Below are 57671 nucleotides of genomic sequence, written 5' to 3'. Positions count from 1 at the left end.
TTTCAGGAGTTCTGGCCGTCGGCAAGTCCTCGCGTGCGCATGTGGGTTGATCGACTCTTTGCGGAGAGTTCGGCCGTGATTGTCCTCGGAAAGGTCTGGTCGGATTTGGTTCTGGCGCATGTGCCTCAAGTCCAGAGCCGAATAATCATCCTTCCAAACGCGACTTTGCCAGCCGATTTTGCCTGCGATGCGCCGTGGAACGGGAGTGTTAGGATCTCGTTCCTCGGTGAACTCGGAAGCCGAAAAGGTACGCCGCAACTCGTCGAAGCGTTGGGGCGCCTGAATGGCGATCTGGATTGGACGGCGACGATCGCTGGAAACGGAAAAATTCAGGAGACCAAGGCTCGAGTGGAGCAGCTAGGCATTGCGGACCGGGTCAAGGTGCCGGGCTGGCTGGATGCCGAGGCGACGAAGAGGGTCCTGCGAGGTTCCGATGTATTCGTCCTTCCGTCATTTGCGGAAAATCTGCCGATGTCGATCCTCGAAGCTTTTGCCTATGGGCTTGCCGTCGTTGCGACACCGGTTGGCGCTGTGGCCGACGTGATCATCGATGGCACGAACGGCCTGCTTGTTCCGACAGGGGATGTGGATGCACTTGCGTCTGCTCTTCGCAGGCTGATTGTCGATCACCGCCTTCGTGTCGCGCTTGGGGTGGCCGCCAAGGCTGATCACGCTTCGAAATATGAAATCGGGGTCTATGTGCCACGATTAATAGAGATATGGCGGAGCGCCGCCGCTCCATTACACAGCTAAGTCCTGGCTTTGGAGGTCTTACCGGGAACCCGACGTGCAGGCAATAAATGTTAGGTCGCGGCGCGCTTGAAAAGGTTCACTAATTAAACATGTTGCGTTAATTGTTGCCCGGCGTATTTTAAATAGGATAACTACTTTGGCGGATCGATTTATTTAGTAGTGATTTGAACATGAGAGTCAGTGTTTTTGGGTTAGGGTATGTCGGGGCTGTAACGGCCGGATGTCTCAGCTCGTTCGGCCATTCCGTGATTGGGGTTGATCCCGCCGAGGCCAAGGTCGCCCTGATAAATGAAGGCAAGCCGCCCGTTATCGAGAAGGGCCTTGGCGAGAAGATTTCTGCTGCAGTCTCCAACGGGCAGCTCAGGGCAACCCGCGACGCGCGGGATGCCGTGCTCGGAACTGATTTGTCGCTTATCTGCGTTGGAACGCCAAGCAAGCGGAACGGCGATCTCGACACTGCAGCTCTAAGATTCGTCTGTGCCGAGATCGGTAGCGCACTTGTCGAGAAAGACTCATATCATTCGGTGATTATCCGATCGACTGTGCTGCCCGGCACCATACGGAGTGTTATTATTCCGGAGCTGGAGAAGGCGAGCGGCAAAAAGGCAGGTGTAGATTTCGGGGTTGGCTCGAATCCGGAGTTTCTCCGTGAAGGGACAGCCCTTGAAGATTTCTTCGCGCCACCCAAGACTGTTATCGGCGTCGAGGACGATCGGACTGCCAGCGCGCTGGAAGCGCTCTATGGCCCGATCGAGGCGCCGATCATTCGAACGTCGATCGAAGTGGCGGAGATGATCAAATACTCCGACAACGTCTGGCACGCGGTGAAGGTCGCCTTTGCCAACGAGATTGGTGTTTTCTGCAAGAGCCTTTCCATCGACAGCCATGAAGTGATGGACGTCTTCTGCAGAGATACCAAACTGAACCTGTCCAGCTATTACCTCAAGCCCGGTTTCTCGTTTGGAGGTTCGTGCTTGCCCAAGGACGTCCGAGCCTTGGTGCACAAGGCCAAATCTCTGGACCTTGATCTTCCGCTGCTTGGGGCGGTACTGCCTTCCAACGAACGCCAAACAAGTCGCGGCTTCGAGATGATCGTCCAACTCGAAAAACGGCCCGTGAGTATCCTGGGCATGAGCTTTAAAGCCGGCACGGACGATCTTCGTGAGAGCCCGATCCTTGAGATAGTCGAGCGACTGATCGGAAAGGGCTATGACATCCGCATTTTCGATCGCAACATTAGCTTGTCCAAGCTGGTAGGTGCCAACAAGGATTATCTTCTGCGTATGATCCCCCATGTCTCGTCATTGCTCGTCGAGACCCTGGATGAAGCTCTTTTGCACGGTGGAATCATAGTCGTTGGGAATGCCGATCCTGAATTTCGGACGATCGGTGATCGCTTGCGACCTGGTCAATTTGTCGTTGATCTGGTCCGCATCAAGGATCACTCTCGATTAGTAGGAAATTACAATGGTATTAGCTGGTAAATCATTGCGGCCAAGACGAATATTGATCATCGTCGAGAATCTTCCGGTGCCGTTCGACCGCCGAGTCTGGAACGAGGCCACCGCTCTGGTCAAGGCTGGCTACGAGGTCAGCGTGATCTGTCCAGTGGGACACGGAGCGTCGGCTCGCCGCGAAGTCATCGATGGCATTCATATCTACCGGCATCCCATCATTGAAGCGCGCAGCGTCTCCTTTTACTTCGTCGAATACGCTGTTGCACTGTTCTGGGAGTTCCTGCTGGCATGGCGCGTGCTCTTCGAGCGGGGCTTCGACGTCATTCACGCATGCAATCCACCCGATTTGATTTTCCTGATCGGAGGATTCTTCAAACTGCTTCTTGGAAAGAAGTTTGTCTTCGATCACCACGACATCAATCCCGAGTTGTTCGAAGCGAAGTTCGGTAAGCGCAATCTGCTCTATCGAGTCGTGGTCGCCCTTGAGCGTTGCACTTTCGCTATTTCGGACATTTCGCTAGCGACCAATCTCTCCTACCGCTCGATTGCCCTTGAGCGTGGCAAGATGGATCCCTCTCGAGTCTTCGTCGTGCGTTCCGGCCCAAATCTGGAGCGGCTCAGGATCGTTCCTCCAGATCCATCCGTAAGGAAGGGGCGTGCGTATTGCGTCGGCTACGTTGGAGTGCTCGGTGCACAGGAAGGGATCAACTATCTTCTTGAGGCAGCGAGGCATATCGTCCGCGATCTGAAGCGCAATGACATTCAATTCTGCATCGCAGGCGGCGGGCCCGAGCTCGAGCGGCTCAAGGCGCTCGCAATCAAACTGGAAATAGACGAGTACGTTACATTCCATGGCAGGGTCTCGGACGACGAACTGCTCAGGATTCTCAATACAGCGGACGTCTGCGTAAACTCGGACGAATGCAATGCGATGAATGACAAGTCGACCATGAACAAGATCATGGAATACATGGCGCTTGCGAAGCCGATCGTTCAGTTCGATCTCACGGAGGGCAGGTACACGGCGCAGAACGCCTCGCTTTACGCAGCCGCCAATGATTCAATCGATTTCGCGGTTAAGATACTTGAGTTGCTGAGCAACGCGGAGCGACGGAAGCAACTTGGTGAGTTCGGCAGGGCGAGAGTCATGGAGCAGCTCGCCTGGCCGCATGAGGAGCCGAAGCTCCTCAATGCGTACGAAGTCCTTTTCGAGGGTGGCCTGGCAGTGCATGGTCAATCCAGAGGGCAAGTTGCGAGTAGCCATGGCGCTGGTCTCGTGCCCGAAAACCTGGTGAGGCGACTACTGAGTCCGCTTGCAACTAGAAAATGAGTTGGGCCATGCCCTCGTTTTGGACAAAGGTCAGAGCAGACGCCTACCGCGTTAAGGGCAAAACTCCCTCGAGCGGTTCGGTGTTTGCGCTTGCGTTGTTCAATCGCAATTTCCGGCCAATCTTGACCATGAGGCTCTGTCAGTGGAGCGCGGATCATTCTTCAGCTCTGAATCTACTAGCGAGAGTGCTGCATCGCTTCGCGTCGGCGAAAGCAGGAATCGATATGCCGTCGGTGGTCCGTGCCGGCGCCGGTCTCACTATCGTGCATGGTTGGGGTTTGGTTGTGAACCGCGATGCCATCATCGGCTCGAACGTGACCCTGTTCAACGGTGTCGTGATTGGCCGCAAGGACAGAATCACACCCGAAGGGCGCGTAACGGAATACCCCGTTGTTGGAGACGATGTTTGGATCGGGCCGCAGGCCATCATTGTCGGCGGGATCAATATCGGAAACGGCGCGATCATCGGTGCGGGAAGTGTCGTCACGAGGGATGTTCCGGCGCACTCCATCGTTGCCGGAAATCCTGCGAGGGTTCTCAAGACAGGCGTGCCTCCTGACGTCATGAATCGAGCGCCGATGAGCGCCGAGAGTTCGGGAAGGAAGCATCAAATCCGTCGAAATGAGGACGGCCATGCGCGAGCGCCTGACTTGGCCCTTCATCGATCTGAAAATATCGAGTGAGATAACGAATTCATGAGCAGCGCGTTCGTCGATTAAGGCAGCAATGAAATACGCGACAATATTGCGAATTAACCAAGGAGGCCATGTTATCGGGGCGAAATCGCGAACAAGCTGACTATTAGGTCCCGGTCGATTATATTCCACCAAGATTTTTGTATTTTTTAGTACGCCGTCTCGGTTTTTTTTCCTGGAGACTGGCTCGAAGAGGCGATTGTACATATGGCGTGGCCAGATGCTGACTCGCTGGTGATAGGGATGGAGACGCAAGCACGCGCGCCGTTCCGTCTTGAAACATTGTGCCGGTCCTTCGAACGGCAAGCAGCTCAAACGCCAGATAACGTCGCGATTAAGCTTGGGGACGAATGCCTCACTTATCGTAAACTCGACGAACGCTCCAACCAACTCGCACGCCTTTTGCGCAACCTGGATCTGCAGCCAGATAGTCTGGTTGCTGTGTGCTTTGAAAGGTCGTTTGACCTGGTCATTTCCATGCTTGCCGTCCTCAAGGCGGGTGCCGGCTATCTCCCGATCGATCCGTCGTACCCGCTCGAACGAATCTCGATGTTGCTCGCCGATGCAAACCCGTCTGCGATCCTGACACAGGAAATGTTGGCCGGGAGGCTCGGACAGAGAGACTGCGGGACGGTCATCTGCGTCGATCGGGACCGTCGTGAGATCGACGAGCAGAGCCCGGATCGATTGGAGGAGATCGCTTCGCCAGATAATCTTGCGTATGTGATTTACACCTCGGGATCGACGGGCCGCCCCAAGGGGGTAATGGTCACCCATCTGAATGCGGCCCGCCTTTTTACCTCGACTGCGCATTGGTTCAATTTCGGGCCGAGCGATGTATGGACCTTGTTTCACTCATCGGCATTCGATTTTTCGGTCTGGGAGATCTGGGGCTGCCTGCTGAGTGGAGGTCGGCTGGTCTGTGTACCGCACTGGGTAGCCCGCTCGCCGAGCGATTTCTATCGCTTGTTGGCCCAGGATCAGGTCACCGTACTCAACCAGACGCCGGCCGCATTCTATCAATTGGTCCAACTTGAAGAATCCGGCGTCGTTGAACTGTTGAAACTTCGCTATGTCATTTTCGGCGGCGAAGCACTCAATTTCGCAAATCTCCGTCCCTGGTTCGAACGTCATGGCGACCAGACGCCACGGCTAATCAACATGTACGGGATAACGGAAACGACCGTTCACGTAACTTACAGACCCGTCAGGGCAATAGACGCCCAAGCAGAAACAAGAAGCCTGATCGGCGTTCCTATTCCGGATTTGAAGCTCTATTTGCTCGACTCGGAAATGCGGCCGGTCGCCAATGGCAGTGTCGGAGAGATCTATGTCGGTGGCGCTGGCGTAGCGCGGGGCTATCTGAATCGCGCGGAGTTGACGGCGGAACGCTTTGTTCGGGATCCGTTTGCAGCCGGGCCGTTGAACGTCATGTACAGAACCGGCGATCTGGCACGCGCCACCGAGGACGGAGATCTCGAATATCTCGGCCGGGGTGATTTGCAGGTCAAGATTCGCGGCTACCGGATAGAGCTGGGAGAGATCGAGGCTACGCTTGCGGATCATCCGTCCGTTGCGCAGGCCGTTGTTATGGCGCGAAGAGACGGTCAGCCGGGTGAGCCGAAGCTCGTAGCTTATATTATCAGCAAACCGTCTGTATCTGTCTCCACGCCGAACTTGCGTGATTTTCTCAAGTCGCGCCTTCCCGAGCATATGGTGCCTTATGCCTACGAAATGCTCGAATCCTTCCCGCTGACGGTGAATGGCAAAATAGATCGTGCCGCTCTTCCTGCGCCCAAACGAGTGGCTCACGTCGAGCCTGTACGTGCCTCGGTGCCCTTGGAGGTAGAGATCGCAAACATCTGGCGCAAGGCTCTAGGTATAGAAGCGGTTGGTATCGACGACAATTTTTTCGATGTTGGCGGAGACTCCTTCCTGCTCGCGAGAGTTCATGTTCGGATGCAACAAGAGTTGCAGCTCGATATTCCCATTACCGACCTGTTCGAGTTCACCACGATACGCGGTCTCGCGCGGCATCTGAATGCGAGCACCGCGCGGCAGACGGGCCTCGCGGACGCGCGGTCTAGAGCGCAAAGGCAACGCGCAGCGTTTGGCCGAAAGCGGCCATTCCGCATCGGAGATGCATCGTGAGCGATGGGAAGGCAGAGCGTGAAGCTGCGGAAGGCGTAGCAATCATCGGAATGGCGGGACGGTTTCCCGGCGCGCGTAGCGTGGCGGAGTTCTGGCGGAACCAACTGGATGGGGTAGAGGCGATCTCTCGCTTCGGAGCTGGCTCGCCGGAGGGACCTAGCCAGGGCGCGCCGGCGGCGGGCGCGGGTATTGTGAACGCGCGGTCGATTATCGACGACATCGAACTTTTCGACGCAGAGTTTTTTGGGATTTATCCGCGCGAAGCCGAATTGATGGATCCTCAGCAGCGTCTATTTCTCGAATGCTGTTGGGAGGCGATCGAGAACGCCGGCTACGTGCCTGAGTCGTATCCCGGCCTGATTGGCGTGTATGCCGGATCCAGTCTTTCTTCGTATTTTCTCTCACGGCTGTGTGCGACGCCGGGGTTCATCGCGAAATTTACCTCCGGTTACCAGGTCTCGAACTACGTCGAGATGATGGGAAACAGCCTGGATTTCCTGTCTACCCGCGTGTCGTACAAGCTAAACCTGCGCGGACCAAGTTTCACCATGCTGTCTGCCTGTTCGACATCGCTGCTATCGGTGACCCAGGCGTGCCAATCGCTATTGACCTACCAGACGGATATGGCCCTGGCGGGTGGCGTTTCGATCACCCTTCCCCAGGAGCGCGGCTATCAGTATCAGGAAGGGGGGATGGTCTCACCTGATGGTCACTGTCGGGCCTTCGACGCGGCCGCGCAAGGGACGGTCTTTGGAAGCGGCGTTGGTGTTGTGCTGCTGAAGAGACTAGACGATGCGATCCGCGATGGCGATCAAATCCACTCTGTCATCCGTGGCTTCGCCGTCAATAACGATGGATCGGCGAAAGTCGGCTACACGGCGCCAAGTGTGGAAGGGCAGACCAGCGTCATTGCCATGGCCCATGAGGCGGCGGATGTCGACCCGGATACGATAGGCTATATCGAGGCTCACGGAACAGGGACGCCGATGGGCGACCCGATAGAGCTGATTGGCCTGACCAAAGCATTTCGTCTCTCTACTGGACGCAAGCAGTTCTGCGCAATTGGAACAGCTAAAACCAATGTTGGGCATCTGGATATCGCTGCCGGCGTAACGGGATTGATCAATGCCTCTCACATCGTAGAACACGGTGTGTTCCCGCCGACTTTGCATTTCAAGAGTCCCAATCCAAAATTCGATTTGGCGAGCAGCCCGTTCAGGGTCATCACCGAGCGTACGGAATGGAATTGCGGCGATGGTCCGCGACGAGCGGGAGTGAGCGCTTTCGGCGTCGGTGGAACCAACGCGCATCTGGTGCTTGAGCAGGCGCCACAGAGAGAGCCGACGCACTCGACCAGATCATCGCAGTTGCTGGTGCTGTCCGCGCGTTCGCCGACCGCCCTCGAGAGCGCTACCGACAATCTAGCAGAGCATCTGCGGCAGCACCCTGAGCTCGACCTTGCGGACGTCGCCTGGACCTTACAGGAGGGTAGGCACGAATTTTCTTGCCGCCGGATGGTGGTGGCAGGAGACGTCGATGAAGCTGTCCTCGCATTGTCAAAGCGGGAACGAATACAGACACGCTCCAAGCCATACGACACGCCCGAAATCTGCTTCATGTTCCCTGGGCAGGGTTCGCAGCACGTCGACATGGCGCGTGAGGTCTACGCAGCCGAGCCGATCTTTCGGGAGGTCGTTGACCGTTGTTCCGAGATGCTCATCCCGCACCTTGGGGTCGATCTTCGAAGCGTGTTATATCCGCCGGAGGGAGCGAATGACCAGACAAAGCGCGCCGTAACCGAAACAATCATCGCGCAGCCGGCCATCTTCACAATCGAATACGCCTTGGCGCAACTCTGGATGAGTTGGGGAGTCCGGCCAACAACGATGGCCGGCCACAGCATTGGTGAGTTTGTCGCAGCATGCCTCGCGGGCGTCATGTCATTGGAAGATGCGCTGAAACTCGTTGCTGTGCGGGGACGTTTGATGCAGCAGCTGCCTGCAGGCGGCATGCTCTCGGTCCGGCTACCAGAGGCGAAGCTTCACGGCATTCTGCGCGGGCCCCTTTCGATTGCTGCGGTCAACTCTCCGTCGCTCTGCGTGGTTGCAGGCCCGCTTGAAGCGATCGCCGACCTTGAGCGCGAGTTGGGCGATCAGAAGGTCGTTTATCGGCGGTTGGTAACGTCTCACGCGTTTCATTCTGCGATGATGGATCCTCTCGTTGATCCATTGGCGGAGGCAATCGCCGAGACGAAGCTCAACCAGCCTCGGATCCCCTATGTTTCTGGCGTTACTGGGGATTGGATTACCGACGAGGACGCAACCGATCCTCATTATTGGGCGCGACATGCGCGCGAGCCGGTCCGATTTTCGTCCGTTGTTCAGGTGATCCGGCAGAATCCAAAAGCGATGCTCCTGGAGGTGGGACCAGGGAATGTCCTGGCTACGCTTGCGCGGCAGCACGGCGGCCCGCAAGACCAGATCATCGTGTCGTCGCTTTCAGATCAACACTCCGGTGGGCGCGATGTCGAAGCGCTCCTATCCGCCGTAGGCGCTCTATGGCTTGGCGGAGTTCGGCCGGACTGGAAGGGCTTGCACAATGGCGAGCGCCGTCTGCGCCTTCCATTGCCGACTTATCCGTTCGAACGAAAGCGCTTTTGGCTCGAAATGGTCCCAGAGGCGATCGGTGGAGAAGATCCGACATCATCCGCAGGGGCCTCCGGGTCGGATCGCACCGTGCGCAATCTTCAGCCTACACAGGAAACGGAAGTCGCGAACATGGCGCCCAAAAATGGATCGCAGTCAGCTTTGACGTCGCTATCGGCTCGCTCGTCCAAAATTCAGACCGCGATTGCTGAATTGTTGCGCGAACTCTCCGGGGTGGACGTCGCCTCGGTCGATAGCTCGATAACATTTCTCGAATTGGGCTTCGACTCTCTGTTCCTCACGCAGCTCGCGCAAGCCGTGCAGGAGAAGTTCGCGATCAAGATCACGTTTCGGCAGTTGCTCAATGACATATCGAGCCTGGCGGCATTGACCAACTATGTCCAGGGCGAGTTGGCGCCCGATGCGTTCTGCGAACCGCCAAGTACTCCGAAGCGTCCAGATGAGACCGGTACCGTGACGGCCATCGCGGCTGCCTCCGTCGCCGCGCAAGAGTCTCGACCTGCGTCTGCTGCGCCAGGTGCCCCGTCGTCCCTGGCTGGAGACGCGGTTGGACAGCTCATGCGAGATCAACTGCATGCGATGAATCAATTGCTCGCGAAGCAGCTCGAGACGATGCAGGTCGCAGTCTCACAAGCTGCGATCCCAGTGGTCTCTAGTGCGTCAATTGTTCCTCTGCCGCCAGTCCCGCAGGCAGCGCCGGCTATCGTTGCCCAGGAGATCACCCGGTCGGATGTCGGCAGGGCTCACGGTCCATACAAGCCGCCGCAGATTGGGGTGTCCCAGGATTTGACGGCAACGCAAAAGAGTCAGCTTAAGAGGCTCATCGAGCGGGTGACGCAGCGCACCGGGAAATCCAAGAGTTACACCGAAAAATACCGCAGTGTGCTCGCTGATCCCCGTGTGGTTTCTGGTTTCCGCGACCAGTGGAAGGAGATGGTCTACCCGATCGTCACGGACCGATCCAAGGGGTCTCGCATCTGGGATATCGACGGTAACGAGTACATCGACCTTGTAAACGGCTTCGGCCCGATCATGCTCGGCCATCGTCCCGCGTTCGTCCAGGACGCTATAGAAAAGCAGCTGCATGCCGGCTTTGAGACCGGCCCGCAGAGCGCGCTAGCCGGCGAAGTCGCGAAGATGTTCTGCGAGATGACCGGCAACGAACGCATGGCGTTCTGTAACACCGGGTCGGAGGCAGTTCTCGCAGCTTTACGTGTTGCCCGCACCGTAACGGGCCGTAGCAAAGTCGTCATGTTCAATGGCGACTATCATGGCTTGGTTGACGAAGTTCTCGTCAAAGGCCTCCGGGACAAAGCCGGTGAACCAGTTGTGTTCCCGATCGCGCCCGGCATCCCGCGGCAAAGCGTGTCCAACATGGTCGTCCTCGACTACGGGGCAGACGAGTCTCTCGAATGGATCCGGAAGAACGCTGGCGATATTGCGGCGATTCTGGTTGAACCTGTTCAAAGCCGTCACCCCGCGCTACAGCCGCTGGAGTTCCTGAAGGAGCTCCGGAAGATTGCGACACAATCGGACGCCGCCTTGATCTTCGATGAGGTCGTCACTGGATTCCGCGTCCATCCAGGTGGGTGTCAGGCGCTGTTCGGGATCCAGGCGGACCTTGCGACCTATGGAAAAGTGATAGCGGGTGGCATGCCCGTGGGTATTCTGGCCGGCACACGCCGTTTCATGGATGCTCTCGATGGCGGCACCTGGCAGTTTGGAGACGATTCCTATCCTGAGGTCGGCGTCACGTTCTTCGCAGGAACGTTCGTGCGTCATCCCCTCGTCCTTGCGGCAATGTACGCTGTCTTGCTGCATTTGAAGGAGCACGGGCCCGCTCTCCAGGAGCAATTGAACAGGCGAACCTCAGACCTCGTTCATCGGCTCAATGAGGTCCTGCAGGCCGAACAGGTTCCGACCCATATTGAGACGTTCGCGAGTTTCTTCTACTTCAGCTTCCCGGCCTCCGAGCGGCTCGCCAGCCTCTACTATTTCTACCTTCGCGACAAAGGCATTCATATCCGGGAGGGTTTCCCCTGCTTCATGACCACGTCGCACAGCGATGAGGACATGGAAAACATTGTAAGCGCGTTCAGAGCCAGCGCGGTCGAGATGCGCGAGGGCGACTTCTTCTCAACGGCGGGCAATCTCGCTTCTTCCACGGCGGCCGTTTCCAGACTGGAAGATCCGGCTCCCGCAGCGCCACAGCAGATTCCTCTGACTGAAGCGCAGCGTGAGATATTTCTCGCTGCTGTCTTGGGGAGTGACGCGTCCTCCGCCTTCAACGAATCGTTCAGCATCAGCCTGAAGGGCGATTTGCAGATTGGCTTGTTGCGAGAGGCCGTGAACGAACTGATCGAGCGACACGAGGCACTTCGTTCCACGGTTGATGCGGATGGTGGCATCATGCATGTTCAGCCGCAATTACGGCTCAACGTGCCAGTGCGAGACCTGACCTCGTTTGAACCGTCCGAGCGCGAGAACGAATACCGGCGCACTCTGGCGGCGGACGCACGAAGGCCCTTCGATCTCGTCAAGGGGCCGCTGATTCGTGCGGAGATCGTGCGCCTAGAACAAGGCCATTATCAGTTGGCGATTACGGCCCACCATCTAGTGTGCGACGGGTGGTCGACCAATGTGCTCGTCGATGAACTGGCAAGGCTCTACACGGCAAAGGTTGGCAGAAGGGATGCCGATCTCCCCGTGGCGGCGCGTTTCTGCCAGTATGCCCGCGAGCAAGTCGAGCTTCAAGACGCCGGCAAGAATACTGATGTTGAAAGATATTGGCTCGATCAGTTCCGCGACTTGCCCGAGCAACTGGCGCTGCCAACCGATCGCCCGCGGCCGTCAGTGAAGACACACACGGGTGCCACGGCTCGGCATCACCTCGACGCTGCGTCCTACTCCAGGATCAAGCAACTTGGCGCGAAGAATGGTTGTACGCTTTTTGCGACGTTGCTTGCGGGATTTTGCGTGCTCCTTCATCGGCTCAGCAGCCAGACCGATATTGTTGTCGGCATTCCCGCCGCGGGGCAGAGTCTGCTCGACAACGGAAATCTCGTAGGCCACTGTGTCAACTTCCTCCCCCTTCGAACTCGCATCGACCCGAACGCCTCGTTTGCGGCAACTCTGAGCGATGCAAAACGAGTTTTGCTCGACGCGTATGACCACCAGACCTATACTTATGGAACCCTCGTGAGAAAGCTCGGCGTCCCCCGCAATCCCGCGCGGATGCCGCTCATGGAGGTCCAGTTCAATCTCGAGCGCCTCGGAGCGGGTGCTCGATTTGAGGGTCTCGAAACGGCGGTCGAGCCGAACCCCAAGGCTTCCGTAATTTTCGATGTCTTCTTCAACGTCGTCGAGTCCGATCAGGGGCTGATGATCGATTGCGACTACAATGCGGACCTTTTCGACGAAAGCACGATATCGCTCTGGATGCGATACTATGAAGCTCTCTTGCTCGATGCAGTCTCCAATGCGTCGAAAGCCGTCGATGACCTGACGCTCATGAGCCGCGAGCAGACCTCTTCGGTGCTTGCAAGGCTGAATCCGAATTCGATTGATGCGAGCGCGACGGAGTCGATCGTCGATATGTTCGAACGGCAGGCCGCCCGCACGCCAGGCAGTATTGCCGTGCAGATGGGCGATATCCGCCTGACTTACGATGAGCTCAACACGCGGGCAAATCAGCTCGCGCGTTATTTGCAGCGGCTGGGAGTCAAGCCGTCGTCGATGGTGGCGACCAGCTTCGAACGATCGGTCGAGATGATCGTAGCGATGCTGGCGACCCTCAAGGCAGGGGCCGCCTACGTGCCGCTCGATTCGTCCTATCCTATCGAGCGGTTGACCACACTCGTCGATGACGCAAGACCGTCTGTCCTGCTCACCCAGGCCACGCTCGAAGGCAAACTGCCGAACAGCGGACCAAAGGTGATTTGTGTCGACAAGGAACGGCTCGATATCGGCCTGGAGGATTCGACCAATTTGCCGTCATTGTCCCGTTCGGACGTTCCTGCCTATGTGATCTACACTTCTGGGTCTACCGGGAAGCCGAAGGGTGTTGTCGTTAACCACCACAATGTCGCGAGGCTGCTGAAATCGACCAATCATTGGTTCAATTTCGCAGAGACCGACGTGTGGACGCTGTTCCACTCCTCCTCATTCGACTTTTCTGTTTGGGAAATTTGGGGCTGCCTCCTGACCGGTGGACGTCTGGTCATCGTGCCGTATTTTGTCACGCGTTCGCCGCAGGACTTTTACAACCTGCTCGCTGACGAGAGAGTCACGGTTCTCAATCAGACGCCGGCTGCATTCTATCAGCTGATCCAGGTGGAGGAGGCGGGTCTTCTCAAGCCATTGTCCCTTAGATACGTGATCTTCGGCGGGGAGGCGCTGAATTTCGCGAGCCTCCGTCCTTGGGTCGACCGCCATGGCGATCGCAGTCCGCAGTTGATCAACATGTACGGCATCACTGAAACGACGGTGCACGTAACCTATCGGCCGCTGAACGCGACCGATGTGTCGGGAGAGGCCCGTAGTCTCATCGGAACGCCGATACCCGACCTTCGTCTCTATGTGCTGGATGCGAAGCAGCGTCCGGTGCCCCCGGGCGTGACTGGTGAAATCTATGTCGGCGGGGCCGGTGTCGCAGGCGGCTATCTGAACCGGCCTGAACTCTCTGCAGATCGCTTCCTTCCTGATCCGTTCGTCACGGGTCCGGATGCGCGGATGTATAGATCGGGCGATCTCGCCCGGATGCTATCGTCGGGCGACATCGAATATCTGGGTCGCGCCGATGCGCAACTCAAGATTCGCGGATTTCGTATCGAGCCCGGAGAAATCGAGGTCGCCTCGGTCGAACATCCTGGGGTGCAGCAAGCGGCGGTCGTCGTACGCAAGGACGATGGAGGGGCTGCGAGGCTCTTTGCCTATTATGTGGCCAAGCCAGGGAAGCACATTACACCTGCGGAGTTGCGGCAACATCTTCTGGACAAGTTGCCCGCACATATGATTCCGCACGCGTGCGTCGCCATCGATGCCATCCCCTTGACGATAAACGGCAAGGTCGATCAGGCCCGACTTCCTACGCCGGATCCCGACGTGGCGAGCCAGGGACGCGAATACGTTGCACCTACGACCTCGCAGGAGCAAAGCCTCGCAAAGATCGTTTGCGAAATATTGAAGCTCGATGTCGTCGGTACGACGGACAATCTGTTTGAGCTTGGAGCCGATTCGCTTCACGTTTTCCAAATAACCTCGCGGGCGGCTAAGGCTGGTCTACCGATCACGCCAAAGTTGGTGCTTCAACAGCGTACAATTGCCGGGGTCTTGGCTGAACTCGATAGAGATCAGCCAGTGGCGTCGCACGTAATAACTCCGGTGGAGCGCGGCATGTATCGCGTGAGGCGCGAAGTCTCCCGGGGCAGGAAGGTTCAGGACTAACAGCGAGGATGGAGACCGCATGCCCGTTTTGAGTCCCATGCAAGGAGGACTTGGCAGTTCAGGCGCCTCTGTCAGAGCGGATGAGGACATCTTCGCGTTTCCGGTCTCGCCTGCGCAGAAGCGAATCTGGCTTCAAAACGAAGAGCGGCCCGGGAATTCGGCCTATAACGCTTCATTTCGCTGGAGTCTGGAAGGTCATTTGGATCCTTCGGCGTTGCAGCGATGTTTCAACGAGATTGTGGCTCGGCACGAGGTCCTCAGAGCCACCTTCGCCTGGATTGACGGTGATGTCCGTCAATTGATTTCCCCTACGTTGAGGTTGCTCATCCCGGTTACCGATCTCCGGAATCGACCGGCGTCAGGAAAAGACGCCGAGATCGAGCGGATGTGTGCGGCCGAAGCGACCCGGCCATTCAATATCGAAAAGGGGCCGTTGATCCGCGTTGCCCTGCTCCGCGTCGGTGAGGTTCGGTATGTGCTGATGCTGACACTCCATCACATCATTTGCGATGGTTGGTCGATCAGCGTCATCCTGCGCGAGCTGAAGGAGCTCTATACCGCTCGCGCCGAGTGCAGGGCGGCCGAGCTGCCTGCGCTTCCCATTCAATTTCCGGATTATGTGATCTGGAGCGCGGAACGTGCGGAAGAAGCGTGGGATCGTGAAATTGGCTATTGGAAGCGTAAGTTGCGGGGTTACCGGCCGGTCAGGCTGGCGCCGACAGTGCATCATCGCGGCGGAGCAACAACGAACGGAGCGATCGTCTCGCGCCTGCTGCCGAAGGACATGACAAATGCCCTGAAATCGTTCAACGAAAAGTACGGCGGAACGATGTTCAGCACTGCGTTCGCGGCTTGCGCTGCAATACTCCACCGACACACCGGCGCGACTAATATCGCGATGTGGACTCCGCTCGCGGGCCGAAGCCTCACCGAACTTGAGAATCTGGTCGGGCTGTTTGTCAACCAGATCGCCCTGCGGCTCGATCTTTCGGGCGACCCGGGATTTGACCAACTGGCTGCTCATGCCCGGGACGAGGTATGGGATGCGCTCGGTCATCAGGTTGTTCCATTCGAGAGCGTCATCGCTGAGCTACCGGAGGACGACAGACCGCGAAACGGGCAATTTTGCTCCGTCAATTTCGTCTGCCAGCGCGCATTTGGCGGCGCCGTCAATTCCGAGTTTGATTTTGCAGGAGTGCGTGTTTCGCCGATTCCGTCGAAGTCTCCGGGAGCTCTCTATGATCTCAACTTCTTCCTTGTCGAAAGGGCTGAAGGGTGGCGTCTGTCGCTTGAGTACGACACGGATCTCTACACCGAAGCCACGGCAAATCTGCTGGTCGAAGGCATGGTGCAGATTCTTCAAGCGGTCGCCGTAGATTCTTCCCTGAAGCTTTCCACACTGACTGCCGTCCATCCCGCCGATTCGGAACCATCCACGGCGCCAGGGCACGAAGGGGTCGTCGTATCGTTGGCAGAGCCAGAGGAATCGGCGCTTGCGGATGACAGCTGCGAGCTGCCGGCAAGCGTCAGTCAACTCAGATTCTGGAATCTATCGAGGTTGCGGCCTGATAGCGCCGCGTTCAACATGCCTGCCTCGGTTCGAATTGCAGGCCCACTCTCGATCGACCTTCTCCAAAAGAGCCTGACGTCACTCGTCGAGAGGCACGAAGGCCTTCGCACGACCTTCAGGGAGGCCGAAGGCGAACTGAAGCAGATCATATCGAGCCGAACAGACTGCGAGCTTCACTTCTCCGATCTGAGCGAGATGTCGCAGCAGGCGGATTTCGAAGTTGGGGATCTTCTGCGCGAAGAGGCACAAGAGCCATTTGATCTCGAACGTGGACCTCTTGCAAGAGCGCTCCTGCTTCGTCTCGGTCCTGAGGACCACGTGCTCGCAATCACCGTACACCACATCATTTCTGACGGTTGGTCGCAAAGCATTCTACAGCGAGAGATCTGGGTGACGTACGAAGCGCTCGTAACGGGCCGGCAGCCCGTCCTTGCGCCCATACCAATTCAGTACGCTGATTTTGCGGTCTGGCAGCGCGATTGGCTTAACTCTGAAGAAGCCAATGGGCATCTTTCCTACTGGATGAAGTCGCTCACTGGGCCGCTTCCCGTGTTGGATTTTCCGACCGATCACCCGCCGGGACAGCGCCAGCAGGTCCGCGGTGCGATAGAACGGCTCTGCTTGCCTGCCGATCTGACCGAGCAGCTGAAGGACCGGAGCCGCGCGGCAAACGTAACGATGTACATGCTAACCTTGGCGGCATTCGCGGTGTTGTTGGAGCGCTACACCGGTCAGCAAGATCTGACGATCGGCTCCCCAAGTGCAAACCGAAGCACCCAGACGGAGAACGTCATCGGGCCGTTTTCGGGACCGATCGCCATTCGGCTCAATCTGGGCGGTCAGGAGAAACTGAGCGATGCGCTGAGGCACGCCAGCCAACTGATCATGGATGCACTTGACCACGCGACCTTTCCGTTTGAAAGCATTATGGCCAAACTCAAGATGCGGTCGGTTCGTGGCAGAAACCCTCTCTTTCAATTCTACTTTCTCTACCAATCGGCATTTCTTCAGCGTCGCGAGGCGGGCGGCCTGGCCATTACACCGATTCCGACGACCAGCGTCGGCAATCCGTTCGAGTTGCAACTCGCGATCATCGAGCGCGAAGGGAGCGTGTGGCTGAACCTCGAATACGATCGAGGTCTGTTCGAAGCTACATCGATACGTAACATTCTTTCGTTCTATCAATCGATACTCGAAGAGATTGCAAAGAATCCAGGCAAGCGGATTGTTGATCTGACGCCGCCGCTCGTCCCGCGACCGTCGATGTCGGTCGAGACGACCTCGTCGGGGCGGACAGATTATCTTGCGCCGCGCAATCCATGCGAGGCTAAGCTGGCGGCCATATGGGAGAGGCTGTTCGACTTGCCAAAAGTCGGGGTCAGCGACGATTTCTTCGATCTGGGCGGGCACTCGCTGCTGGCAGCATCGTTGATCGGCGAGATCAAGAAAGAATTCGGCGTAAAGATTGATCTCTCAAAGTTGCTCGTCGACCGCACCATCGAGCAGATCGCCGCCGCGATAGCCGGGGAGGATGAAGGCCCGCGCTCGTCCTTGATTCCTCTTCGGGCGTCCGGGACAAGGGCGCCGCTATTTTGCGTACACGGTGGTGGTGGCCATGTGCTTGGCTATGAAGAGCTTGCCAAGGCGCTTCCTCACGATCAGCCGGTGTACGGACTGGCGTCGCCAGAGCTCGACGGCGCTCAGAAAGCGATGACCATCGATGAGCTGGCGAGATTTTACAACAGCGAGATAAGGCGTCTGCAGGCGAAGGGGCCATATCGGATATGCGGCTATTCGTTCGGCGGAGTCGTCGCATTCGAGATGGCGAAGCAGTTGATCGAGGAAGGGGAGGAAGTGCCCATCCTTGTGATGCTGGATACGGGCAATAGGGGATATTATAGGCACCTGCCGTTCAAGGAATGGTGCCGCTTCTGGAGCGTTCGGTGCGTTGATCGCGTGAGGCGATACTATCGCAGGATAGCGGACCACCGGGTCGACGTCGCTCTCTCCAGCGCATTCTTCTTTGTCAGAAAGAACCTACATCTGCGACTGTGGACGCTAACACGGCGTTTCGCTCGCCTGGCAAACCGGCCGATGCCGGTTCAACTGCGCGACAATCAGACGATGTTCAAGGCTTTGGCGAGATCGTATGAACCTGCGCCAATCCCGGCGCGGATTGTCCTTTTCCGGGTCGACGAGCGGGATCCGGAATATAGCCTCAATGAATCTTTGGGCTGGGAGCTGGTCGCACTGAAGGGCGTGAGCGTCAACTACGTCGCCGGGGACCATCTGTCGTTCATGCACGAGCCACATGTTTCGAAAGTGGCGGAACGGCTGGAGGAATATCTTGGCTAGCGATCATGATTGCGGTCGACGTGGATTCTGAGCCTGAAAAGGACTGCCGCGCGACTTGACCGCGAGGAGGCGGACCGATGCGCATTTGGGAGCTTTCTGCGGGCATCGTGCTGATCGCTTATGTCATTTACGCACTTTCGCCGTATCGCAACGATTATCCTTGGCTGGCCTATCTTCCGTTCCTGTGCATTCCAATCGTCGCGCTTCATGTCCAGTTCGAAGGGCCCCGGTGGGAGATGGCCCCGATCTATTTCACGTTCGTGGCCAGCGTATATCAGGAAATGACGGCTCAGCGGACGATGGACATCCAGACGCATTATATCGTCGCGTCGTTCGGATTGTGCTGCATTGGTGCCGGCATTCTCCTGAGTACGAGTTTCCCTGTATTCCAACTTCCAGCGCCGAGAGGCCCTTACGCTGTCGGTACCAGCATTCGACATCTGGTTGACCGAACTCGCGTGGAGCTGGCCCAGCCCGACTTTCCGCGAGAGCTGATGGTGCAGATCTGGTATCCGGCTGATGAGACACCCAAGGGTAGACGGGCAGCTTACCAGGATAGAGCCACCACCACGTTCTGGAACGCGCGCTTTTCGCTCGTGAGAACGCATTCTGTCGTTGACGCTGCTGTCGCTGGGGCGAACGGGCGCTATCCGGTCATATTATATGTACCATCGTGGAACGGTATGAGAACCGAAAACACGCATTTGGCCGAGGAGTTGGCAAGCCAAGGTTATGTGGTGGTCGGAATAGACCATCCTTACAGTTCCTTCTCTACTGTGTTTCCCGATGGCCGCGTGATTGCAAGCAGGCTGTTGGACGAAGAGTTCTTCAGGACGGATGCCTCCTTCGATCGGTTTCTGAAGACAGCCGAAACGGAAGTGCGCAACAGAGCGGAAGATGCCCGATTTGTGCTGAGTGCCTTGGAGCGGCTCGATGCCGCGGATCAGACGGATCCCATCGCGCATCGTCTCGATCTTGACCACGTTGGGATATTCGGCTTCTCCCTGGGAGGGGGAGTTGCGGCGCAGACCTGCTGGCTCGACCGGAGGTTCAAGGCATGCCTCAACATGGATGGTTTGATGGCGGGGGAATCATTTAAGAGCGGTGCGATTGCCCCATTGTTTTTCATGAGCGAGGTCGACCCAAGCCCACCGCCTTATCCTACCGATATTAGTCCGGCGAAGCGTCGCGAGAAGGAGCTGTACTGGGAACAGTTTGCTCAAGCCAGGGAGCTTTTTTCCACGTTCGGTGGATATTGGTTGACGATCGATCGAGCGAAGCATTTCAACTTTTCCGATTATGCATTTTCGTCCCCGTTGCATCTTTTCAGTCGCTCCGGGAACATCGATCCGGAGACAGCAGCCCGCACGATCGGCCAGCACACCCTTGCGTTCTTCGAGTTCTACCTGAAGGGCAATCCCCGTCCGTTGGCGGATGAACCGGATTCAAATGGAACGGACTTTCGCTTCGAAAGGGCAATATCTCATGTCGAGGCCAAGCCCTAGTCCCGGCTGGAAGCATCTCTGCAATGCCGACAACTGGGTGGTCGGCAAAGACACGTGCACAATTATCTTGAACACAGCATCCCGCAGTGGCGGTAGTGGGGTTAACCAAAATGGAGCAAAAATCCCCGGATACTTGGAACGAACGATATCCTGATGATCATCGGCCGACGTCAAGTTTGACCTGTAACTTCGTTCTTGCATGGGAAGGCACACCTCCCATGGCTCGTGGAGATATTCGCGTTCGAGGCTGGCAAGAAGAGCTTTCCGGGCCGGCAATCACCAAACTGGCAATCCGAAACTCATAATAAACATGTCCAAGTTGCCCGCACCATTGCAGTATCTTCTTTCCGCGCGCCCGGTTCTCTTTGTTCGAGGCATGATGGGGCATCTGCTCGCCCTGTTCAGATCATCGTATCTCAGGCATCGCGGCGCGTATGCGACATTTGACGAGGCCGCTGCGGCGGTTCGGAGCGGCGCACTTGTCGGCTACAACAACGACGAAGTTGTCATGCACTCCTTGGAGTACATGTCGGAACTCAAGCTCGAAGACTACCCGATTCTGTTCTGGCTAAATCGTCTTGCACCGGAGACCATTCTCGACGCCGGCGGTCACCTGGGGACCAAATACCGGGCCTTCGGCAGGCACCTGGAACTGAGAGGAAGGGTCGATTGGGTCATCTATGACTTGCCCGCGATCGTCCGAGCTGGACGCCGCTTTTTGGACGAAGGGAAATTGAGTGGACCTACGTTCATAGATGATCTGGCCAAGGCTCGGGAAACCGACGTTCTCCTCGCCTCGGGCTTGCTGCAATATCTCGATGTCCCCTTTGACGCCTTTCTCAAAAAGTTGCCATCGTTGCCGCGTCATCTGCTTCTCAACAAGGTTCAAACCCGTGAAGGCCCAACGGTCGTGACACTTGAAAACTTCGAGTGCGCGGAGATCCCGTATCAGATTCGCAACAGGGCGGAGTTCCTCGCCAGCCTCGACAAGCTCGGGTACGACATCGTCGACGAATGGTCGATTCCAAGCTTGTGCAGGACAATTCAGACCCACCCGCATTTGGGCCGCTCGTCCAGCCGTGGCTATTATGCAAGATTGCGGTTGGTCTAGCTCGTTGTTTTGACGACGAAGCTGATTTATCCGGTAGTATTCGCCGCGTCGCCTGGCCGCCTCATTTCATTGAAAGGCGACGGCGGGCGCCTTGATTGATGGCATAAGAAAAATATTGAGCATGTCTCAGATTGCAACGTTTTTCAGACCGAAGCTACCCATGGTCAGGCTCCTCGCGGGATCAATCGGAAGTCTGGCTACTGGTGTTGTTGCGCAGGCGATCGCTTTTATCCTTCTTGCCCGCTCCCTGGGCGCGGCGCAGTTTGGCGAACTGACGACGATCAGCGCTGTGACGGCGCTTGCAAACACCTGGTGCGGATTTGGGCCGGGAGAGGCGCTACGCCGGATCGTGAGCCGCGACCCTGCGCGATATGCCGAGGCGCTTGGTCATACGCTCCTCGTCATCCTTGTCACGGGTACCGTACTGACGGTCGTGGTCGTTCCCTGCATGTTTTTTGCGCCGGGAATTCACAGTGGCAGCCGGGGTGCCTGGCTTCAGGTTCTGCTTCTTCTGGTGCCGGTCAATGTTGCATTCCCCTCCTTCTTCAGCCTGGTCGAAAACATCTTTCTGGCCCGCGGGGATTTTAAAACGGCCAACTTGATCAACGGCGGAACCGGTGTGGTTCGCGCCCTGGCTGCGGTCGCGGCGTGTGGTCTCTTTGGGGTGACTTCATTGGACAACTGGGCCGTGTGGTGGGCGGCGGTCCACGTCGCCATCGGCGTTGTCTGCGTTGCCCTGATCTGGCGTTTTGGGCGCCCCCAATTGTGCGTGCTCCGCCGAGAGTTGTGGTTAGGCGGAAGCCTTGCGTTTTCGAGCTTCCTCATCATGCTTCGGCACAGCGTGGACGTTCTCGTGCTGAGTGCTGTCACCTCGCCCGAATTCGTTGGCGTCTATGGTGCGGGCCGGAGATTGATAGGTGCCGCACTCGTCGTGCCGGGCTCTTTTGATCGTGTCATTTACGGGAAACTCGCCGTTGCTGGCCGAGATGGGCCTCAGTCCAGCCTTGCGCTCGCAACGAAATACCTTCCCTACTCGGTCGGCATCAGTGCGGTGACAAGCGTCGGCCTGTTCCTGATCGCACCTTACATGCCATACGTGTTCGGCCAAGCTTTTGTCGCGTCATCGGACGTCGTCAGAATCCTCGCGTGGACGGTGATCCCGACCGCCATCCAATTCCTAGCGTTCGACGCGCTCAATGCCGCGGAGCACCATAAGATGTCGACGGTCGTAAGCGGTGTCGCAAATGCCGTTGGCGCCTTGATGGTGGTTTTGCTGGGCACTAGCAACGGCACGTCCGGAATCTACGCAGCCCTTTATTTCTCCGACATCTTACGGGGCGGGGGACTATGGCTCGCTCTCAACCTATCGGCACGCCGACAACGGCACGTAGGAGCCTACTAGAATTCCATGAGATCGGCGGCTCATCTCGAACTCGCATATCTGCTCAAATGCTCTGCGCTCCGATGTTTAGAGCGTTACGTGGAGGAAGTCAGATCCGCACCGGCGGTTCCTCAAAGCGTCCATAGGTCCATTACACCTACGCGCGCGAAGGGGAAAAGGGATCGCTAGGCATGTCCTTTGCGGTAGCTCGAGAGGCCTCGACGATTGCGATGCGACCAATCGGGAAACAGAATGATGCGATGGGCGGGTGTCCAAAAGCCGGATCGAGCAGGCCGGGCACGGCGCGCGCACAGGAGAAACACACTGGCCGCACCTAGTCGAGCATGAAGACGGACAGCTGGCGCTGAGAGATTCGTGCCAGCTGTTGCCCGAGCCAGAATTTGGGAACGGCTTATCGGGCGGGCCTGGCTAAGGGCCCGTCCGATCGCGACTGCCTGTTGCTATTGGTTATAGCCATATTGTGCGTAGTGCTTGTTGACGTAATAGGTCCTGTTCTCGCCGTCGTACTTGTAAAGTCTATCCATATTGACTTTGTTGAGAACGATGCCGAGCGCATTTTCCGATATGCCAGGAGCCCTGCTCAGGGCATGCTCGACAACGTCGACCTTCGTAGCGCCCCATTCGACGACAAACAGATATGCGTCGATCAGGTGGGTCGTCGCCTTTGCGTCGACAACGGGCGCAAGGGGCGGCAAGTCTACGATGATGTAAGCGTACTCCTCGCGAAGTTGGTCCATGAACGTCTTCGTAAGCTGCGCGCCCATTATCTCGTTGCTTTGAACGAAAAGGCCATTGGTGATTGTCGGCAGGAACGAAAGATACTGGGACTGATCGGACCAAACGGCATCTGCAAGGGGTGTTCTCCCCGAGATGACATCGAGAAAACCTACCTTCGCCTTGGAGGTCAATGAACGCGTCAGAGCCGGATTTCGAAGATCGAAGTCCAGAAGCATCACTTTTGCCCCGGCAGCCGCTATGGTCAGCGCGAGGGAAATTGCCACAGTTGATTTACCTTCTCTGGGCAGCGATGAGGTCATGCCGATCACCTTGGCGCCTTTGCCCGGGCAATTCAGGTCTATTGCCAACTTGATCGAGCGCATCGCTTCTGCATGGTGCGAAAGAGGGGAGTCGACGGTGGCCCAGGCAGGCCCCTTCGAACGCATAAGTTTCCTTTCGCCCTCTAAGGGCGGCACCAGAGACGGACCATTCTCGGTCTCGTCGTTCTTCCAGAGCGGCACTGGCGTAATGCAATTCATGTGCAGCTGCCGTTCAACCTGGCCGACGCTACGAAAAACATTGTCAGTGAACTCACGAAGAAAAGCCAGCCCAAGGCCGAGGGCAATTCCCCCGCCGAGTATTCCGGCAAGGATCTTCATCGTGGATTTGTACTCGCGGTCCAGCGCGGGCGCCGCGCGCGTGATCACTCTTGCCTCCGTGACCGGAAACGATTTTTGCTCAACCGATTCGAGATATCGTTTGTTCAGATTCTCGTACAGTTCCCTGGTGCTGGCCGCTGTGCTTTCGAGCTCGCGCAACCTCACCTGATTGCGGGTGGACGAATCCGATTGGGAAACCGCTTGAGCCACTTCTGTTTCCAGGCCCTTTTCGCGGCGCAAGGCCAGATCGTAGTCGCTCTTGAAGGCCTCGCCGACCCGGCGAAGCTCGTCGATCATGGCGGAGCGAACCTGCTTGGCCTGACTGTGCAGATTGATCACCGCAAGATGGTCGCTTCCAAACTTCGCAGACCATTCCTTTTCTTTATTAGTAAGTTCGATCAGTTGGCTTCGGAGCTTGGCAATCGGTTCGTTGATTGGAACGTCCGTCACCAGAGCATTGGAGTTATCGGCTGAAAGAGCTGCTTGAACCACTGCATTGACGCGCTCAAGCCGAGCCTTAGCTTCGGATGTCTGTCCACGCGCGGTCAGCAACTGGCCGTTGAGCTCGGCAAGTTGCTGCTCGCTCATGAGCCGCCCGCCGGTATCAACAATGCCATTCTTGACCTTGAATTCCACGACGGCGTGTTGGGCCGCCATGGTCTGCTCTCGCATCTCCTTGACGCGTCCCTCCAGCCATGCACTCGCCTGTCGCGTCGCCTGATACTTTGAATCCAGCTGATCGGCGATGTACGCCTCGGCAAATGCATTGGCGAACTGCGCTGCCTGCTCGGGATCACGGCTCTCGTAGCTGATCTCGATAATCCAGGCGATGCCGAGGCGCTTGACCGTCAGATGCTTCTGAAGGACTGCCACCAATTGCCGGGTGTACGCAAATTCGCTCGGCGGCTTCGACGAGCCGAACCAGCCTGCATTGGCGGCCGGGATATTGTCGGCCAGACGAAGCTTCTTGATGACTTCGAGCGCCAGCTTCTCGGATTTCAGGATCTCGAGCTGACTCTCGACGGCGGACGACGTATCGATGATCAATTCGCCCGCGGGCTGAAACAGTTGGAATTTTGTTGTGTCGATTCCTACAGTCGCTGTCGCTTTGTAAGTCGCCGGCACGACCAGGACATAGAAAGTAGCTGTAGCTATGGCCAATACGATGGCGATGCATACGACCCAGGCTTGGCGTCGCGCGAATCCTAGGACCATCTGGATGTATTCGGCGGAGGAACCGGACGCTGATCCCGTCTGTTCCGGCTCGAATGAGGAAAGCCTGCGATCTTTGTTCAGCTGAAGCATCAAAGAACCCAAATTAAATTGGAGCGCACTTGCGATATGTATTTAAATCTAGCACGCTTGCCTGCCTGCTTCCATGAGGAACCTGCGGCATGTGGGTGTTGAGGCGGTATGATCGATTTAAAGGTTAAGATGTTGAAGTGTCGGGGCTAATCCCTCGAATAATTGAAAATGGGGGAGGCGTGGCTTAAAATCGCAAGTTGGTAGTCGCCGTCGGGCCGGAAAATCGGTATTTAAAAGAAAATGATTGTTGGTAAACGCTGATGTCTGAACTTTCGGGGCACCCACTGGATGTCGCCACTGAATGGGCATTGCCCCGTGCGGGCGTCCGGCGCGGATTGGGGTCGACTGTTGCGGCGGTACAGGCCGCGCCCCTTCCGATACGTCTGGTGCTAGGGTTGCTTCTCATCTTCTACTTTCCAGCTTTTACGATTCAGTTGGCGCTGGATATGACGACCGGTCGCTGGGTAGGCTCGACAACGCTGCAGGTCATAACGATTAGCTCGGAGCTGTTTGCGTTCGTAACGTTGATCATGTCGCCGTCCACCAGAACGCTCGCCTTTCAATGCTGGCCGGTCTGGCTGCCGGTTTTGGTGGCATTTGCTTCGGCTGGATGGTCCTACAACCGTGCTGCGACAATTCAGTCCGCCAACACCTACATGACCACGGCATTGCTTGGGTTTGTAATCATCGGATTGATGCCTGGCTTTCGATCGATCGTATTCGTAGTCCGAACCATGGCCGTCGGTTGCCTCCTGAGTATTATCTGGGTCGTGTTGTTACCGGAGACTGCTATTCACCAGTTGACTGACCCGTACCAAACCGTTCACGCGGGCTTGTGGCGCGGCATATTCAGTCACAAGCAAGGTCTTGGATACTTTTCCGGGGTCACGCTCGGACTTCTGTTGTTCTATCGAACTTCGATCTTTTCCGCGCCGGTTCTGGCGTGTTTTCTGGCTTTCAGCGGCGCATGCCTGATCGGGACGCAATCGGCTACCGGAATGATCGCCGCGGTGATCGTGCCCGCGTTTCTCTCGATGGCATATTTGGTTACCCGCCTGCCATATCCGCTTCGCCAACCCATGTTCGTCAAATTCGGCATCGGCATCGGCATTCTCGGTGTGGCGTTCAAGCTCGGCATCCTAAATTACGTGATCGTTGGGATCCTCGGGAAATCCACCGATCTCACCGGCCGGGCTGATTTCTGGCCGATCATCCTGAAAAACTTCTATAGCTCTGGTTATAGCTTGCTCGGAGGAGGCTTCGGGGCTCGTATCGCTGATAATATGTCCGAATGGAGTGTCGACAACGGCTACGTCGACAAGTTTCTTGAGTTTGGCTACGCGTTCTCTCCGCTGATTTTCGGAGCGTTCATCGCGATCTTGTGGGGGGCAATCCGCTTGGTTATTGCAAACCCCGCAGGGCAAGCGAACACCAACATCTTCCCGTTCGCAATCTGGTCGGTCACCCTCGTCCTGAACATCTCCGAGAGCAATTTCATGACGAAATGCCTTAGCACGGTGCTGACCTCGATCATTGTCGGTATGGTGGTCCAGCAGACCCGATTGTTGTCATCGCAAGCGCGAAAATCGACGGTCGAATATCGGCGGGTTGACTGATTTCGAGATTTTCGAGATCCGAAACGAGACAAACTCCGACGGATCAACCTACAGCGCTGGGAAACGGGGTAAGCGCAACTTCACATGGCCCGCGCGTGCTCCAGGCGGAGCGATGCTGCGTTCGCGGACTTTCGGACACATAGAGCCGAGAGGTGCGGCGCAATTGCATCAAAGCCTCGGGCGATCGAGGCAATAAATCGTATTCCCCCGATATTTGATTTACACAGTTAATTTCAGAAGTTGCCGACTCGGGTTTGATTTGGACGTCCGCTCATCTCCGGCACCAAATTAACGGCGTAGACTTTGATGTCGGTAATATGGTGTGGTTTAAGGCGTCACATGCACCAGAAGTGTCACATTTTGAACAATTCGGGTTCCAAGCGATGCCGCAATGGGCAATTAACCATGTTTTACTGCTTTAGGGTGCAAGATAGTGTGCCTCGGGTGGTGGGGTGTGCGGGGTATTGGGCTGCGTCTAGAGCGGCCTGCGGCGCAAAGGGGATGACGTTGGAATATTCAATTGGAATAGGGGGATCTGCAAATGCTGGTTGCGGCACGGTACGCCGCGAACTGCCCGAGCACCAATTAAATCAGATGGCCCAAGGCGTGGGAAATAAACGGTGTAATTCACGGGATGGGCACGAAGATTTTCTAAAACTCTACGATTCTAAAAAGCCCGAAATTCATAGGTGGCCTCTCAATTTGATCCAGTAATTCGACTGCATCAGGGCGCTCGTGGCCATCGAAGGGGGCTAACTAAATGGTTTCGCAGATTAATCCGCCCGTAATTCTGGCGGCTTCTCCGGATAATGTCGCTTTCGATAAGGATCCCGGTGTTAGTTACTCCGATGAACTGACGCTTGTCGGCACGGCTACTGCATACAGCACGATTACCGTCTATGACGGTACTACCGCGCTCGGCACGACGACGGCTAACAGCGCGGGAGTCTGGTCGTATGCGACACCCTCACTGGCGGATGGGGCGCACAGCTTTACGGCAACAGCGACGGTCGCGGGCGTCACGAGCGTGGCGTCCTCAGCCATGACGCAAACGATTGCTGGGGCCATTTCCAACTTCTCTCCGCTGACCGACCAATGGTCCTCTCCGATCTCCGTCGGAGGTATGCCGTACTATGCGGAAAATGCCAACATCAACGGCAATGCGCCATGGGCAATCACCCAGCTCGACAGCCACACAATTCGATTCGAGGTGCGCCCGAATGACATCTGGGCAGGCAATGACAGCCATCGCAGCGAAATCAGTGGTGGTACGGTTTACTCGGCGACCTCGACGATAGACCTGTCGTATCAGTTTACGGTTCAGCCCGGGTTCAACGACACAAGCAACAACTTGGATTGGCAAATTCTCGGGCAGTTCCACGCGGACGACAATGACCCGACATACCTGTCAATAAATGGCGGCAATCCGCCGTTTGCGTTCCACCTGACGGGGCCCAACGGATCCGGGGAGGGCGATTATCTCGCCGTCCAGGCATTCTATGCCCTGCCCGGCCAGAAGGAGTGGACGGCAGCGACGCTGCCGAGCGATCCCTTGAATGGCTATCTCTGGGTTTCTCCGACGCCGATCGTTCGCGGTCAAGCTATTGACGTCCACGTCGAGGCCAACTTCCAGAACAATGCGAGCGGATTCCTGGAGGTCTGGATCAACGGCCAGCAGGTCGTCGATTATCACGGCGCGCTCGGATATGGCGGCGGCGTCTATTGGAAAGAGGGAATCTACGAGGGCTGGTCCAGCGATCAGTCCATCACCGTGGATTATGCGAATACCAGCATTACGACGAAGCCCGGCGCGCCGCTCATCCTTGGAAACGTGGTGAATGGCAACCAAGTGATGCTGAACGGCACGGCCCAGGCCAACAGCATCATCACGATATACGATGGTTCGACTAAGCTGGGGACGGCGACGACATCGTCCAACGGTTTATGGTTCTACGAAACCAATACGCTGGCTGTCGGCGGCCATAGCCTTTCTGCTACAGCGACTGACAATGCCGGCAATGTCGGAGCAGCATCGGCGGCGAGTGCGACGATCGCCGCGTTTACTGGCCCGATCGTCACGCAGGTTACGACATCGGCTCAGACCGGCGAGACTGTGACCGGAAACTCCATCACATTCACGCTTAAGACGAGCTCGGTTGTGTCGGTGACTGGAACTCCGACCTTGACGCTGAACAATGGCGGCACGGCCGTCTACAGCGGCGGGTCCGGCACCAATACACTCACATTTACTTACAGCGTTGGAGCGAACGATAGCATCGTCAAGGGAGTTGCAATCACCGGCGCCAACTTGCCGAACGGCGCATCGATTACCGATAGCAGCGGAAATGCGGCGATCCTGACTGGCGCTTCCGTCCTGTTTCCCGGGGTCATTATCGACACGCAGCCGGTCAAGACGCCAGTCTTCGGTGATCCCGTGGACAATGGTAACGGCACCTTTACATTCACGGGCACCGCGGGCGCCAATACCACCGTCTATTTCGCGACTTCATATGGCACCGCGTTGGGAAGCGCTCCGGTCGACAGCAACGGGCGCTGGACTTTTACGACTCCCACGTTGGCCGGTAATACCTGGACCAGCATCCAAGCCTATAACGTTAACTCGCTCGGAGATGTCAGCGCGATCGGGAGTGAAAATGGAGTTGGGTTCGGCAACGACTCGAACCTGCCTCCTTCTCCGACCATTACGGGTAACGCCCTGGTTGGAAACGTCGTTACTCTTTATGGCTCAGTGGAAGCTGGCTACTCGATCAGCAAAGTCACCATTTTCGACGGCACCACGCAGATTGGCACCGCCTCGATAAACAGCAACAATACATGGTCGTTCTCGACAAATACCCTGACGAATGGTGTCCATAACTTCTCTGCCAAAGTGACGAATGCGGCCGGCACTAGCTCTGGCTCGGTGTCGGATCCGATCACTGTCGGCACAGTTGCATCCCCGGTCGACACCACGGCGCCGACGGTGTCGTCGCTGGTGGCCTCGGGTTCTGGCATCACGTCTGGAAACGGCACGCTTGGTGTCGGCGGCGTAGTAACGCTGACGATGAACCTGAGCGAGGCGGTGATGGTGTCCGGCGGCACGCCGACGTTGACGCTGAATAACGGCGGCACGGCGACCTATGCCGGCGGCTCAGGCACCAACGCCTTGACCTTCAGCTACACGGTTGGAGCTGGCCAGAATACGTCGGACCTCGCGGTGACGGCGGTGAATCTGAACTCGGCGGTGGCGAAGGATAGCGCTGGCAACATTGCCAACCTGGCTGGCGCGGTGACCAATCCGTCCGGGACGCTGCAAATCAACACTGCTGCAACGACGGTATCGTCGGTGGCGGCTTCGGGCGCCGGGATCACTTCGGGGAACGGCATTCTGAATGCCGGCGACGTGGTAACGTTGACGGTGAATCTGAGCTCTGCGGTGACGGTGGTCGGCGGTACGCCGACGCTGGCCCTAAACGGCGGTGGCACGGCGACTTATGCCGGCGGTTCGGGCACCAATGCCCTGACTTTCAGCTATACAGTGGGAGCCGGCCAGAACACCTCCGACCTTGCGGTGACGGCGGTGAACCTGAACTCGGCGACAGTGAAGGATGGCGCCGGCAACACTGCAAACTTGGCCGGCGCGGTGACCAATCCGTCCGGCACGCTGCAGATCGACACCACAGCGCCGACGGTGTCGTCGCTGGTGGCCTCGGGTTCTGGCATCACGTCTGGAAACGGCACGCTTGGCGTCGGCGGCGTGGTAACGCTGACGATGAACCTGAGCGAGGCGGTGACGGTGTCCGGCGGCACGCCGACGTTGACGCTGAATAACGGCGGCACGGCGACCTATGCCGGCGGCTCAGGCACCAACGCCTTGGCCTTCAGCTACACGGTTGGAGCTGGCCAGAATACGTCGGACCTCGCGGTGACGGCGGTGAATCTGAACTCGGCGGTGGCGAAGGATAGCGCTGGCAACATTGCCAACCTGGCTGGCGCGGTGACCAATCCGTCCGGGACGCTGCAAATCAACACTGCTGCAACGACGGTATCGTCGGTGGCGGCTTCGGGCGCCGGGATCACTTCGGGGAACGGCATTCTGAATGCCGGCGACGTGGTAACGTTGACGGTGAATCTGAGCTCTGCGGTGACGGTGGTCGGCGGTACGCCGACGCTGGCCCTAAACGGCGGTGGCACGGCGACTTATGCCGGCGGTTCGGGCACCAATGCCCTGACTTTCAGCTATACGGTGGGAGCCGGCCAGAACACCTCCGACCTCACGGTGACGGCGGTGAACCTGAACTCGGCGACAGTGAAGGATGGCGCCGGCAACACTGCAAACTTGGCCGGCGCGGTGACCAATCCGTCCGGCACGCTGCAGATCGACACCACAGCGCCGACGGTGTCGTCGCTGGCGGCCTCGGGCACCGGGATCACTTCGGGGAACGGCATTCTGAATGCCGGCGACGTGGTGACCTTGACGGTGAACCTCAATGAAGCAGTGACGGTGGCAGGCGGCACCCCTACGTTGAAGCTGAACAATGGCGGCGTTGCAGCCTACACGGGTGGGTCTGGCACGAAGGTCCTGACCTTCAGCTACACGGTTGGAGCTGGCCAGAATACGTCGGACCTCGCGGTGACGGCGGTGAACCTGAACTCGGCGACGGTGAAGGACAGCGCCGGCAACACTGCCAATCTGGCCGGCGCGGTGACCAATCCTTCCGGCACGCTGCAAATCGACACCACGACGCCGACAGTATCGTCGGTCGCTGCCGCTGGCACCGGGATCACCTCGGGGAACGGCATTCTAAATGTCGGCGACGTGGTGACGTTGACGGTGAACCTCGATGAAGCAGTGACGGTGGCAGGCGGCACCCCTACGTTGAAGCTGAACAATGGCGGTGTTGCAGCCTATACGGGTGGGTCCGGCACGAAGGTCCTGACCTTCAGCTACACGGTTGGAACTGGCCAGAATACGTCGGACCTCGCGGTGACGGCGGTGAACCTGAACTCGGCGACGGTGAAGGACAGCGCCGGCAACACGGCCAATCTGGCGGGCGCGGTGACCAATCCTTCCGGCACGCTGCAGATCGACACCACGACGCTGACCATCGAAGCCTTGGGCGCGACAAGTCTGGTTAAGGCCGGACGCAACTACTACATGAATCCCGTGGGTGGCGGTTCAGGGCCGGTGCTGAAGTATGGTGACGCGTCCGTGGTCGCAGCGCAATTTGGTGTCTGGACTCCGGTTGCCGCTGAAAAGACGTCGGGCGGTTATCAAATCGCTTGGCAGGCGCCTGGCTCGAACCAGTTCATCATTTGGAACACGGACGCCAAAGGCAACTATCTGAGCAACACAGCTGCGCTGTCCGGTGACAGCATTACCCTGGAACAGGCGGAGACCAGCTTTCGACAGGATCTGAACGGAGACGGCACGATCGGTGTCCCGACGACGGTGTCGACGATTGAATCCTCTGGCAGCACAAGCCTCGTGCAGGTTGGCGCAAATTTCTATCTGAATCCCGTGGCTGGCGGTTCAGGACCGCAACTCAAATACGCCGGTTCGGCCGTGGTCGCAGAGCAGTTTGGTGTCTGGACTCCGGTTGCCGTTGAGAAGACGTCGAGCGGCTACCAGATCGCCTGGCAAGCGCCTGGTACGAACCAGTTCATCATCTGGTACACGGACTCCAGCGGTAACTATCGAAGCAACACGGGCGTCATCTCGGGGACCAGTGCCTCGTTCGAACGTGCGGAGAGCAGCTTCCATCAGGACCTTAATGGGAATGGGGTGATCGGTGTTGCCGGAGCGGCGACAACGGCTATTGAATCATTGGGCAGCACGAGCCTGGCGCAGGTTGGTACGAGTTTCAATTTGACCCCCGTTGATGGGGGCTCCGGACTTGAGCTGAACTATTACGGCTCGCCCGTCGTCGCAGCGCAGTTTGGAGTTTGGACCCCGATCGGTGCGGAGCAGACCTCCACCGGCTACTTGGTTGCATGGCAAGCTCCTGGCACGGACCAGTTCATCCTCTGGACCACCGACAGCAATGGCAACTATCTGAGCGACACTGGCTTGGTGCTTGGAAGCAGCGCAGCGCTTCAGCGGGCGGAGAACACGCTCCACCAGGATCTCAATGGCGATGGAATCATCGTTTTGTCCGGTAGCGGGACGGTCATTGGATCAAACTCGCTCATAGTCGGCAGCGGTGCCAGCGTCGAGCTTGTTGGGGCCTATTCGGGTACAGTACGTTTCGCGGGAGCTACCGGGTCGCTAATAATTGACCAGTCGACGCAATTCGGTGGCACTATCAGCGGCCAACTCACCAAGGGCGATTTGATCGATTTACGGGATATTACCGCCGGCGCCGGCGCAACCGTCACCTATTCTGGGAATAATTCACCTGGAAATCTCAGCGTGAGTGACGGAACCAATACCGCCACTATTGCCTTGAGTGGCAACTATTCGCTGGGTAACTTCATCGTATCAAGCGATGGAAATGGTGGCACGTTGCTTGTCGATCCACCGCTTTCCACGGCTCAAGGCAACGAGGTCCTGACGAATGGCTCAGAGTCCAAGTCGGCATGGCTCGATTCAATCGACTCCAAGCTCGCACTTTGGTCGCAACATATCGCATCTGCATTCTCTTCCTCGCCGTTCGACACAAGCTCTTCGGGAACCACTGTGAATTCCGAGACTGGTCGTGCCACTCCAACCTTCCAATTGGCCACGTCAGCAATTAGCCAACAGCAATATCCAAGTTGACTCTTCCAAGGCGCTCAGACCGCAGCGGTGATTGGGCGCTGGTTCCGCGATCAATCTGTGCAGTTTCTTCGCAACCTGACCGATTCTTCGGACTCGGCTGTGTTAAAGCAATGCTTCAGCCTGCAAGGCATTTCAGCGAGAAAAATGCAAACATACTTGAAAATGTTGTTGCTGTGCTTTGTCGCTGTTCATCTACAGTCACGCGCGAGTATGGCTGCGTCTGAGCGCATTGCTCTCGTTGTCGGGAACGCGTCGTATCGGGGGCAGCAGCGGGTTGAGATCGCAGCAAACGATGCCGGGCTCATTGCAGGTGAGTTGCGGGCGGCAGGATTTGAAGTTGCCGACACCCGTGACCTGAATAGTGCGAACCTCAAGAAAACATTTTTCGACTTCGTCGAGAGGGTCTCGAAGGCTGGCCCCGATGCGGTTGCTCTGGTGTACTTTAGTGGCTATGCACTTCAGTTTCAGGGGGAAAATTTTCTGCTGCCGGTCGATGCCGATTTCGATATCGACGTTGCCGAAACCTCAATTTTGCCCCGGTTCGCCCTGCGCGTCTCCGATCTCACCCACTCACTTTCGGCGCTTCGCCCACAGGCTGCTCTCGTCATTCTGGATGCCGCGCGCGGAAGTACGTTTCTGCTTTCGGGGCAGCCACCAGCCAGCGGGCTGGCATGGATCGAGACGGCGCCTAACGTCCTCGTGGCATCTAATGCGGCACCGGGAATGATCTCGCCCGCTTTTCGAAGCAGCGACGGTTACGGCCTTTACGCTAAAGCCATTGCCGAGATGATTGAGGACAGGAATTCCACGCTCGCCGATGGCCTTGTACGTGTCCGTATACGCGTAAATGAAATGACGCACGGAGAGCAGGTGCCTTGGCACGGCTCAGGCATATTATCGCAGCTCTCACTGTATGAGCACGGAATGTCAAAAGAGCCTGAATCTCGGGAAATGGACCGGTTGCGGTTGCGACCGATGTCGGGACTTTCCGGGCAGGATGCTTACTTTGCGGCGCTCTTGCGCGATACGCTCGATTCCTACGCGGATTTTCTGGCGGATCATTGGCGTAATCCGTTGGCCAAGCGCGTTCGCGCCCTGCTGGCGACTCGGCGCGAGGTTCTCCTGTGGCAAAGGGTTTGCCGCGCAGGTGCGTTGGAGAATTTTTGGTCATATTTGGAACGTTATCCGGGCGGTCCACACGCGGATGAAGCGCGCCGCACTCTGAAGAGTCGCAACGCGTCCCCCGTTCCTCCGGCAGGCTTCAGGCAGCCCGAGTACGATATTCCATCTCCGCTGCCGGGCGAGGCGGACTATCTCGTCGGTCCGACGGCTGGACTCGATCCGCCGCCGCCGGTGCCCGCTGGCCTCTTGGGGGCGACTGCAGAGACCGCCCTCTTGCCGAAAACTCGGACGTCCGAGGCGGAAGACAGAACGTTTCTCAGCAATTCGTCGATGGATCAGAGAACGGTCTCTCTCGAAAAGAACGCGTCATCGTCCCCGCGGGCTCGGTCCTCCGATTCGGAGGGAAGCGTTTCCGGAGGACGTTCCGACACGCAGGCTGGGCTGCCCTATTGGGTTTATCCAGATCTGGCGCCGGTGACGCGCAAAGACGATTTGGCCAAAGCCTTCGCCTCTCGATTTCCAGAATGGGTAACTTTTGGTCTTTGGCCAACAGCAGCGCTGGGGCTGCATTCCAATGACCCTGCGTTTACAGGGGCTCTAGTGCCTCCTGCCTCGCTCGACCGCGACATGCCGGCAGACCAGACGGCCGTCACGTCCTTGCCCGCGCTTCGCCCGTCTCTGACCGAGCCTCAAGCAACGCCGCGCGTGCGAATTCCCTTGCCAGTCGCTCGCCCAACGGCGGGAGCTTCACTTCAGGCGACTAGGCAGCCACTCTCTTCGCGTCGATCGCAACCAACATCGAGTACGGGCGCGCGCGAAAGGCTCGCGCCGAGCAGGTGAATGTTTATCGCTCGCGCATGCTCTCTTGCCTATACTTCATGATGGGCGACAGCAAATAGCTGATCAGCCGTCGCGAGCCCGTCTTGATCTCTGCCGTGACAGCCATCCCTGGCGAGAGGCTAACCACTCGATCGTCGATCTGAATACGGGGATTAGAAACGGCAATGCGCGCCACGTAGGTCATTTCCTGACCCTTGGGTTCGCTCGTCGTGGTGGTGGATCCGGGCGCCTGTCGGTCCGTCGGTTTTTCTCCTGGAACTTCGCGCGTGACTGCGTCGGATGAGATGCTAAGTACCTTTCCATGCAGGAGGCCGTATCTGGTGAAGTCGAAGGTATCGACCTTGATTTCGACATCGTCACCAGTGTGAACAAAGCCGATGTCACGATTGTTGATAGCCGCCTCGATCTCCAACTTGCTGTCGTAGGGGACAATGACCATGAGTGCCTGTGCGGGGGTAACAACCCCGCCAATCGTGTGAACAGCCAGCTGCTGCACCGTACCGGATACTGGTGCAGTCAACGACTGAAGCTTGGCCCGCTGCTCCGCCTTTGAAAGGTCGGCGGTGAATCCAGAGGCCTTCCTTTCGGCTTCAGCAAGGTCTGCGAGCAAAGTGCGACGGAATTCGGCCCTCGTCTGCGATCGCGTTTCGAGAATGGTCGCAATCGCCGCCTGCATTTCTATGGCGTGGCTCTTCTGGACCAAGCGTTCTTGCTGGCTTTCGGTGAGCTGCTGCAACACTTCATAATATTGTAGTTTGGATCCAAACTCGTTGAGGTTTTTGCGAATGTTTACACGCTCCTCAATGGTGGGAATGACCGCATCGAGCTTGCTGACCGTGGCGGAAATCGTGGCCAGGGCCGCTTCCTTTTGCGCCTTTTGGCCGTCGAGCGACGCGATCTTGGCGCGGTGCTCGGAGACCTGTGCGATCAGGAATTGACGCTGCATTGCCACCAGATCCGGATTGACCTTGTCTGGGGGTTGAAAGGCACTCAGCGGGTCGTCCGTATCCGCCAGCGCCGCTCTCAAGCGAGCAATATCGAGCTGCACTGAACGGAGGTCACCCAGAAGATGACTGATCTCGCCGTCGTTGATGGTGGGGTCCAGCTCAATCAGGGGCTGGCCGGACTCGACAAACTGCCCCTCGGAAACGCGAATGGCGCGCACAACGCCCGTTTCGAACGGTTGAATGACCTTGCTGCGGCCGGTTGGAATGACCTTTCCCGTAGCAGTCGCAACGATATCAACGCGGCCGAAACTTGCCCATATCAGGCTGGCCACGAACAGCCCGAGAAGCGTGGCTCCGATGGCGCGCCCTAACGGCGAGGGAGGAGTTTCAACGATCTCCAGGGCCGCCGGCAAAAACTCGAGCTCTTCGGTCGAGCGCGGCTTGGACAGCCCAGGGAATTGTACGATTCTCGCAGTCGACTTCATTGTCCGGCTAATCCGATGATTTAATTAGGTAATCTGCGCCTGACCAGCGTGATTGTGAATCGCCTTGGCGCAACCGGAGCGAATTCTCGAATTATATCAGCTCCAACTCTGTTATTTCAGCTGATTGAGGATATTTTTTGAATAAATCCGTGCCGAATCAGCGCCTGATTATCGCTATAACTTTACCAACAAGGGCTATCATCAAGTGGCAGGAGGCGGCCGGGGGTGCCGCCGATAGGGCAGATAATGAACGCAGATATGGACGTGCCCGGGCCAAATGACCCGGGTCTCATCGCACTCGCCATGATGCTGCGTTTTCACGGCATCAGCGCAGACCCGGCGCAAATACGCCACTATTGCGGCATGGCAGATATCGGCACTGCGGAAATGGTCCGGTGTGCGAGAGAGTTTGGGCTCAAGGCCCGTGAGCTCAAAACAGACTGGGGGCGGCTCCTCAATACACCCTTGCCTGCCATCGCTGCGCTCAAGGACGGCGGATTCATTCTTCTCGGAAAGGTGGGGGATGACAAGGTCGTCGCTCAGTCGACAAGGACGCCGCGCCCGGAATTACTGACCAGAGCGGATCTGGAAGCGATCTGGGACGGGCGGCTTGTTTTGATGACCAAGCGCGCCAGCTTGACGGAGCTCACGCGCCGTTTCGATTTGACCTGGTTTCTCGGCGCCATCCACAAATACCGAGCTCAATTGGTTGAGGTGCTGGTCGGATCCTTTTTCTTGCAGCTTCTGGGCTTGGCATCACCGCTGTTCTTTCAGGCCGTCATTGACAAGGTGCTGGTGCAGCGAAGCCTCAGCACGCTGGACGTGCTCGCAATCGGCCTTATCGGAATAGGTCTATTCGAGACCATTCTCGGTATTTTGCGTACTTATCTTTTTTCCCACGCGACCAACCGTATTGATGTCGAGCTCGGCGCGCGGCTGTTTCAACATCTGCTTGCGCTTCCAACAGCGTATTTTCAGGCTAGGCGTGTCGGCGATTCTGTCGCTCGCGTTCGTGAGCTTGAGAACATTCGGAACTTCCTAACAAGTTCTGCGCTGACGCTGGTTATTGATCTCCTGTTTACGTTCGTGTTTCTCGGCGTGATGCTTTTCTACTCCCCGCTATTGACCGGCATCGTCTTGCTCGGATTCCCGTTCTATATCGGCATCTCCGCCGGCGCGACGCCGCCATTTCGCCGATTGCTTGACGAAAAATTTAAACGCGGTGCGGAAAATCAGGCGTTCTTGGTGGAATGCGTCAACGGCGTCGATACTTTGAAGGCAATGGCTATTGAGCCACAGATGCAGAGGCGCTGGGAAGAGCAGCTGGCTGGATATGTCGCTGCAAGCTTCAGGGTTCTTAGGCTAGGCAACTATGCAAGCAATAGCGTTCAATTCGTCAACAAGCTCGTAACCGCCGGTATCCTGTATTTCGGGGCACGCCTCGTTATTTCTGGTGACCTGACAGTGGGTGAACTCGTCGCATTCAACATCCTGGCGGGACGGGTAAGCCAGCCGGTGCTGCGTCTCGTGCAGATTTGGCAGGATTTTCATCAAGCGCAGATCTCGGTGGATCGCCTTGGCGACATTCTCAACACGCCTCCCGAACCCCGGTTTAATCCTGCCCGTGCCGCGTTGCCGTCCATTAGAGGCGACGTTACTTTCGATCGCGTTGTTTTTCGATACCGTCCCGATGGCCCTGAAGTACTTCATGCCGTCAGCTTTGGCGTTTCTGCCGGCCAGGTGATCGGAATAATCGGACCTTCCGGTTCAGGGAAGAGCACAGTCGCGAAATTGATCCAGAGGCTGTTCATTCCTGAGAGCGGCCGCATACTTATCGATGGCGTCGATATATCCATGGTTGATACCTCCTGGCTACGTCGACAGGTGGGGTCCGTGTTGCAAGAAAGCGTTCTCTTCAACCAATCTATTCGCGACAACATCGCTCTATCGGATCCGAGCATGCCGATTGAACGGGTCGTCGAGGCAGCAAAACTCGCAGGTGCTCACGAGTTCATCCTGGAGCTTCAAGAAGGCTATGACACGGTTGTCGGGGAGCGCGGCACAAGTCTGTCAGGCGGACAGCGCCAACGGATAGCGATAGCCCGCGCACTTGTGACGAATCCGCGCATTCTTATTTTCGACGAAGCGACAAGTGCGCTCGATTATGAAAGCGAGCGCATCATCCAGGACAACATGCGGCGCATCGCACAGGGTAGGACGGTATTCGTTATCGCTCATCGTCTTTCAACAGTTCGGCGTGCAAATCGAATATTAACCATTGATCGCGGACGATTGGTCGAGGATGGTACGCATGACGAATTGATCAAGCGCGGAGGCCGCTATGCAGCCCTTCATCGCTTGCAGTCTGACATTCAGGAAGTCCGCTAGATGCGCCTGCCAAGGCTGGGTGCTTGGTGGCCGCCCGAGTTCCCGACCTTGCGGGATTGCTTGAAATACGGCAAGAGAGGTCGTCCAATCTGCATGCTGCGGGCGATTCCGAGATCGAGACCACTTGATGACCCACAAATTAGACTTCGATAACATGTCCGTCGATGAATTGTGGCGGTTGCACGAACAAATTGGTCGTATCCTGTCGGCGCGTCTGACGACGGAGAAGCGGGAGTTGGAGAAGCGTCTTTCGCAACTCCACCGCGAGGGCGAGGAACGGGACACCGAGCTGCAGAATTCGTCAGGTGCCGTGCGTCGCCGTCGTAAGTATCCGGAAGTCCTGCCGAAATATCGTAATCCCAACAGCCCGACGGAGACTTGGTCCGGGCGCGGAAAGCAACCGCGATGGTTGGTTGCGGCTTTGAAGACAGGCCGACGCATTGAGGAGTTTGCGATCGCCCAAGCTGCCGCAGGCAAGCGGGCATCCCGCGGGCGACGTCAAAAAGGGCACGCCTCCCGAACCTGAGATTTTGGTTGTGTGATCGATGTCGTCCAACCAGTAGTTAAGGTGAACAGGTTCCCGCTTCGCGGTTATCTATTATTCGGTTGCTCAATTGGCTTTCGCCAGCGACGCTAAATCTCGGCGCGAAGCAACTCCAGATAGCTGACGCGGCCGCACAGATTCCTCCAGTCCTGCAGCCGCTCCAGCGGAATGCCTTCGATCTCACCATCGTCAACGAATGATGTGGAGTGGAGTCGAGCGACATATGAACTGCCGAGGTCATTCCGAAGAAACTCTTCGACCTGGGTCGTCCACCCATGGGCGTGCAAACGCGACGATTCGGTGTCCCTTGCTGGATCGCGTAGTCGCGCCAGCATAAGCCGTCCTTCGTCAATGAACTGGCCGAGTAGTGCACGCATACGCGCGTGCTCCGATGCCACCGTCAGGGCTTTCTGACGGTGGATGTATCTAACCACGGGGGCTGAGCCAAGGCTTAGCAGGCTTCGCGTAGTCTCCAACGGAAAGTGGGCAACGGTCACTACCATCGTCGCAGTCAAGATCCCGACGACGTTGAAGAGAACGTCCATGCGCTTTCCCAAAATGTGCTTCGTCCCACGGCCGCATCGAGGCGCCCATGGAGCAGACAGGTGGCCCACCTGTAGAGGAAAGCCAGGAAACTAGGTGACCTGCCCGGGAAAGCCAATCAGCCGAAATGATACTTTTCCCGACGCTTTAAATGTTTATATTTGTTTAATTGTGTCCGAAAACATATAATTGCGGCCGTTTTCGGTTTTTAAGTTGGCTGCATATGTACTAACCCAATTTTTGATAATTATTTCAATGCCTTGATCCTTTAAGCATGTCGATTTCTGAGCGGATATTCGAGTGAACTTGATGCAGTCTTTTTTGGCGGCCTTTCTCGGTCGTCTGGATGGTCGAAATCGGTCCAAATATTCCGACAGAAGGTTGGAGATGGCGGAGATAGATCCGGTCGACTGGAACGTCGAGGAATTCAGACGCTTGCTGGACGGCCCATTTAAACCGACGAGTGAGCCAGCACGTGTTGATGAGCTATCGGATCTGGCTTGGGATGATTACCAACTGACCCCGGCCACGACCGAAGATAGTCTCGCTCCGGAAGAAACCGGCGATGGAATTTCGCTTCCTGCGCCAGCGGGCGGCGAGTCGGCCAATTCTGTTTCCTTCATTCCTGCCCAACCGCCAGTTGAGCCGTCCTTGGAGTCGGTGGCCAGGCCGGCGCTGCAAGATACAGATCACGATCCGCAGCCGCTCAGTGCGACGACCGTCAGCGTCCTCAAGATTGAGATAGCTTCGGTGTTCAGAACCGCCCCGGCGAATCTGAGCGTTGATTCAATGCAGGATCATAACGATCGCCCCTCAGCCATGTCCACTCGTGCCGACTTGGATGCCGCGGTGCATTCCACGGCCGAACTGTTCAAGGGAGGGCTGCCCGGAGAAGTCGAGCAGCATGAGGATGATGATGAGGTTGGTCGGTTCTTTGACGAGTTCTCCGCATCGAGCGGCGTTTCTGTTTCGCCAATGCTCGAGATCACGGAAGGGCATCCTCAGCAGGAGAGTGCGGTAAGTGGCCCGTCACTCCTAGCGACGCTTGCTGAAGGAGCGCCGACGCCTATCGAACGGCCACAACTTCAAAAAAATGAGATAGCCAGCAAGCCGGCTCTCGAAGTTGAAGCGGCGACGCTAGACCGACAATCCGAAGCGAGCCCACCAGCAAAGGAAGTCGGGCAACCGTCGTCTCTCACCGATACCAAACTGTACGTCGAAGAAGCATCGGCCATCGAAAAGGACCGGATATCGGAAGATTATTTGCATGAGTTGGACACGGCAGACCCAGACCGCCCGGATGGCGGGGCGCAAACCATGCTGGACCCTCCGATCGAAATCCCAGAACGCAGCCAAGGAAGTAACACCACTTGGATAGAATCTGCCTCGACTGCAGATCTCGACGTTTCGATCTCGTCTGCCGCGGACGATGCTGCTGGGTTCGAACCTCTGGATATTCAGCATTTAATTCAGGGTGGCGATTCCTCTTGTGATCGGCCTTTGATTGGATGGGATGCTACAGATGAAAAATTGACGCCGCTCCCGGAGGCGCTAGACCCACATGCATGCGACGCGACTGCGCTGGTAGCTTTCGAAGGGAATATCCAGGAGCATCAACGGGCGGTGGTGGGCAATCAAGAAGTCCCTCGAGAACCAATGCCTTCCCCCGGTGTGACCTCCAATGGAGAGAGGATCGACGCCGCCGAACATGCCAGCGCCGATGGCGGGCCGGGGCCCGTAAAAGTCCCTGTAGTTAGCCCGGCGTCCCCTTTGCTCAAAGCCATCGTTGAACCTGATATCTGGACAGATCGTGTTGATCGGGACCGGGCGATTGATTTGCGTTGGGCGTTGAGAGATATCAGAGCAAATCGCTTGAGATGGCTACCGATCGACCCATTGACGCTTCAGACGCTTGTCGACCTAAATTTCGTCGAGATAGCAGATGGAAAGCCGGTGTTGACGAGTGCAGGTTCCGAAGCGATTGCGTCGACCTGACGGTGTATCCCTGTTGTTTCGCCATCCGTGCTGCTGCAGCCGTGATCGCATGGTGACGTCTCGACAAGGACTCGGTTCACCGCTGTATCGGCAGAGCGCATCGCAGCGGGCGATTTGGACGGGCTGAACTGTGCCGATTGCGACGAACTTAGAGGGGAGTGTGAAATTTATCCCCCACACCGGCTACAGGCCCCTGTGCTGCAGCAGGGTGCAAACGCTTAACTAGCCCGACGGGCGGCCTGAAGCGAGGATCACAAAGCTTGGCGGGTCCCACGATCAAAGAGCGAGTTTTTTGCTCAGTTGGGTCGGAGCTTGAGACGCCATCTGGTATCGATCTGAATTCCACGCTTGATACGAGCCTTCAGCCTGGAGACAGGCTCCTCGACGAAAGTCCAGGAAAGCATCGCAAATGCAAGTGTCAGCGGCAAGCCCACCAGCAGAACGACTAGGCCGCTCCGATAGTCGGAAGGTAGGAGATACACCATCGTCTGCTGAATCGGGAAGCCAAACAAGTAGATACCGTATGAACAGTCCCTATCCCGCAGAATACCCGGAAGGCGCATTTTGCGTGTGCCAATGTAGATGACGATATATGTCAACGCCAGAAGGTGAAGGATAATAAGGGGCGAATACATCGTGGCGCCGGCCGCGATAAGCACCGCTAGCAGGGCACCGGGGCCAGACATGACGAGACCGTCGTTCCAGTGGAACGCGCAGCCGCCAATGACGAATGACAGAATGAGTATCTTCCAGTCGGCCACGCCGACAAAGTTATAGAGTTGCCCGCCCCGGATCACGTACACCGCGCTCAAGACAATCGTCAGGAATGCAACGAGAGTGTATATCTTCCTGCTGAAAATGAATTTCATCGCGATCATGGTCGAAATGAAGAGATAGCAGAAAAATTCCGGCTTAAGCGTCCATAGATTGAGATTCACCGCGCCAGGTACGGGATTGTGCAGAAACAATCCTGGGAGAAAAAACTGAACGTTGCCGACAATGTTCAGGAAGTATTTCGCAAACAATGGATCAGAGAAGTACTCGGGAAATGTCTTTTCCGTGAGCCATGGTCCGAGGACCAATGCGCTGAGCGCAACTTCGATAGTTAGCGCAGGCATTATTCTCAGCACGCGGAACATGAGAAAGGTCGATACGCTCTTCGTGCGGATGGCACTTCCGGCGACCAGATAGCCGCTGACAATAAAGAACATTGGTAGAGCGGGCTTGACGAGAAGGCTGTGAAGCGGGTTGGCAACAAATGCTTCGGCAGCGTCGGCTCCATCGCAAATGAACATCGCGTGTACCGTAAAGACCCACACCGACAACAGGAATCGAAGCGCGTCAAAGCCGGGGCCCGTCCCTCCGTTGATTTCCAGAATGTCCGCGGCCGTCGAACGCGGCCGGCTCACCGATTGATTTAGTTCCGGAAACATCTTGCTCACAATAGAACAACAAAAGCGAAGGCCTGGTGCGGCCCATACATCAATGAAACAACAGACTCGTGCAACCGGAGCGTCGGCCTAGGAACTCCGATTCTTTGACGGGGGCGGCCTTGGTCTAAAGTAGTGGCCGGCGCTTTAAGGATACGGAAGACGGTTTGCATTCGGTCCCGCTTCCGATGCTTATTGGCGACAAGCTGCATATGTTCCGTTGAACCGGCACCCTGCGGACGACGACCAATTGTCAGGGCTCTCAGAAGCAGCGTAAGAGTATGTCCCAAGTCGCACAGGAATACGGACGCCGCAAACGCGCATCCGCCGTGAAGATTGCTTGGATCGTTCTGTGTTCGATATCCATGGCTGGCTGGATGAGCGCGCTGGTCTGGAGCGCGGTGCGTTTGATGCAGTGGTTGTTCGTCGGCGGATGAGAAAAAGTTCAAGCGCACAGATCGGACGTGGCGCGGAAATCCGAACGATATGAACTTTTGGGGTGTGGACGGCAAGTATCGGCAATTGCTGGCCGGTGCTGGATCAAATCGCACGTGGGGAACACTTCTCACCTTGAATTTCACTAACGAGTTATTTAACATATTATATCGGATAATATTGCGAACTAGTTTGTCTTAGTTTTGATATTTGATTAATTGTAGCGCATGTCCGGGTCGGATCGATGCGGCTGCCGGTCCATGCGCCCTGACTTCCTGTTTTGAAAACGAAAAGATCATTGAGCAGTTGGAATTCATGCCTGGGGATCTGGCTCGTCGATATTCTGAAGTGAAACATTTGCGAAAATTGGTGGCTGATCTCGAGCTTCGGCTTTTGCAGCGCAGGCGCGGCCGTGAAGATGAGGTCGAAGTCCAGGTCGTGTCGCGCGAGTCCGATACCCCGACCAAGGCGGCAAATGAGTAGCGTGGCGGCAAAACGACCGAGCTCCGAGTCTGGTTTGCTGCCGTAAGGTTTCGAGGTGCTCCCTTTGCTTCTTACCAGAGGCAAGTCCGAAATCGGCTGCTCCGCTCATGCAATATTACCACGAAGATGAGGCTTCGTTGACTAGCCAAATCAGCACACGGAAGATCCGGTAGTACGATTGATCCGCGCGGCATTTGCATAATGAAATAGAGCCCGACTGCAGTTGTTGCAGGTGGCCGCAGTTGCGTCAATCAAAGGGCGCTGGGCTACGCGCTGTGGAAGTCTCACTGAGCTTCATCGCGAGCAGGGCGGATCTCCTCCCAGGCTATTGGGAGCAATGCTCGCGCGTTGCAGGTAGAGCGAAACGATGTTGATGGCGTTGATGCGATGTGAAGGCCGGTCCCGCCCCTTTGTTGCCACCCTCGTTGCGCTTCAGCCGAAAATGCCGATGTCAATGACGTCGAGAGGGACTACGAGATTCCTTTGGGGATGCTGGATCTCTGGCGAATAACACGTCGAGACAGTTGGTGCCGGTTGAAGAGACTTGAACTCCCGACCTCCGCCATACGATGGCGGCGCTCTAACCCTGAGCTAAACCGGCAATCTGATTAAAATATACTACTGAAATCCATTGGACATGAATAGGGGTGTCGGGAAAAAAGGTTAATTACCGTAGTCGATATTTAAATATCGAACAAAATGAAGATCGAATCAGCCGATGCCTGCCGCGACAAGTTCCCCAACGGCGCTCTGCTCCGTCGGAACATGTCAATCGGCTGCTTGACCACGTCAGCTGGCGTGATGGCAAATTCGCTGAACAGCCGGTTGCATGCGACAATGTGATCCGCCGTTTGCGCCACAACGCCGCAGTCCCTGACACGCCCGATGATTTATATTTCGGCGTGTAAACATTAATTGTCTCCAGCGTCACGATTTAAATCATGCGATTAGCCGTATTGGCGGCCTGTATTATTCCTGCTCTTTTGGCGTTCGATTTGTCCGCGGATTTGGCGGATCTGCTGGCTTATTTCGAAACTGATTTCGCAAGATCGCAAGCCCAGGCAATCCTCGCCGCGCTGAATGGTCAGGCCCTAGCCTCGGTCGGGATGCCTGCACGGCAGGTGAAGCCTTTCGCGCAGCCGGAGCCTCGCCAAAAAGTGCGAGTTCTGCACTATATGGGCACCAATTTCGGAATGACCGGCGTCGAGACCTTCATCCTGCAACTCACTGCCGCCCAAAGGCGTCGCGGCCTTGCTCCGACGATCTTAATGGACCTCCACAATCGGCAGGAAGTCCGGGAGATTGCTGGCGGGCGCGGCATAGCCGTGCATGACCTGCCCAATCGAAATTCCATTGCACAGCTCCTGCCAGGAAAGCTCGGCACGGCGGTGCTACGCGTTCAACGAATCGCGGCAATCTATCGATTGCTCAAGAAGAATGACGTCTTGCACATCCAGGCTGTTGGCATCTCCTGTCTCGACGGCTTTATTGCAGCGGCCATGGCGGGCGCCCATGTCATCGTCACGCACCACGGCACGCTGAGCTGGTTCGCGCCGCAACGTGATCTGCTCGCCGAAATCACCTTCTGGATAGAGAAGCGTATCTCGTCAACGATCGTCATGCCTTACAAGGCTGCCCTTGCTGAACTGATGTCGGAAGGTGTGTCTTCTGACCGGTCCAGGGTCATTCCATTCTGCGTTGACGAGGAGTTATTCACACAGTCTGGTCCTCACGCGAACGGCGGCGCATTCACGCTAGTCATGGTCGCGCGCATGGTCTTCGGCAAGGGCCATCTAGAATTATTGGGTGCGCTCTCCAAGCTCTCCGCGCGCTATCCCGAACTTCGGGCCCTGTTCATCGGAGACGGACCGATGCGCGGCCAGATCGAAAGGGAAATCGACCGGCTGGATTTGCGGCGTATCGTCGAATCCAAGGGTAAGGTCGATCACCGAGAGGTCCCCGCACTAATGCGGAGCGCCCAGGTGATCGTCCTACCGACTTACGAGCCCGGCGAAATGTATCCCGTTTGTCTTCTCGAAGGTATGGCGCTCGGCCTCCCAGCGATTGGCACAAGATGGTCCGGTATTCCGGATATCATCGATGACGGTGTGACAGGCGTCATCGTTGAACCAAAGGACGAGGCGAACCTCATACACGCTATAGAACGATTCGTTGCCGACCCAAGCTTTCTCGCGCAATCCCGTGAGGGCGCCCTGGCTCGAATACGATCTCGTTTCACCGCAACCATCGTTGCCGACCGCTATGCGGAATTGTATCGCGAGGCGATGTCGAGCCGTACGCCGCATCTCACCTCGCATCACATACGGATTCGGCCCCCCCGGCGTCTGGCGTGACAAGGACCGGCATTGCGCCAGTTCAAACACGGCTGCGGGGAACGGAGCCGCCGGAAAGGTGGAGTTCGCTCCGTTGGAAGGCGGTCGCTGCGGCCTCAGCACGCTCTTGTCGGCTTCTGGCCGCAGCATTTTTGGAGAGAAAGATGGTTGACCGAGCGGCTCAGAGTGGGCCCGCAATGGGGCCGTGCTGCTGGTTTGCGACGGGCTGAGCCAAGTGCGGGAGCTCTGAACCCTTCCATGCTCCTTGACTGACCGCCGAGGTGTTCGCTTCAGCGAACGGCGAAGACGGAAAGGCCGACGCAATGTGCTGCGCGAACAGCGCCAGGCGATGATCCAGCGAGGACCCCATCATGTGCGATGTATCACCTGCGGATGTATCCTGCACTTTGGCGGCTTGGCCTGCCGTATCGGTGGACGCAACGGTTGTGCGGGTGGCACCGCTGAAGGCAGCAAAGTGGTGCTGCCAGTGATGAGGCGTGCTGTCGGGGTTCCCGCCGCTCCCGGTCGACGGAGTCGGCGAGTTTGTCGCCGTGGCGGTCGTGTTGACCTGCAGCACGCCCGCGGGATTGGAGATCGCTGCCGCAAGATTGGCGATATTGCCCGCGCCGTCTTTCACCGTTGCAGTGCCGGAATTGACCGCAGTCACTGCAAGATCTGCTGTGTTCTGACCGGCTGCGACCGTGTATCTGAAGGTCAACGTGTCGCTGCCCGAACCCGATGCATAAGTCGCCGTACCACCATCGTTGAGCTTGAGCGTGGGCGTGCCCCCTGTGACGGTGACTGCTTCGCTCAATTTGAGCGTTAGGTTGACAACCTTGCCAACTCCCACGACTCCCGAGCCCGCCGATATTCCTGAACCCGACGCCGCAACAGACGTCACCATTGGTCTCGTCGTATCGATCCTCAGCGTGCCGGCGGGATTTGAGACTGCACTCGTAAGATTGGCAATTCCGCCGGCGCTGCCCTTCACGGTGGCCGTGCCCAGATTGACTCCCGTCACGGTCAGGTCAGAGGTGTTTTGACCGGCTGCGGTTTTGTAGGTGAACGACAATACGTTGGTGCCGGAGCCGCCGGTGTAGGTTGCAGTACCGCCATCGTTGAGTTTCAGCGTTGGCGTGCCGCCCGTGACCGTCACAGCCTCGCTCAATTTGACCGCCAAAGTAACCGTTTTTCCGGCCCCAAGATTGCCAGTCCCGGCCAGAATTCCGGCGCCGGACGCCGTGACCGACGTGACCGTTGGCGTGCTGGTGGGCGCCTTGATGGTGGCGTTGAAGGAAGACGAAGTCACGCTGTTGTTGCCGGCCGCGTCCGAGGCCGTTGCCGTGAACTGATGAGCGCCGGTCGACAGAGCTGCTGTGGTGAGAGTCCACGCCCCACTTCCGTTCGCAGTGGCTGATCCCAACAGGGTCTTTCCATCATAGACGTTCACCTTGCTGTTTGCCTCTGCATTGCCTGTCAGTGTCAAAACCGAACTCTGGCCAGCCTTGGGAGAGGATGAAACGATCGCTGGAGCCGCCGGGGCGACGGTATCGACAGTGACGGCAAGCGTTTTGGACAACGCGCTGGTGCCGCTCGAGGATGTAGCGGATGCCGAGAAGCTGTGCTTGCCGTTTGCGAGCGTGCTGGTTGTGTAAGTCCAGTTTCCGCTGCTGTTTGCTGTGGCAGACCCGAGCAAAGTTGTTCCGTCGTAAACTTTGACGGAGTTGCCTGCGGAGGCAGTCCCGCTCAGCACCAGGGTATTGTCGTTCGTGATCCCGTCACCGACGATATTGCTGTCGTTCGAGAACGAACTGATCGTAGGTGCCGTCGGAGGCGTCGGCGTCTGACCGGTACCCGCTCCGCCGAATGGCGGGGTCGGGAAGTTGGGATCGGTCGAGGTGACGATATTGCTGTAGTCGGCGGCCATCGTGTAATTGGCAGCCGTCGGCTCTCCCCGATAGATGCCGAGCTTCAGGTTGTAGTTTGCTCCGGGGTCTCCCAACACCCCGTGGTAATTGACGATCTGGACACCATCCCGCCACATCTCGAGATAGCCGGTCGAGTCCGAGGCAAAGCGCGCCTGAATCTGAATGCTGTAGGCATGGCCTCGCTGAATGGAATTAGGGTCGATGTAGACTTGCTTTTCGGTCGCCTCGTTCAGATTGACAACGACGGCCATCTGCTCGCCCTTGAGCTGAATGGAGAATGTTGCTCCGTTTGCCCCGTACATCTGGGTGAGTGATAGCCAGGACAGGCCCGAATTCACGTTCGACGTGCCGGGCTCGATTGTCATCTGGTAGGTCGCATTGAAAACGTCGCCGTTGGCCACCGAATTGGCAGCCAGGATCTCCGAGCGAGAGCTGTCGCCTCCATCAGCCCAATAGTCGCCGGCGCGCAACTCCATCCGAACCGTATGAGAGTCCGGTGTCGTCAGGCTCCACGATTGACCGGCATTTTCGCTGTACCAACCCTGGCCGTCTATGATGGATGGATTGCTCCAATTGTCCGTACCGGACACGAATTTGGTCACGCTCGGAACGACTTTGATCGACATGGCAGCTGATGCCGCGCTGGTGCCCGATGCATCGGTCGCCGTAGCCGCCAGGCTGTGAGTGCTGTCGGCGAGCTTGGGAGTCGTAAATGCCCATGAACCTGAACTGTTGGTGGTAACCGTTCCCAACCGTGTCGTACCGTCGTATATCGTTACGGTCGAATTTGCCGCAGCCTTGCCCCACAACGTAACGACATTGGAGTCGGTAACGCCGTCGCCGAGCGTACCGCTATCCGCAGAGAATTGTTCAATGGTCGGAGCCTGAATTGCCATAGACGGTTCTCTTTCTGAGAATAAGACAGGGGACACGTTACGAAAGGTAGTCAGACGTCACCCAACATTCGCGCGCGCGGCAAACGTGGAGGTGTCTCTGCGATAATCAGGTTGCGGGACGACTATTTGCTTCAATAGAGGTGGTGATGTGATCAATTTGCGCCTGCCGTGTGCAACAGGAACCATGCCGACGCGACTTACTCTCGGCCCGGCTGATAGCTATCCGTTGTGAAGGCTGCGCCCGCGCTGGGTCTCGTTGGGTGCATCCCGGGGCGCCCCGGAGAGCCGAGTTTGTCATAAATCAGAGCCGATTGGGTCCCGGCCGAGGCTCGAGCCCGGACCGCTCGGTTAGGCTTATCGATAGCTTAGGCCGCTTCTGCCCCAGCCAGATTGCCCGGCCCGATGTTCAAGAAGATATCAGGGTTTGCGCCTTGATTTGCACGATCTGAGAATCGACTCTGGGCGAGTTGGTCTCATACGCTGCCTCAACCACGATAAGCTTGCTAGCTTGGTCACCTGTGGCCTGCGAGGCGCTGTTCAAAGATGAATTATTTCGGCGGTAGATAACCATACAAAGTTAGGTTAATCCGTAAATGGAATTGAATCCGCCGGTCGCACTGCGCTACGACTTGTATCGCCGGACGGGGGCGGATCTTTCCCCAAAAGAGCGCTCACCCACTCAACTGAAATCGCCCGGCACGGGTCGCCAGCTCATCGCCCCGGGTTGGCGGCCCGCCCCACATTTCGAGCATCAAACTTTTCGACGGGACTTTTGACTTACGATGGACCGCGAGCATTCGGCTTGGTCACCAAGCGATGACGCTCGTTTTCGCGATTTGGTCGAAGACGGCGTCTCACCGGAGAAGATCGCAACGGCGCTGAAAAAGACTCACGAACAGCTTCGTCGGCGTGGTTACGACCTCGGACTGCCCCTTAAATGGTTTCGAAAGACGTAGCGCAGTCGTATGAGGACGGAGCACAAGTCCCGACTAATCAGACGCGATAAAGTTCGACAACTCGTTGCTTCAGCGAAGCTCTCGCACTGAAGCCAGCGCTAAGTCAGGCTCGTGCTGGTTATGAGCGTGAACAAAGTGCCGCTGACATCATTGGCACGCCTACACGCAGGCGGACCTTCGCGCTACTGTCGCCACAAGCGACCGGTGCCCGCCGGTCCAAAATCTAGATCAACTCCCGCCGGCTCAAAGGTCTGCGGGTTCTTGTTTGGCGGAAGGGGATGAGCTTTTTGAGCTAGCTCTTCGATGAGCATGAGCAGTGCGCGGCGCGTCCCGCGGCTCTTGATCTCCGTAAAGGCATTGACCAAGCATAGAACTTCGCGATCAGTTTCAAAGACAGTCATTTGCGACTCCAGCATGACAAGACCACCGCAAAGGAGTGCCGCGGTCCGCACGTCATAATACCCGGGTAAAAAGATCGAACTGAAATAAGCAGCCAGCCCCGGCAATCACTTTTTAGAATTAAATCCGATCTGTTTCAAAACGAATATTTTCGCGGTCAGCCACAACTATTTTACGTGCTTAACGTACACGCTGAAATGAGGGAAAGGCCGCCGAAGGCTGGCTGCTGGCTGGCCTTTCACACCTCAAAACGAGGGCATCTATGCCGGGAGTGCCAGGCCGGCATGACCCCAACGTAACTCAACGTTCTCGACACGAGAATGATCTGAGGCGTTGGGGCGAGGGTGGGGACAAGCGTGCGACGCTTCCCCGCTCAAAGCCTGTCCCCCTTACCCGACGACAGAAATTCAGTCCTCATCCTGCAATCGCGCTTGCCAGAGACTTGCGATCTTTCGCCTCGATGCCCATCGCCATGCCGATGATGACAAGCGTCAAAGGACAGATGTACGTGAGAGCGGTGAATATGCTTCGCATGATGCAGACGCGTCTGTCGGAAGCAGAAGCCGACGCGCCGAGTATGATGGCGCGCCGACTTCGCCTTGGTAAACCCGGACGAGGGCAATGTCCGATGTGTCAACCTAACGCTTTCAACGACGGCAGCAATCGAACTCGCGAATTAAGCTTGATGCCGCGCCCCCGCATTAATTCTGGAACCGGATAGCATCGGCGTCGGACGTCTCATCTTTCGGAGGCGCGAGGGCATCATTTAATCCTGACAAGAAGATATCGAGATCTCGGACCACTCTCTTCTCCCGCCGATTGTTCGCTGAGCTCCGTGCGATCAACGTGAAGCGAGAACATCGCCACACCTCCCTCGAAGCTGTGCTCGTCGGCTCTCCCGTTCGCTGTGGAACGTCCTTTGCCGCTTCGCGATTATCGGCGGTAGGAAGGAAATGCAGTGCCACCATCTGACGCTAACAGGTTCGCGAGGAAAGCGGATGAGTGCCGACGTTTGGCGGCACAAGCTGGAAGCGAAATCGACAAGAGGGCTTGGCTACGTCTGGCTGCCGAGTGGGACAAGCTCGCCGACGATGCGGCTCAGGGGCGAGGCATTTTCGAACGGTACAAGTGAAATCTGTTAGTCGACGGACCAGAGGCCGATGATGAAAAGGGCGCTTCCGACGACGGTCAGCATGCTCGTTGGTCCCCAAATTATCCATGCGCCGGCTAGCGCCATTCCCAGCCCGACAATGCACAAAAATATTGGCAGCAGATTCATGCGGAGAAAGGTCGCAGGTAACGGGGATGGACGAGACGGCTTTGGCGGGGTCGCTCTACCCGCATCAGGAGCGACGCTGGTCCCAGTTAAGCGCCTGAGCAACTGAACGTTCCTCGCCGCGGCGGCCGAAAGAAGGGCCGCCTCCTGGGCGGCCCGTTTGAAGTTGACGATAGGAGGTCAAAAGATTGTTTCGAGCAAATCCAGCCCCGGGAATTAAAAACTTAATTATTCAAACTTGACGCCCGGTCGCCTCGTTTAAAGCAGCTGATTGTTTCGTCGTAAACTTAAATCGTCGTTCCAATTAAGGAACTTGCATCGATAATTGGTTCTTTTACGCCCGTTTTAGTGTTTCGGATTTACCGTGGGTGAATGTCCAGGCGGGCTCCCATCTCTCTTCGCCCAAGGTTCAGTATTATGATTTTAGATAGTGAATTTATAGACCTACAGCTCGAAATTGCGCGGCAGCGTTTGCACATTGAGGACCGAGAGGCGTTGGTCGAGGTCCTCACACAGGACGGTCATGATGTGAGCGACCAGGAAACGATCCTCAAAGAGCAGCGTTCTGAACTTGCCGTGAAGATCGCCCGAATCGTGGCCTTGATCCGCTAAGTATCCTCTGCTGGCAGATGACATTGCTGTGGGCAGCCCGCGCCAGCCCGGTTCGGGGGCTCGTTGCTTCAATCTGGACGATCGTCGGGCTCTAAGCGGCAACGAAAGCTGTAGGTCGGAGGCCTTCGTCGAGTTTTCTGCGATGGGGTCCTGCAAGGCGCAGAAACTTCAGCGTCGGTAATGTCGAGCGACGGTATCGGCGGTTGCGTCCCTGAACCAGCCTTTGATCGGCACTGAACGCCACCATGAACGTAGCTGTAATCCCTGGAGCGCGTGAGCCGGATATCCGTCTCAAGGTCCGTCAGGTCTGGTCAGTCTCGCGCCAAGCGTAGCCGCGGGCGCCAAAGTCTTCGAGGACCCGATAAACGCTGCAGTCGAGGTCAGTCGGCACGATCGAGAGTGATGAACACAATTCGGCGAGCCCCCTGTCATAGCGTTGGCCTGTGGCAGCTAACTCGGTCTCGGGCTTTTCGGCGCGTGTGAGCTGGCCGGCGAAGCTTGCCAGCTCGATCGGCCGCTTGATGGTTCGGGTCGTGTCGATGCCCTCCAAAGATTGCGTTGCGTTCGATCGCGATCAATAGCCGGCGCAGGCGCAGCACCGATGTGCAACGACGAGAAGCGCAGTGAGATGCTCCATGGGTCGTCTTAACCCTACGCGGTGAGGTTAATACACGCTTCGCGTTGTGGCTGCTCGAACATCACTGTACTTTAGCTGAAATAATACAATATCGAGACGAGGATACGCGTGAAGAAGACAAAGCGGACTTTGACGCCAGAGCAGACCATCACGGTTATTGCGGAGATCGAGCAGCGGCTCGCACAACTAGACGCGATGGAGCAACGCCTTGCACGGCCCGTGCACAAGCTGGCCGACGACGAGCTGCCCTTCAACGACGGCTGCACGCGGCACCGCTGCTACTAAGCTGTGACGTCTGCGCCGCCCGCAGCCACAGAAAACAGTTTCAGCCCTAGATATCTTTGAACCTGCAGAAAGTGTGATCACGCTAATAAATGAAGATGGCAGCGCGTGATAAGGTGCAGCCCAGACTTCGGGAGGATAAGCTGACCGTCCAAGATCCCAGCATCAAGGCGCCGCGCTGGTATCGACGCATCGTCACGCTTTGCTATCTCGTTGCCATCGCCCTGGCCACCTTGGGCTGGTCGGCCGCGATCCTATGGGGGGCCTTCGCAATTGCAAAGTGGCTGATTGCTCTAAGTGACTAGAGCAGTACCTGATAGCATTTTATTGCGGCGCAAAAAATCATAACCCAAAGCGCAACGGTTATCTGCAAGGTCGTGGCCATCGTCCCACCCGTGCTGCGTAGCTCTTAATGGCTGTACGCGATTCAACGCAAAGTTCCCAGTATTAGTTCCCTCACCCGGAACCTTACGGGCACTCCAGTTCATTTTTTCTTAATCGTGAGAGCCGCGCTCTAACCACCTCGGTTTCCGTCGACATTTTAGCTCGACGAGTTGGCGACCAGCGTTCCATCCGGCAGAGAACGTCAAGCTGGCGTCGCGGCCGCTGACGGGGACTAAGTCTTCAAGCTTGTCGGAGGGATCGAGCCGCATCGTCCCGGTCGAGATCAAATCGAGGATCGCCTCGACGAACATTAATGACGTGACGCTGATGCCCATCACCTCCCGTGATAATCGCGCAGGCATCCCTTTCCGACGCCACCGCCGCGAGAGACCGGGAGTGCAAAGGCGGCGTAGGGAAGTTTTGCCGGGAGCGCGAGGCAGCGGTCGTTGAGCGTCGGCAAGTCCTGCATGCCGCGCGGTAGCGGCGGTCGGGGTAGCTGATCCTCAGATGGATGTAGCAATAGGTTAGCCGCCTGGACGTGCCCCGAAGATGAAGGACAAGTAGAGTCGAGGTGCTCACAATGGTCACGATGTGAGCGAACGGAACGGCTCTCAAAAAGGAACGTTTTGCAATCGCCCGAACGGTCGTCTTGTCCGCTAGGTTCTGCTGGTCATCTTTCTCCGAGGCGACATCTTTGCGTGACCGGCCGGTTCCAGCCCACGGTGGATAGCCACATCTGCGGTATTTCGCACCGCAACATTGAACCTCTCCAAGTCTATATAGACCAATCTGTACCGGGGTTTTGCATCATCCCCCTCGGGGCTGGTAAGCCGCCGCTCGCGGTCATTTAAGCGGGCGGCGTTTTTATTCCCCCGAAAACGAAAAAGCCCCGATCCGGGGCTGGCGGGACTGAGGCTTTTCCGCAGTCGCACTCCTATGCGGGCGACTCAACACCCACCCATTTGGGAAGAAGATCGTGTCCTAATTCGGAGTGCAAGGTGTCCTAATCGGGACAGGCGTCCGGGACAAAGAGCTTGGATGGAAATGCTCGGCGACCGCGGCGGCAGGGGAGGAATCGTAGTCGAACCCGGGGCCGCTCCGCCAGCCCGGGGCGGGCAGGCAGCAAAACAAGCGATGCTATGTGTCGCAATTCCTAGCGTCTTGCCAGCAGATCGTCGCCTGACGCCATCAGCGTGACGAGAGTACCGCTTTCGTGCAGATCCAGCCATCCTCTTTCGATCGCGGATGCGAGGGCAGCGCTTTAGAGCGGGGGCGAAAGATTGGTGCTAATGTTGGAGCAAGCGACCGGTGCCCGCCGGTCTAGAATCTAGATCAACTCCCGCCGGCTTAAAGCCGGTGGGGTTTTTGTTTGGGACAAGGGGACCGCCTTTCTGCGCCAGCTCTTCGACGAGCATCAGAAGTGCACGGCGCGTCCCGCGACTCCTGATCTCCACAAACGCATTGATCAGAGTAAGAACTTCAAGATCATTTTCGAGAAAGATCATTTGCAACTCCGGTATGACAGGACCGCAGCAGGGGACTGCTGCGGTCTCATTGTCGAAATACCCGGGTGAAAAATATCCAAGTGAAAATATGCAGCCGGCCCCGGCGGGCCAAAGCTACCGAGGCTTCGTGAAAGCGCAAATTAAATCTGCCGCAACGCAGACAGGAACCGACTAATTGATTAAGATGGGGCAAGCTCCAATTGAGGCAAGGCCCACCGCGGGCTGGCTTCTGGCGGGCCTTCGCCTTGAACAAGGCCGCATATCTCCCCCATGGCCTTTCCCGAAGCCGAAGATGATTCTCACGCCGTTAAGGTTGAGTTGAGCGTATGGTCGCGTTGCTAGGCTGTCGTGCTACACTTGCTTCGAGCGACTGGCCTCCGCCTCTCGCTATCTGTAACTCCCGTCGGCCCGCCAGGTCGGCGGGTTTTCTTTTGGATGGCGAGGTCAGGGTGACCCAATCGCCAACCGTCCCATCAGCAACTATGGGGGCGTCGCTGGGGAGCCGCAGCTTGGCTTTCTGCTGGTCTCACCGCCAATTTTGCGGTCGCGGAAGGGTTCGGCCCCGACATCAAGCTCACGCGGACGCAGACCATCATGCAAGGCGCCGATCATTGCGACTTCCGCTATCGGCGCGATGCGGGCGGCGGATCACGATGAGGGGATGCGTACAATGCGGGCGAGGTGTCTTGCCGCCGCGACATTTGCGCTGATGGCGCAGAGCGCGGACGCCGCAATCATCGACTGGCAGGCCGAGCTGCAGCGCTGCCGCACGCTGCGCGAAAATGTGACGCCGCTGCTTCAGGCCGGCGAGGGCATATCCGCCGTCGGCCGCTCCAACAGGTCCGTCCGTCGTTGCATCTGGATCCAGCGCATGGCAGTGCGGAAGAAGATCCCCGGCGCGGAGGTGTGGTAGTCGATCGCCGGTCAGATGGACTTGTTCTTCGACGCGAGCAGCAAGTCCTTCAGTCCAGTCGGATAGAGCCTCGGTCCGTCTTCGACGTCGAGATCGTCAAGATCGAACCAGCGAGCGACGATCTGCTCGCCGTTATCCTCGCGGAAATCGATGCGGTCCCGGTTGCTGAACGCGCCGTCCGGGAACGTGACCCCGGCGATAAACATCACCTCGTGTCCCGTCGCTCCCTCATGCACAAAGATGTTCTCCATCATGATCGGCTCGCCGGTGATGATGATGTCGATGCCGAGCTCTTCATGGAATTCGCGCAGCAACGCTGCGCGCCAGCTCTCGCCGAACTCGATCTCGCCGCCGAGCGGACGCACGCCCTTGATCCGCCCCGTATCGTCGCGCACTTCGGCGGCCAGCAGCCGCCCGTCCCGCCAGTGCAGGCCAATTGCGACGACGCGGATGTAAGGGTTAGGCCGCCATGTGGTCATGGAGGATCGTTATAGCGCTCGCCGCCGCTGCGCAATGCGCGCCAGCGAAGTCTTGTCGGGCCGGATCCGCGCCGCCTCCGGCATGCAAGACTTCACAGCCTTGATCCGCGACTCCCCGGCTGCCATGGTCCGTCCATCCACCACGGTAATGCGTCTGGTGAGATCCAGTTTGTGGCGTTCGGCGCCATGTGTCGCGTCGCCGGCCGTGAAAGAAAGCAGGTGTCGAGATGAGCAGCGTGAACAAGCCCGGCGGCAACTATTTGCCGGTGATCATCCATGGCGGAATTGCGTATGTCAGCGGTCAGCTGCCGCGCCGCGGCGAAGACCTGCTGTATTCAGGCAAGGTCGGCGCGGGTGTCGAT

At 57.3% G+C, this 57671-nt stretch carries 31 protein-coding genes, 1 tRNA gene and 2 pseudogenes (2 of these 34 running past the window's edge); 23 read left to right on the top strand and 11 right to left on the bottom strand.

The annotated features are described in order from the left end of the window. The 10 genes and pseudogenes from FNV92_RS31245 to FNV92_RS31200 all read left to right on the top strand — a co-directional run. A protein-coding gene (locus tag FNV92_RS31245) for a glycosyltransferase family 4 protein (RefSeq protein WP_168213470.1) crosses the window boundary here: on the top strand, positions 1-753 show its 3' portion. Its footprint begins 273 nt before the window's first position; only the last 753 of its 1026 coding nucleotides appear in the window; its start codon lies off the left edge, out of view; its stop codon occupies positions 751-753. A 170-nt stretch (positions 754-923) separates the two neighbouring features. Then, positions 924-2237 (top strand): nucleotide sugar dehydrogenase, encoded by a 1314-nt coding sequence (locus FNV92_RS31240; RefSeq protein WP_015688723.1) that lies wholly within the window; start codon positions 924-926, stop codon positions 2235-2237. Continuing rightward, positions 2221-3540 (top strand): glycosyltransferase family 4 protein, encoded by a 1320-nt coding sequence (locus FNV92_RS31235; RefSeq protein ID WP_143843210.1) that lies wholly within the window; start codon positions 2221-2223, stop codon positions 3538-3540. Before FNV92_RS31240 ends, FNV92_RS31235 begins: the two co-directional genes overlap by 17 nt. A gap of 389 nt (positions 3541-3929) precedes the next feature. Further along, a pseudogene (locus FNV92_RS34665) lies at positions 3930-4082 on the top strand (DapH/DapD/GlmU-related protein); the annotation flags it as partial. Positions 4083-4478: 396 nt separating this feature from the next. Continuing rightward, positions 4479-6386, top strand: a complete 1908-nt coding sequence (locus FNV92_RS31225; protein ID WP_244623800.1) for an amino acid adenylation domain-containing protein — start codon at positions 4479-4481, stop codon at positions 6384-6386. Then, on the top strand, positions 6383-14497 hold the full coding sequence (locus FNV92_RS31220) for a non-ribosomal peptide synthetase/type I polyketide synthase (RefSeq protein ID WP_143843213.1): 8115 nt from the start codon (positions 6383-6385) through the stop codon (positions 14495-14497). Before FNV92_RS31225 ends, FNV92_RS31220 begins: the two co-directional genes overlap by 4 nt. A 19-nt stretch (positions 14498-14516) precedes the next feature. Continuing rightward, complete coding sequence (locus FNV92_RS31215; protein ID WP_143843214.1) at positions 14517-18422, top strand: alpha/beta fold hydrolase; 3906 nt, start codon at positions 14517-14519, stop codon at positions 18420-18422. 77 nt (positions 18423-18499) lie between these two features. Beyond that, positions 18500-19927 carry an alpha/beta hydrolase family protein gene (locus tag FNV92_RS31210; protein WP_143843215.1) on the top strand — a complete coding sequence of 476 codons (1428 nt, stop codon included), beginning with the start codon at positions 18500-18502 and terminating at the stop codon, positions 19925-19927. A gap of 310 nt (positions 19928-20237) precedes the next feature. Then, entirely contained in the window at positions 20238-21038 is an 801-nt protein-coding gene (locus FNV92_RS31205) for a TIGR04325 family methyltransferase (protein ID WP_244623601.1), read from the top strand. A 160-nt stretch (positions 21039-21198) separates the two neighbouring features. Further along, the gene (locus FNV92_RS31200) at positions 21199-22440 is read left to right on the top strand and encodes a lipopolysaccharide biosynthesis protein (protein ID WP_168213471.1); all 1242 of its coding nucleotides are present in this window, start codon (positions 21199-21201) and stop codon (positions 22438-22440) included. Positions 22441-22880: 440 nt separating this feature from the next. Here FNV92_RS31200 and FNV92_RS31195 read toward each other — a convergent pair whose 3' ends face one another. After that, a complete protein-coding gene (locus FNV92_RS31195) occupies positions 22881-25121 on the bottom strand; it encodes a polysaccharide biosynthesis tyrosine autokinase (RefSeq protein ID WP_143843217.1) in 2241 nt (746 codons plus the stop codon). 260 nt (positions 25122-25381) lie between these two features. On the opposite strand from FNV92_RS31195, the gene FNV92_RS31190 reads away from it, so the two are divergent. From FNV92_RS31190 to FNV92_RS31180, 3 genes are all read left to right on the top strand, one after another. Beyond that, the gene (locus FNV92_RS31190; RefSeq protein WP_143843218.1) at positions 25382-26737 is read left to right on the top strand and encodes an O-antigen ligase family protein; all 1356 of its coding nucleotides are present in this window, start codon (positions 25382-25384) and stop codon (positions 26735-26737) included. Positions 26738-27497: 760 nt separating this feature from the next. Beyond that, entirely contained in the window at positions 27498-33497 is a 6000-nt protein-coding gene (locus FNV92_RS31185; RefSeq protein WP_143843219.1) for a heparin lyase I family protein, read from the top strand. Between the two features lie 57 nt (positions 33498-33554). Then, on the top strand, positions 33555-35459 hold the full coding sequence (locus tag FNV92_RS31180; protein ID WP_143843220.1) for a caspase family protein: 1905 nt from the start codon (positions 33555-33557) through the stop codon (positions 35457-35459). A gap of 4 nt (positions 35460-35463) precedes the next feature. Here FNV92_RS31180 and FNV92_RS31175 read toward each other — a convergent pair whose 3' ends face one another. Further along, complete coding sequence (locus tag FNV92_RS31175) at positions 35464-36891, bottom strand: HlyD family type I secretion periplasmic adaptor subunit (RefSeq protein ID WP_143843221.1); 1428 nt, start codon at positions 36889-36891, stop codon at positions 35464-35466. Positions 36892-37137: 246 nt separating this feature from the next. On the opposite strand from FNV92_RS31175, the gene FNV92_RS31170 reads away from it, so the two are divergent. Together FNV92_RS31170 and FNV92_RS31165 are read left to right on the top strand one after the other, a co-directional pair. Then, positions 37138-39279: a type I secretion system permease/ATPase gene (locus FNV92_RS31170; protein ID WP_416377740.1), complete on the top strand. Its 2142-nt coding sequence runs from the start codon at positions 37138-37140 to the stop codon at positions 39277-39279. A gap of 127 nt (positions 39280-39406) precedes the next feature. Then, positions 39407-39805, top strand: a complete 399-nt coding sequence (locus tag FNV92_RS31165) for an H-NS histone family protein (protein ID WP_015688707.1) — start codon at positions 39407-39409, stop codon at positions 39803-39805. Positions 39806-39912: 107 nt separating this feature from the next. Here the strand turns inward: FNV92_RS31165 and FNV92_RS31160 are convergent, their stop codons facing one another. Next, positions 39913-40368: a hypothetical protein gene (locus FNV92_RS31160; protein WP_143843222.1), complete on the bottom strand. Its 456-nt coding sequence runs from the start codon at positions 40366-40368 to the stop codon at positions 39913-39915. Between the two features lie 298 nt (positions 40369-40666). Between FNV92_RS31160 and FNV92_RS31155 the strand changes: the two genes are divergently transcribed. Beyond that, a complete protein-coding gene (locus tag FNV92_RS31155; RefSeq protein ID WP_244623602.1) occupies positions 40667-42361 on the top strand; it encodes a hypothetical protein in 1695 nt (564 codons plus the stop codon). A 296-nt stretch (positions 42362-42657) separates the two neighbouring features. Here FNV92_RS31155 and FNV92_RS31150 read toward each other — a convergent pair whose 3' ends face one another. After that, positions 42658-43794 (bottom strand): acyltransferase family protein, encoded by a 1137-nt coding sequence (locus tag FNV92_RS31150; RefSeq protein WP_143843223.1) that lies wholly within the window; start codon positions 43792-43794, stop codon positions 42658-42660. Positions 43795-45234: 1440 nt separating this feature from the next. Then, a tRNA-Thr gene (locus FNV92_RS31145) sits at positions 45235-45310 on the bottom strand. A gap of 340 nt (positions 45311-45650) precedes the next feature. Between FNV92_RS31145 and FNV92_RS31140 the strand changes: the two genes are divergently transcribed. After that, a complete protein-coding gene (locus FNV92_RS31140) occupies positions 45651-47063 on the top strand; it encodes a glycosyltransferase family 4 protein (RefSeq protein ID WP_143843224.1) in 1413 nt (470 codons plus the stop codon). 160 nt (positions 47064-47223) lie between these two features. On the opposite strand, the gene FNV92_RS31135 is transcribed toward FNV92_RS31140, so the two are convergent. Further along, complete coding sequence (locus FNV92_RS31135; RefSeq protein ID WP_143843225.1) at positions 47224-49866, bottom strand: Ig-like domain-containing protein; 2643 nt, start codon at positions 49864-49866, stop codon at positions 47224-47226. 1138 nt (positions 49867-51004) lie between these two features. Beyond that, entirely contained in the window at positions 51005-51223 is a 219-nt protein-coding gene (locus FNV92_RS31130) for a hypothetical protein (RefSeq protein ID WP_143843226.1), read from the bottom strand. Positions 51224-52914: 1691 nt separating this feature from the next. Between FNV92_RS31130 and FNV92_RS31125 the strand changes: the two genes are divergently transcribed. Continuing rightward, entirely contained in the window at positions 52915-53109 is a 195-nt protein-coding gene (locus FNV92_RS31125) for a hypothetical protein (RefSeq protein ID WP_143843227.1), read from the top strand. 301 nt (positions 53110-53410) lie between these two features. Here the strand turns inward: FNV92_RS31125 and FNV92_RS31120 are convergent, their stop codons facing one another. Continuing rightward, positions 53411-53659 carry a hypothetical protein gene (locus tag FNV92_RS31120; protein ID WP_143843228.1) on the bottom strand — a complete coding sequence of 83 codons (249 nt, stop codon included), beginning with the start codon at positions 53657-53659 and terminating at the stop codon, positions 53411-53413. A 195-nt stretch (positions 53660-53854) separates the two neighbouring features. On the opposite strand from FNV92_RS31120, the gene FNV92_RS31115 reads away from it, so the two are divergent. Both FNV92_RS31115 and FNV92_RS31110 read left to right on the top strand, forming a co-directional pair. Further along, the gene (locus tag FNV92_RS31115) at positions 53855-54031 is read left to right on the top strand and encodes a hypothetical protein (RefSeq protein ID WP_015688697.1); all 177 of its coding nucleotides are present in this window, start codon (positions 53855-53857) and stop codon (positions 54029-54031) included. An 89-nt stretch (positions 54032-54120) separates the two neighbouring features. Then, positions 54121-54333 (top strand): hypothetical protein, encoded by a 213-nt coding sequence (locus FNV92_RS31110; protein ID WP_015688696.1) that lies wholly within the window; start codon positions 54121-54123, stop codon positions 54331-54333. A 189-nt stretch (positions 54334-54522) separates the two neighbouring features. On the opposite strand, the gene FNV92_RS31105 is transcribed toward FNV92_RS31110, so the two are convergent. Both FNV92_RS31105 and FNV92_RS31100 read right to left on the bottom strand, forming a co-directional pair. Then, on the bottom strand, positions 54523-54747 hold the full coding sequence (locus FNV92_RS31105; protein ID WP_168213472.1) for a hypothetical protein: 225 nt from the start codon (positions 54745-54747) through the stop codon (positions 54523-54525). Positions 54748-55698: 951 nt separating this feature from the next. Next, positions 55699-55917 (bottom strand): hypothetical protein, encoded by a 219-nt coding sequence (locus FNV92_RS31100; protein WP_143843229.1) that lies wholly within the window; start codon positions 55915-55917, stop codon positions 55699-55701. A 496-nt stretch (positions 55918-56413) separates the two neighbouring features. On the opposite strand from FNV92_RS31100, the pseudogene FNV92_RS31095 reads away from it, so the two are divergent. Beyond that, positions 56414-56574, top strand: a pseudogene (locus FNV92_RS31095) (L-2-amino-thiazoline-4-carboxylic acid hydrolase); the annotation flags it as partial. 13 nt (positions 56575-56587) lie between these two features. After that, positions 56588-56830: a hypothetical protein gene (locus FNV92_RS31090; protein ID WP_015688694.1), complete on the top strand. Its 243-nt coding sequence runs from the start codon at positions 56588-56590 to the stop codon at positions 56828-56830. Between the two features lie 11 nt (positions 56831-56841). Here the strand turns inward: FNV92_RS31090 and FNV92_RS31085 are convergent, their stop codons facing one another. Next, positions 56842-57309 (bottom strand): NUDIX hydrolase, encoded by a 468-nt coding sequence (locus tag FNV92_RS31085; protein WP_143843230.1) that lies wholly within the window; start codon positions 57307-57309, stop codon positions 56842-56844. A gap of 227 nt (positions 57310-57536) precedes the next feature. Between FNV92_RS31085 and FNV92_RS31080 the strand changes: the two genes are divergently transcribed. Further along, positions 57537-57671: the start of a RidA family protein gene (locus tag FNV92_RS31080; protein ID WP_015688692.1), read on the top strand. The gene runs 288 nt beyond the window's last position; only the first 135 of its 423 coding nucleotides appear in the window; the start codon lies at positions 57537-57539; its stop codon lies beyond the right edge, outside the window.

The sequence above is a fragment of the Bradyrhizobium cosmicum genome (genome assembly GCF_007290395.2).
In the GTDB taxonomy this organism is placed as follows: domain Bacteria; phylum Pseudomonadota; class Alphaproteobacteria; order Rhizobiales; family Xanthobacteraceae; genus Bradyrhizobium; species Bradyrhizobium cosmicum.
The sequence above is the reverse complement of the archived record's forward strand: the minus strand, read 5'-3'. Positions and strand labels throughout refer to the sequence as shown.

What these genes read in the sequence shown, in the direction of transcription:
- FNV92_RS31240 (WP_015688723.1), top strand. Translation starts at nt 924, where the DNA reads ATGAGAGTCAGTGTTTTTGGGTTAGGGTATGTCGGGGCTGTAACGGCC.
- FNV92_RS31235 (WP_143843210.1), top strand. Translation starts at nt 2,221, where the DNA reads ATGGTATTAGCTGGTAAATCATTGCGGCCAAGACGAATATTGATCATC.
- FNV92_RS31225 (WP_244623800.1), top strand. Translation starts at nt 4,479, where the DNA reads ATGGAGACGCAAGCACGCGCGCCGTTCCGTCTTGAAACATTGTGCCGG.
- FNV92_RS31215 (WP_143843214.1), top strand. Translation starts at nt 14,517, where the DNA reads ATGCCCGTTTTGAGTCCCATGCAAGGAGGACTTGGCAGTTCAGGCGCC.
- FNV92_RS31210 (WP_143843215.1), top strand. Translation starts at nt 18,500, where the DNA reads ATGCGCATTTGGGAGCTTTCTGCGGGCATCGTGCTGATCGCTTATGTC.
- FNV92_RS31205 (WP_244623601.1), top strand. Translation starts at nt 20,238, where the DNA reads ATGTCCAAGTTGCCCGCACCATTGCAGTATCTTCTTTCCGCGCGCCCG.
- FNV92_RS31200 (WP_168213471.1), top strand. Translation starts at nt 21,199, where the DNA reads ATGGTCAGGCTCCTCGCGGGATCAATCGGAAGTCTGGCTACTGGTGTT.
- FNV92_RS31195 (WP_143843217.1), bottom strand. Translation starts at nt 25,121, where the DNA reads ATGCTTCAGCTGAACAAAGATCGCAGGCTTTCCTCATTCGAGCCGGAA.
- FNV92_RS31190 (WP_143843218.1), top strand. Translation starts at nt 25,382, where the DNA reads ATGTCTGAACTTTCGGGGCACCCACTGGATGTCGCCACTGAATGGGCA.
- FNV92_RS31185 (WP_143843219.1), top strand. Translation starts at nt 27,498, where the DNA reads ATGGTTTCGCAGATTAATCCGCCCGTAATTCTGGCGGCTTCTCCGGAT.
- FNV92_RS31175 (WP_143843221.1), bottom strand. Translation starts at nt 36,891, where the DNA reads ATGAAGTCGACTGCGAGAATCGTACAATTCCCTGGGCTGTCCAAGCCG.
- FNV92_RS31170 (WP_416377740.1), top strand. Translation starts at nt 37,138, where the DNA reads ATGAACGCAGATATGGACGTGCCCGGGCCAAATGACCCGGGTCTCATC.
- FNV92_RS31165 (WP_015688707.1), top strand. Translation starts at nt 39,407, where the DNA reads ATGACCCACAAATTAGACTTCGATAACATGTCCGTCGATGAATTGTGG.
- FNV92_RS31160 (WP_143843222.1), bottom strand. Translation starts at nt 40,368, where the DNA reads ATGGACGTTCTCTTCAACGTCGTCGGGATCTTGACTGCGACGATGGTA.
- FNV92_RS31150 (WP_143843223.1), bottom strand. Translation starts at nt 43,794, where the DNA reads ATGTTTCCGGAACTAAATCAATCGGTGAGCCGGCCGCGTTCGACGGCC.
- FNV92_RS31140 (WP_143843224.1), top strand. Translation starts at nt 45,651, where the DNA reads ATGCGATTAGCCGTATTGGCGGCCTGTATTATTCCTGCTCTTTTGGCG.
- FNV92_RS31135 (WP_143843225.1), bottom strand. Translation starts at nt 49,866, where the DNA reads ATGGCAATTCAGGCTCCGACCATTGAACAATTCTCTGCGGATAGCGGT.
- FNV92_RS31130 (WP_143843226.1), bottom strand. Translation starts at nt 51,223, where the DNA reads ATGACTGTCTTTGAAACTGATCGCGAAGTTCTATGCTTGGTCAATGCC.
- FNV92_RS31125 (WP_143843227.1), top strand. Translation starts at nt 52,915, where the DNA reads ATGATTTTAGATAGTGAATTTATAGACCTACAGCTCGAAATTGCGCGG.
- FNV92_RS31110 (WP_015688696.1), top strand. Translation starts at nt 54,121, where the DNA reads ATGAAGATGGCAGCGCGTGATAAGGTGCAGCCCAGACTTCGGGAGGAT.
- FNV92_RS31105 (WP_168213472.1), bottom strand. Translation starts at nt 54,747, where the DNA reads ATGGGCATCAGCGTCACGTCATTAATGTTCGTCGAGGCGATCCTCGAT.
- FNV92_RS31100 (WP_143843229.1), bottom strand. Translation starts at nt 55,917, where the DNA reads ATGATCTTTCTCGAAAATGATCTTGAAGTTCTTACTCTGATCAATGCG.
- FNV92_RS31090 (WP_015688694.1), top strand. Translation starts at nt 56,588, where the DNA reads ATGCGGGCGAGGTGTCTTGCCGCCGCGACATTTGCGCTGATGGCGCAG.
- FNV92_RS31085 (WP_143843230.1), bottom strand. Translation starts at nt 57,309, where the DNA reads ATGACCACATGGCGGCCTAACCCTTACATCCGCGTCGTCGCAATTGGC.